This window comes from Methylobacterium sp. P5_C11 (genome assembly GCF_054049775.1).
In genome coordinates, this window is record NZ_JBFULS010000009.1 from 1 (window position 1) to 56738 (window position 56738).

Consider the following 56738-nt stretch of genomic DNA (forward strand, 5'->3'; position numbering starts at 1 on the left):
GGCGGGTACGGAGGCCCTGCAGGCGGCGCGCGCCGCGCGCGCCGCCGGGCTGCCGGCCCTGGTCGTCGATACCGGCACCCGGGGCGAGGAGGCCCGGGCGGTCGCCGACGCGATGGGCGCCCGCTACCTGAGGCTGCCGCGGGCCGAGGCCGGTCAGCTCAGCGCGGCGGTCCGGGCGGCGCTCTGAGCGCCGCGATGCCGCCGCTTGAGACGAGGCCTCAGAGGTCGCCGCCGATGCCGCTGTCGGCGAGGCGCTGGTGGTGGGCCAGCCAGGAGTTCAGCATATCGCGGACGAGGGCCTTGAAGCTCCAGCCGCCGGAGACCGGGGCGGCGATGTTCTGGGTCGAGGAGGTGAAGAGGATCATGGCCTTCTCCAAAGTCGGGGGTTGCGTCTTGGTCTTGTTCACCAGTGGTATGCCGCTGCTGTTGCGCCGCAGCAATCGACCTCTGCTCACCGGTGGCATGCGGTCGCCGCATAGGATTGTTCAGTGTTACGAAATACTTCCGGCCATGAACGATAGCACCGCCTTCGCCTCTCCGCGGTCCGGCCATACCGCAATGCGGGATACACGTGCATGCTGACCGGATTCGACGCGGACCGGCCCGACTGGGCCGTGGAGGGTCTGGACTGGCCCCACCGGGAGGCCAGCCGCTTCGTGGAGGCGGCGGGGCTGCGCTGGCACCTCCAGGAATTCGGGCGCCCGGAGGCCCCGACGCTGCTGCTCCTGCATGGGACTGGGGCGGCCACGCATTCGTGGCGCGGGCTGGCGCCGCTGCTCGGCCAAGCCTACTTCGTGATCGCCCCGGATCTGCCGGGCCACGGCTTCACGGATCCGCTGCCCGACGCCGACCTGTCCCTGCCCGGCATGGCCCGGGCCGTCGCGGGCCTCGTGGCGGCGCTCGACCGGCCGCCGGTCCTGGCGGCGGGCCACTCGGCCGGCGCGGCCGTGCTCGCCCGGATGTGCCTCGACGGCACCCTCGCGCCCCAGCTGCTGGCGGCCTTCAACGGCGCCCTGGCGCCACTGCCGGGGGCGGCCAACCTGCTGTTTCCCAGCATGGCGCGCCTCCTGTTCCTCAACCCCTTCACGCCCCGGATCTTCGCCTGGACGACGGACCGGTCCGCGGCCAAGCGGCTGATCGAGGGGACCGGCTCGCGCCTCGACCCGGAGGGTGTCGACCTCTATCGGCGGCTCTTCGCCCGGGCCGGCCATGTCCGCGGGGCGCTGGGCATGATGGCGAACTGGGATCTCGCCGGGCTGCACCGGGCGCTGCCCGGCCTCGAGACCCGGACCCTGCTGATCGTCGGCGGCGACGACAAGGCCATCCTGCCCGACACCGCCTTCGCCCTGCGGGACCGCCTGCCCGACGCCCGCGTCCGCCTGATCCGCGGGCTCGGCCACCTCGCGCACGAGGAGGCACCGGAGCGCGTGGCCGAGGTCTTCCGCGCGGAGGCGGCGGCCATCGGCCTGCCGTGATGCGGCCATACGCCCCCTGAGGGACTGGCGCCGGCCTTGCGTGGGTCGTAGAGCCTGCCCCGGGCCGTGCGAGCCCGTCCGAAATCCAGCCTTGAGGAGCAGCCGGGACGATGGCGAGACCCGTGATCGGCGTCATCGGCAACGCGCGCCTGATCGACAATCGGTTCCCGGCACAGATCGTCGGCGAGAACAACATGCAGGCGGTCGCCACGGTGGCCGGCGCCCTGCCGTTGATGTTCGCCGCCGCCCCGGCGCTGACCGACCTCGGCGACCTCTTGGAGACCGTGGACGGTGTCCTGCTCACCGGCGGCCGCGCCAACGTCCATCCGACCCGCTTCAAGGCCGCGCCCTGCCCGGCGCACGAGCCCTACGACGAGGCCCGCGACGCGGTGGCGCTGCCGCTGATCGAGGCCTGCGTGGCGCGCGGCGTGCCGCTGTTCGGCATCTGCCGCGGCTTCCAGGAGATGAACGTCGCCTTCGGCGGCAGCCTGCACCCGGAGATCCGCGATCTGCCGGGCCGGCTCAATCACCGCATGCCGCGCCTCGCCAACGGAGAGATCCACCCGGACCTCAAGGTGATCTTCGCCGACCGGCACGAGGTCCGCCTCACGCCGGGCGGTGCCTTCGCGCGCCTTCTGGACCGCGAGACGATCCGGGTGAACTCCCTCCACGGCCAGGGAATCCTGGAGCCGGGCGGACGGATCGTGATCGAGGGCGTCGCCGAGGACGAGACGGTCGAGGCGATCCGCATTCGCGACGCGGCGGGCTTCGCCCTCGGCGTCCAATGGCATGCCGAGCACGATCCGGCGACCAACCCGATCAACCGGGCGCTGTTCGAGGCCTTCGGGGCGGCCGCGGCGGGGCGGCGCCGGGCGCGGTCGGCCGGGCCGCGTTGATCGCCGCCCGCGCCGCATAGGTCCCCAGTCGTGGCGGCGCGGGCAGCAGATGAGCCCTGTCCCGCGCCCGGCAGGTCGAGTCGTTCTCGTCTTAACCTATGTTGATCCAAGGCCTCTGATGCGCGGAATATTGCGCCGATGCCCGGAAAAAACTTGGTTTTGCACCGTCTAATTCACGACATCCCCGGACGACCTGTCGCAGGACGGAACAGCCGTCTTCCGATGGTGTTGCTGGAGTCCCGACAGGCGGCAGCCTCGCGACGCTGCAGACCGCACAGATAACGGGCAGGATCCCCATGCAGCTTCCCCGCGATGACCGAGAGCACCCGCGTGCCGAGGCCTTCCGCGCCTTCATCCGGAACCCGCCCTTCCCCTGCGTGGGCGCCAAGTCGGCGCTGTCCCGCGGACGGATGCGGATCGTGGTGGCCCGGGACATCGCTTCGGGCTGGGACGACATGCGGATCTACCCGGCATTGCTCGCCTTCGTGGCCCAGTATCGGGAAGACCCGGACCTGTTCCAGAGTTTCGCGGTCGTGTTCGAGGGTCCGGGTGACCTTTCGGAGGAGGATTTCGAGCGGTCCCTCTGGGCGCGGGCGCAATCCCTGACCGACAAGGATGCCTGGCTCGGCCAGCCCCACGATGCCCGCGTGGCGGACGATCCCGACAACCCGCATTTCTCCTTGAGCTTCGGAGGTGAGGCCTTCTTCGTGGTCGGACTCCATCCGCAGGCCAGCCGGCCGGCACGGCGCTTCTCGTCCCCGGTGCTGGTCTTCAACCTGCACGCCCAGTTCGAGCGTCTGCGCGCAGAGGGGCGCTACGAGAAGCTGCGCGCCTCGATCCTGGAGCGCGATGAAGCCCTGGCCGGAAGCCGGAACCCGATGCTGGCGCGCCACGGCGAGGCCTCGGAGGCGCGCCAGTACAGCGGCCGCGTGGTCGATGACGCGTGGCGCTGCCCGATGAAGGGCCGACCGGATCCGGCCCCCGAGGCCGATACCTGGCATCCACCGGGCTTTCTGCTGGACACGACCCTGCCGGGAACCGGCGCCTGAGCCGGATTCAGAGACGGACTCAACGGTTCAGCGTAGAGACGGGGCAGAGCGAGGACGGCGATGACGAACCCAACGGACGTTCAGCGGATCGAACCGCGCTCGGGCGTCGCCTTCACCCTCGGCCGGGGCCAGCGCCTCACGGTGATCGACCCGTGCGGCGAGCAGGTGGCCGACCTCGTCGCCTACAACCGCCACGACACGGGCGAGGTGATCTCGTCGGGCCGGACCCTCGACTATGCGAGCCGGATCTACCTGACCACCGGCGACCCGCTCTACTCGAACCGGTCGAACATCCTGCTGCGGATCGTCGAGGACACGGTGGGGCGGCACGATTTCCTGCTGACCCCGTGCTCGGCCGACACGTTCCGCATCCTCTACGGGGACGCGAACCCGCATCACGGCTGCTTCGGCAATCTCGCCGCGGCGCTCGCCCCCTACGGCATCGCGCCGGACGCCATCCCAGTGGCCTTCAACTGCTTCATGAACGTGCCGATCGACGGCACGACCGGAGTACTCACCGTGGCGCCCCCCCTCAGCCGGGCGGGGGACCGGATCGCGTTCGTGGCCGAGACCGACCTGATCATCGGACTGACGGCCTGTTCGGCCCTGCAATCGAACAACGGCAGCTTCAAGCCGATCCACTACGACGTCGCCGGATAAGACCGTGCCGCGACAAGTCCCGGCCCAACCGGCCCGGCGGCAAAACTGATCCATGTAAATCTATACAGTCGATGGAAGCACCAAACCATGGAAGCGCTATTCGCTTCCGTATGTACGGCTTCAGATCGACGTGTTCGCGATTTTCTAACGCACCGTCACGATTCTGGCTCGGTGCAGCGTCGGCGGCGATCCCGCCCGGCCGGCTGCAGATGCCAGCCTTCCGGTGGTCGGATGATCCCCACGCAGACACACCGCCCCGCCGTCGACCCGGTCGCGGCGGGGCGCCGCCTCACGAACCTCGGCCTGCGCCACAAGCTCATGGCCGTCATGGCCCTGGTGGTGGTGGCCGTCGGGGCACTCAGCGGCCTGAACTACCTCGATACCCGGACCTCGGCCCTTGAGGACCCCGCCCTCATGACGAAGCGCCTCACCGAGGTGGCGCAAAGCCTGCTGGTCCACTACGCGGCGCAGGCCGATGCCGGCCAGATGACCCGCGATGCGGCGCAGAAGGCCGCCCTCGCGGCGATCACCGCCCTGCGCTTCGGCAACGAGGACTACTTCTTCGTCCTCGATTCGGACGTCCGGCTGATCGCCAACGCCTACAACGCCAAGAACGTCGGCAAGCCGATGCAGGACCAGACCGATGTCCCCGGCGGCAAGCGCTACTTCGCCGAAATGGTCGAGACCGCCAAGCGCGACGGATCCGGCTTCGTCGATTACCTGAAGCCGCGCGCCGGCGGGACCGTGCCGGTGGAGAAGGTCGCGAGCGTGCAGATGTTCAAGCCCTGGGGCTGGATCGTCGCCACGGGCCTGTACCGGGACGACGTGCAGGCGGCCGTGCGCGACCGGGCGATGACCGCCGGGCTCTGGTCCGCCGGCTTCGCCCTGCCGATCCTGGCGCTGCTCCTGATGATCGGCAACAGCCTGTCCCGCCCGATCACCCGCCTGACCGCGGCGATGCGCGGCCTCGCGAATGGCGACCTCGCCGTGCCGGTGGCGGATCAGGGGCGCGGCGACGAGGTCGGCGCCATGGCCCGCGCCGTCCAGGTCTTCAAGGACGCCCTGATCGCCAAGCGCGCGGCCGATGCGGCGGCCCCGGCGGAGAGCGTGGCGAAGATGCGCCGGGCGCAGATGCTCGATGCGGTGACCGCGCGGTTCGACGCGCAGGTCGGTGCGCTGACGCAGGGCCTGTCCTCGGCCGCGGTGGAGATGGAGGCGACCGCCCAGGAGATGACCCGCACGGCGGCGCGGACCAGCGAGCAGTCCGTGCGGGTGAGCACGACCTCGGAGCAGACGTCGAGCAACGTCCAGACCGTGGCGGCCGCCAGCGAGGAGATGTCGGCCTCGATCCAGGAGATCGCGGCCCGCGTCGCCCAGTCCTCCGCGATGGCCGACCGGGCCAGCACCGACGTCGCCCGCACGAACGACCTCATTCAGGTCTTGTCCCGGGGCACGGACCAGATCAGCGAGGTGATGGGCCTGATCGCCGGCATCGCCGGACAGACCAACCTGCTGGCGCTCAACGCCACCATCGAGGCGGCGCGGGCCGGGGAGGCCGGGAAGGGCTTCGCCGTGGTCGCCGGCGAGGTGAAGGCCCTGGCGTCCCAGACCGCCCGGGCGACCGAGACCATCGCCACGCAAATCGCATCGATCCAGACCGAGACGCGGCAGGCCGCCGAGGCGATGCGGACGATCGGGGGGGCGATCGACGAGATGCGCACGGTGGCGCTCAGCGTGGCCGCCGCCATGGAGGAGCAGGGCGCGGCGACGGACGAGATCGTCCGGAACGTCACGCAGGCCGCGGAGGGGACGCAGGCGGTCAGCCACGACATCGCCGACGTGCGCAAGGCCGCCGGCGAGACGGGAGCGGCCTCCAGTCAGGTCCTGACCGCCGCCCAGGAGCTGGCCCGGTACTCCACGAGCCTCGGCCAGGAGGTGACGACGTTCCTCGCCGCGGTCAAAGCGGCCTGAGCCTCGCCCCGGGCCGCCGACCTCCGGCGACGGCCGGCCGCGGGTCAGGCGATCCCGTCGATCGCCACCCGCAGGTGCTCCGGCCCGCGCAGGGCCGCCCCCGGCCGGTAGGGCGGCGGGTCCTCGATCAGGCGCGGCGCCTTCAGCCGAGACGCCAGGGCGGTCAGCGCCGCCTCGGCCTCGAACCGGGCGAGCGGCGCGCCGACGCAGTAATGCAGGCTGCCGCCGAAGCCGAGATGGCGGATGCCGGCACGGTCCGGGTCGAACCGGTCGGGATCCGGGAAGACGGCCGCGTCGCGGTTTCCGGCGGCCAGCAGCAGGACGAGGTCGGCGCCCGCCGGGATCGTCACGCCCGCGATGTCGATGGCCGAGAGCGTCCGGCGGGTCCGGAACTGCACCGGCGGCTCGTAGCGCAGCAGCTCCTCGATCAGCCGTGGGGCTCGGAGTGGATCCCGGCGCAGGCGCTCCAGCTCGTCGGGATGCCGGAGCAGGGTCAGCAGACCGTTGGTGATCAGGTTCACGGTGGTCTCGTGCCCGGCCACGAGCATCAGGATCGACGTGGCGATGAGGTCGTAATCGCCCATCTTCACGCCCGCCGGGGTGGCGTGGTTGGCAAGCCCCGAGAGCATGTCGTCCTGCGGGTGCCTGCGCTTCTCCTTGATCAGGTCGCCCATGTAGCCCCCGATCGCGTCGAAGGTCCGGCTGTTCTCGGCACGGATCTCGGGGTCGGACAGGCTGTCGGGTTCGAGGGCGGTAGCGAGCTGCGTCGCCCAGCCGTGGAACTTCGCCTCGTCCTCCCGGGGCACGCCGAACAATTCGCAGATCACCGTCACGGGCAGCGGGTAGGCGAGGTCGTCGACCGCGTCGATCTCCCGGGCGCCGCACTTCTCATTCAGTAGATCGGCCACCAGCCGCTCGGAGCGCGCGCGCATCGTTTGGACGCGCGCGTGGCTGAACTGGTGCATCACCGCCGAGCGCAGGGCGTCGTGGTCCGGCGGGTCGCGGAAGATGAAGACCCGGTGCCGGTCCATCATCCAGTCCTTGAGGGGCTTCACGATCAGGTCGGTGAGGGGATTGCCGGTGCGCGGCCGGTCGGCCGGCGGCAGGGTCTCGGAGCTGACCCGCGGGTCCTGCAGGAGGCTCGCGATGGTGCCGTAGGTCGCCGCCACCCAGGTGCCGTCCGCGGTGCCGTCGTCCTGGCGGGAGACGGGGTGCTCCCGCAGCTTCGCGTAGACGGGATATGGATTCGCGCGGTTGGCGAAATCCTTGACCTGATCGAGGAGGCTGGCGTCGGGCATGGGTCTCCTCAGAAGAAGCCCGGCTCGAGGACCGCGATGTCCTTCGGCCGGTCGGTCGCGGCGTCCCGCGGGGGAAACGGTGCCCCTGCGGCGACCAGCTCGGCATGGGCCGGCAGCCAGCGGGCCGAATCCACCGACACCGCCGCGATGCAGCGGCCCGCACGGCCATAGACCGCGACGAAGCGGCCGGACGCCGGATCGCCCTGCGTGACGGCCACCGCGTCGGCGCCCTCGGTCAGGCCGGCGGACTTCACCACCAGGTCGCCCTGCGTCGACCAGAAGGTCGGCAGGGCGCCGTAGGGCACCCCGGTCGGCGCTCCGGCGAGCAGCCGGCCCGCATGGACGCCCTGCGCCACCGCGTGGCTCCAGTGCTCCAGGGCGACGCGCCGGCCGCCGTAGAGCGGGTGCGGAAACCGCGCGACGTCCCCGGCCGCGGCGATGCGCCGGTCGGGTCGTCCATCGGTATCGAGGACGTGGCCGTCCCCGTCGCAATCGACGCCGCCCGGATCCGCCGAGAGGCCGGCCCCGTCGAGCCACTCGGTGTTGCGCACGGCGCCGAGGGCGATCACGGCGACGTCGGCCTCGATGCGGCCGCCGTCGACGAGGTGCGCGCGCACCAGTCGGCCCCCCGCGTCCTCCAGCCACTCGACCTCGCTGCCGGAGCGCAGCTCGACGCCGCGCCCGGCGTGGATAGCGCCGATGAAGGCCCCGACGGCGGCGCCGAGGATGCGGGCCAACGGCGTCGGGCCGGGCTCCACGAGGGTGACGGGCAGGCCGAGCTGCCGGCACAGGCTCGCGACCTCGCAACCGATGAAGCCGGCGCCGATCACCAGCACGCGCTTCGGGCCGGCGGCGAGGGCGCGCCGCAGGGCGGCGGCGTCGTCCCGCCCGCGCAGGGTGAAGACGCCGGCAAGCCGGCCCTCGTGCGGGTTCGGCCAGGGACGGGCACGGGTGCCGGTGGCGATGAGTAGGCGGTCGTAGGGCAGGACGCGCCCGTCCGCGAGACGGACGGTGCAGGCCTCCCGGTCGAGGCCGACGGCCGGGTTGCCGAGATGCCAGTCCGCGGCGAGGCTGCGGCTGCCCGGCAGGGTCGTGGCGTCCGCCGGGATGGCCCCGGTCAGGACGTGCTTCGAGAGGGGCGGCCGGTCATAGGGGCGACAAGGCTCGTCGCCGACGATCGTGAGCGGGCCGGCGAACCCCGCCGCCCGCATAGCCTCGGCGCCGCGCAGGGCCGCGAGGCCGGCCCCCACCACGAGGACACGCCCGGAGGTCTGCGCCATCAGGCGCCCTGCTCCGGATCCTCGACCCGGATCGCCTGAACCGGGCAGGCGACGCGCGCCCGCTCGATGTCGTCCCGGTCCCGCGCGGCGGGCGCAGGATCGTAGAACAGGGCCTCATGGCCGTCGATGCGGAAGTGCCGTGGCGCCGCATAGCAGCATTGGGCGTAGGCCTGGCACAAGTTGAGGTCGACGCTCACCCGCAGGCCGGGCGGGGGGCCGGAAGACGCATCGGCAGGGGTGGACATGGTCAGCCAACCGCGCACGCGGCCGCGGGTTCCGCGGGTCGCCGCGAACCGCCCCGTGTCCGACGGGATCGGGGTGTCATCGGTATTAAACGTGTTTCGGCGATCTTCGTGGAAATGGATCGACGGAATTCCCCTGCGCGGCGGTTCGATCTATTGTCGCACCGCCCCGCGGATCCGTCCGAACCGCCGCGATTTCAGGAGTGCGCCATGCCGTACGGTGCGCGAACGAGCCTCGCCGCCTTCATCCTGGTCCTCGGCCTCGGGGGCGCCTCCGCCGAGCCCGYGGCCACGACCTGGACGGACCCGCCGGCCCACAAGCCGGCCGCCGAGACAGCGCCGGCCGCGGGTCGGAAGGCCGTCGCACCGGTGCCGGCCGTATCGACCCCCGCCGCCGCATCGTCGGACATCAAGACGACGCCGGCCAGGCGGAAGGCCGTCGCGGCGCGGCCCGCCCGCGAGCGGACGGTGGCCCGCAGCCGGTCACCGGTCGCGAAGCGGATGGCCGCTACGCCGCGCCGCGCCCGCGTCGCAGCGACGCGGGTCCGGACGATCCGCAGAGCCCCGCAGGTCGCCGCCGCCGCACCGCCCCCGCCGCCCACGGAGGGCTACGCCCGCTACCGGGCCTACGGCTATGGGCCGGGCTATGGCGAGGCGCCCGGCTATGCCGATGATCGCCTCGACCGCCTGAGCAGCGCACAGGCCGCCGGCTACCTCGTGGTCCACCGCCGGACGGTGCAGTTCCCGGACGGCCGGACCCTGCGGGTCTACCGGCCCGACGACGGGGGCGAGCCGTTCTGAGCTGAGGCCTCCGCGAACACCGTCCGCAGGGGCGCCCGCAGGATCTTCCCGGCCGGGTTGCGCGGCAGCAGCCCGTCCCAGATCACGATCCGCACCGGCACCTTGAACGCCGCGAGCCGCTCGGCCGCGAAGGCGCGGATCTCCGCGGCGCCGGTGCTCGCCCCCTCCGCCAGCGTCACGATGGCACCCGGCTCCTCCCCGAGGGTCGGATGGGGCACCGGCAGCACCACGGCGTCGATCACGTCCGGATGGGCGAAGAGGGCGTTCTCGACCTCGCAGCAATAAATGTTCTCGCCGCCGCGGATCAGCATGTCCTTGATCCGGTCGACGATGGTCAGGAAGCCCTCCGCGTCGACGCGGGCGAGGTCGCCGGTGCGCAGCCAGCCCTCCGAGAACGTCTCGGCGGTGGCCTTCGGGTCCTCCCAGTAGCCGCGGACGACGTTCGGCCCCTTCACGCAGAGTTCGCCGACGCAGCCCGGCGGCAGGTCGTCCCCGAGGGGATCGACGATCCGCACCTCGCAGACCGGCAGGGGCGGCCCGCAGGAATCGGGATGGGCGAGGTAATCCTCGCCCTGGTGATGGGTGAAGGTCGCCGAGGTCTCGGTCATGCCCCAGCCGGTCCCGGGGACGACCCGGGGCAGGGCCTCGCCCAGCGCCCGCACGAGGTCGCCGGCGGCCGGCGCACCGCCATAGGTGACGCCCTCAAGGGTCGGCAGCGGCCGGCCGGCCTCCCGGGCGGCCGTGGCGAGCTGCCACGCGATGGTCGGCACCCCGCCCGCGCTGGTGCAGCCCTCGGCCTCGATCAGGTCGAGGGCCGCGTGCGCGTCCCAGCGGTGCATCATCACCAGCCGGTGGCCGCCGTAGAGCGCCGCCCCGAGGCTCGCGTGGCAGCCGGTGACGTGGAACAGCGGGATCACCAGCAGCGCCGCCCGCTGCGGCGCGGACGGGTCGGGCTTGGGCGGGCTCTCGCCCCGGCGCAGGGCGCTGCGCGCCGCCGAGTATGGATAGGCCATCACCGTGGTGGCGGCCGCCCGGTGGGTGCCGACCGCACCCTTCGGATGGCCGGTGGTGCCCGAGGTGTAGAACAGGGTCGCGTCGTCCTCGGGATCGAGGGCGATGTCGGGCAGGGCTCCGTCGGGCAGGTTCGCCCAGTCCTGCACCGGGCCGACGATGTCGGAGAGCGGGACCGTCCGGGGATCGGGCTCCATCCGGGTGGTGAAGATCCGTTCCGGGGCCGGGCCTTCGGCGAGGTGCGGAGCGATCCGGGCGAAGCGCTCGCCGTCGGCGATCAGCACCCGCGCCCCGGAATGCCGGAGCCCGTAGGCGAGTTCCGGACCGGTCCACCACGCGTTGAGCGGCGTCGCGATCGCGCCGGCGAGCAGGGCGCCGAAGTAGCTCACCGGCCATTCGGGCAGGTTGCGCATCGCGATGGCGACGCGGTCGCCCTTCCGGATTCCGGCCGCCGCGAGCGCCCGCGCCAGGGCGATCGCCGCGCGGGAAAACCCCGTGAAGGTGACGCGCTCGTCGCGGTAGACCACGAAGGTCCGGTCTCCGTGCCCCTGGGCGATCCGGAACAGGTCGCGCAGGGTCGGCGGGGCCTTCACCCAGATCCGGGTCGGCACGCCCCGGATCGCGACCGTGGCGATCTCGAAGGGCGCGCCCCGGCCGGTGAGCCGCGCCTCGGCGTCGCGGAAGGGCAGGGCCGGCCAGCCGGCGGGAATGCGGGGATCGGGGCTCATCGGGCGATCGTCACCCCGCCGTCGACGACCAGCGCCTGGCCGGTGACGAACCGGCCCGCCGGGGAGGTGAGGAACACGGCGGCCCCCGCGATCTCGTCGGGCTCGCCGATCCGGCGCAGGGGGGCGGCGGCCGTGGTGGAGGCCAGCATCTCGGGATCCTCCCACAGGGCGCGGGCGAAATCGGTGCGGATCAGCCCCGGGCAGAGGCAGTTCACCCGGACATTGGCGGGTCCGTATTCCACCGCGTAGTTGCGGGCGAGCTGGAGGTCGGCGGCCTTGGAGACGTTGTAGGCGCCGATCACCGGCGAGCCCTTGAGCGCCCCGATCGAGGAGACGATGACGATCGCCCCGTCTCGCCGCGCGACCATGCCGGGGGCGACCATCTGGATCAGCCAGTGGTTCGACAGGACGTTGTTGTCCAGGATCTTCCGGAACTGGGCGTCCGAGATGTCGGCGAGGGGGCCGTAATAGGGGTTGCTGGCGGCGTTGCAGACCAGGACGTCCACGGGACCGAGCTGCCTTTCCGTCTCGGCAACGAGGGCCTCCAGCTCCGCCTTCACCGAGATGCTCGCCGGGATCGCCACGGCGCGGCCGGCCCCGTGGGCGGCCTCGACCTCGGCGACCACCGCCGCGCAGGCCTCGCGCTTGCGCGAGGAGATCACCACCCGGGCGCCGTGCTCGGCCATCCGCAGGGCGATCGCCCGGCCGATGCCCCGGGAGGAGCCGGTGACGAGGGCGACCTTGCCGGTCAGATCGAACAGGGACATGGCACAGCTCTGCTCTTGTTGGCGCGGCGCACAGGCACCGTCGCCATCTCCATGGCTCCGGTGCGCGCGCATCGGCCCCTGAAGTCCGCGACCGGCCCCCTCTCCCGTGCGGGAGAGGGGACCCGCGTTCCATCCGGCCGCCGAGGGTGTTGCCGGACGTCGCCCATCGTCAGTCCCCCGCCCGCATCGACCGGCGCAGGCGCGCCATACCGGCGAGCCAGCGGTCGGGATCCTCGGCCCGGCGGCGGGCGTATTCGGCCACCTGCGGGTGCGGCAGGATCAGGAAGCGCCCCGCCGCCAAGCCGTCGAGGGCGGCCTCGGCCACCGACTCCGGCGCCAGCACGCCGTCGCGGGCGGCGGCGCTGGCCGTCCCCAGCATGGCGGTGTCGACGCCCTGCGGGCAGAGGGCGGCGACCCGGATCCCGTCCTCGGCATGGGCGATGGCGAGGTGCTCCAGGAAGGCCAGCGCCGCGTGCTTGGTGGCCGCGTACGTGGCGCTGCCGATCTGGCTGAGCAGCCCCGCCGCCGAGACCGTGCCGAGGAACGCGCCCCCGCCCCGTCCGCGCCAGAGCGGGACCAGAACCCGCGCCGCGTGGACATGGCCCATGACGTTGGCCGCCCAGGACCGCGCCCAGCTCTCCGGATCCGCCGAGGTGGCGAGGTCCGGATCGGGATCGCGCTCCAGGATGCCGGCATTGGAGCAGTAGAGGGCGATGGGACCGATCTCGCGCTCGATCCGCGCGAGAACGGCGGCGACAGCCTCCGCATCGCCCACGTCGAGGGCATAGGCCTGTCCGCCGAGCCGGGCGGCTACGGCCTCCGCCCCGGTGCCGTCCCGGTCGAGGGCCACGATCGTCGCGCCGCGCGCCCGCGCGGCCCCGGCGAGGGCTTGGCCGATGCCCCGTGCGGCCCCCGTGACGGCGACGACGCGGCCGGCGAGGTCCACGGCGGGATCCATGCTCACGCCCCCGCCCGCTCGGCGAAGGACCAGGCCGCGGCGGCGAGCTTCGGCACCCGGGCCGCCATGGCGGCGGCGTGCTCGCTCGCGGCGTTGCCGGCCTTGGCGCGGGCCGCCACGCCCTGGAGGATGCCGACCAGCCGGAACAGGTTGTAGGCGAAGTACCAGTCGAGATCGGGCAGGGACGTCCGGTCCGCGGCCCGGCAGTAGAGCGCCACCGCCTCGTCCCGGGTGGGGATGCCGAGCGCCTGAAGGTCGAGGCCGCCGAGCCCGCTGCGCCCGTCGGCCGGCAGTTCCCACTGCATCAGCAGGTAGCTGAAATCGGCGAGCGGGTCGCCGAGCGTCGACAATTCCCAGTCGAGGACGGCGCCGACGCCGCCGTCGCGGGAGAAGATCAGGTTGTCGAGGCGGTAGTCGCCGTGGACGATGGCGGCGCCCTGCTGCTCGGGCACGGTCTTGGGCAGCCACGCGATCAGCCGCTCGACATCCTCCAGGCGCCCGTCCTCGGCGGCGCGGTACTGGCGGGTCCAGCGGTCGACCTGCCGGGCGAAATAGTTGCCGGGCCGTCCGTAATCGGCGAGCCCCGCCGCCTCCGGGTCGATGGCGTGGAGGCGCGCCAGCGTGGCGATCATGCCGGCATAGTGGCGGTGGCGGGCGTGGCGGTCGAGGCCCGGCAGGGCGCCGTCCCAGTGCACGGCGCCGTCCACCGCCTCCATCACGTAGAAGGCCGCGCCGATGACGTCCGGATCCTCGCACAGCGCGAAGGGGCGCGGCACCGGGAACCCCTCGCCGTAGAGGGCGCCGATCACCCGGAACTCGCGCTCCACCGCGTGCGCGGAGGGCAGCAGCGGCCCGAAGGGCTTTCGCCGCAGCACGTAGGCCTGGCCCGGCGTGTCGAGCCGGTAGGTCGGGTTCGACTGGCCGCCGCGGAACTGCTGCACCGTGAGCGGGCCGACGTAGCCGCGGATCTGCCCCTCCATCCAGGCGGCGAGTTTCGCCTCGTCGATCCGGTGGCGCGGCTCGACCGGCTTCAGGCCGGAGAAGACATCCGCGTCGCTCATGCGCCCTCGCGGGCATTGGTGTAGCGCCCGAATTCCAGCCGGGCGATCGAGCGGTTATGGACCTCGTCGGGTCCGTCGGCGAGCCGCAGGGTGCGAATATGCGCGTACATCCTGGCGAGCCCGAAATCCTCCGAGACCCCGGCCCCGCCATGGGCCTGGATCGCGTCGTCGATCACCTTCAGCGCCACCCGCGGCGCCGCGACCTTGATCATGGCGATCTCGAGCTTGGCGCCCTTGGCGCCGACCTTGTCCATCATGTCGGCGGCCTTCAGGCAGAGGAGGCGGGTCATCTCGATGTCGATCCGCGCCTCCGCGACCCGCTGCTCCCAGACCGATTGCTCGCTGATCCGCTTGCCGAAGGCGACCCGGGAGACAAGGCGGCGCGCCATGGCCTCCAGCGCCACCTCCGCGGCCCCGATGGTGCGCATGCAATGGTGGATGCGGCCCGGTCCGAGCCGGCCCTGCGCGATCTCGAAGCCGCGGCCCTCGCCGAGGATCAGGTTCCCGGCCGGCACTCGGACATTCTCCAGGACCACCTCGCCGTGGCCCTTGGGGGCGTCCTCGTAGCCGAAGACCGGCAGCAGGCGCGCGACGCGCACGCCCGGCGTGTCCATGGGCACCAGAATCTGCGATTGCTGCCGGTGGCGGGGCGCCTCCGGATCGGTCTTGCCCATCAGGATCGCGATCCGGCAGCGCGGGTCGCCGACGCCGGTCGACCACCACTTGCGGCCGTCGACGACGTAGTGGTCGCCGTCGCGGCGGATCGACGTGCTAATGTTGGTGGCGTCCGAGCAGGCGACCTCCGGCTCGGTCATCAGGAAGGCCGAGCGGATCGCGCCCGCCATGAGCGGCCGCAGCCACGTCTCCTTCTGGGCCGGGCTGCCGTAGCGGTGCAGCACCTCCATGTTGCCGGTGTCGGGCGCCGCGCAGTTGAAGCATTCCGAGGCGATCCCGACCCGGCCCATCTCCTCGGCGCAGAGCGCGTAGTCGAGGTTGGTCAGGCCGGCGCCGCGGTATTCCACGGTGTCGTGCTCGGGAGAGGGCGGCAGGAACAGGTTCCAGAGGCCCTCGGCCCGCGCCTTCTCCTTGAGCCGCTCCATCGTGGGGGAGGGGGCGGAACTCTCGGCGCGCTCCGCCGCGACCGCGCTGGCGGCAGGCAGGATCTCGGCGGCGATGAAGGCGCGGACGCGCCCGAGCCAGTGCGTCTGGGACTGGGAGAGATTGAAATCCAAGGCGTCCGCTCCCTAGGGTTTTTCCGATGGGTTAGCGCACCAAGCTTGCGCGAGCCGGGCTCCGCGTCTCTCCCTCCTCCTCTGCGGGCGAGGGTGGCCCCTGCGTCAGCAGGAGTCGGGAGAGGGGAGCGGCGCTTCCGAAGGGGGCGGAGCCTTCGTGACGGCCGCAGCAGCCCGGTCCTGCACCGTCGCGCTGCCCCTCTCCCGACCCCCTCCCGGGGGCCACCCTCCCTCCCAGAGGGGGGAGGGGGTTGCCGCGGCTCTGGATGCGCCCCTCACAGATAGGCCGATCCCATCTCGCTGGCGAAACGCTGCGGCGGTCCTTCCCACACGATCCGGGCCTGTTCCAGCACGTAGACCCGGTCGGCGTGGGGGAGCGCGAAGGTGACGTTCTGCTCGCCGAGCAGGACCGTGATCGGCGTGGTCTGCCGCAGCTTCTCCAGCGCCTTCGACAGCAGCTCCAGGATCACCGGGGCGAGGCCGAGCGTCGGCTCGTCGAGGATCAGGAGGCGCGGGCGCATCATCAGCGCCCGGGCGATGGTCAGCATCTGCTGCTCGCCCCCCGACAGGGTGCGGGCGGTCTGGCCCTCGCGGGCCTTGAGGATCGGGAACAGCTCGTAGAGCCAGTCGCGCTGCTTGGCGCTCTCGGCCTTCGGGAAATGCTGGCCGCCGAGGTCGAGGTTCTCGCGCACGCTGAGGTCGCCGAACAGCTCGCGGGTCTCGGGCACCTGGACGATGCCGGCCCGGGCGATGGCGGCGGGCTTCATCCGCGAGAGATCCTGGCCGTCAAACCGGATCGTGCCGGTATGCGGGACGAGGCCCGAGATCGCGTTGAACAGGGTGGTCTTGCCGGCCCCGTTCAGGCCGACCACCGAGACGAACTCGCCCTCGTGGACGTGGATCGCGGCGGAGCGCAGAGCCTGAGCCTTGCCGTAGAGCACGTCGACGTTCTCGACGGTCAACAGCGAGTCGGGCTTGAACGCAGCCTCGGGCCGGGCCGCCGTCTCGATGCTGCCGCCGAGATAGACCCGGCGCACGGTCGGGTCGGCCATCACCGACTCGGCCGAGCCCTCGGCGATGCGCTCGCCGAGATACATGGCGAAGACCCGGTCCACGAGGGCCGAGACGCTCTTCACATTGTGGTCGACGAGGAGCACGGCCTTGCCCTCGTCGCGGAAGCCGCGGATCAGCTCCGAGAAGGCCGCGACCTCGCCGCCGGTCAGGCCCGCGAAGGGCTCGTCGACCAGCACGACCCGCGGATCGCGGGCGATGGCCTTGGCGAGCTCCAGCCGGCGCAGGTCCGCGAAGGGCAGGGTTCCGGGGCGCCGGTCGGCCACGGCGCCGAGGCCGACGCGCTCGGCGATCTCGCGCGCGCGCTTGGCCACGTGCGGGTCGGCGGCCAGCCGGATCAGGCTGTCGGGCAGGAGCGCGAGGCTGATGTTCTCCAGCACCGTCTGCCGCTGAAGCGGGCGGGCGTGCTGGAACACGAGGCCGATCCCGGAGCGCGCCACCCGGTGGGCCGGCATCCCGCCGATCTCGGTGCCGTCGAGGCGGATCGAGCCGGCGCTCGGGCGCTCCAGGCCCATGATCAGCTTCATCACGGTGGACTTGCCCGACCCGTTCGGGCCGATCAGCCCGAGGATCTCCCCGGGCCGCAGGTCGAGGTCGATGTCCTTGACGGCGACGAGGCCGCCGAACCGCTTGGTCAGGCCGCGCACGGTGAGGCAGGGTTCGGCGGTCACGGCGGGGGCGACGGGCTGCAGCGGCGCGGGCCGCACGGCGACGGTCATCGCGCTCTCCGGAGGGATGCGAGGCCAAGCAGCCCCGACGGCACGAACAGGATCACGAGGAGCGCCACCGCGGAGACCACGAAGGTCGAAAGCGCCCCGAGCGGCCGCAGCAATTCGCCCGCCGCGATCAGGAACACGGCGCCCAGAGCCGCGCCCACGATGGTGCGCCGGCCGCCGAGCACCGCCGCGATGATCACCTGCACGCCCACCGCCGTGTCGATCAGCGTGCCGACCGAGGCGGTGCCCATGTAGAAGACCACCAGCCCGCCCGCGAGGCCCGAGAAGGCGGCGCTGACCGCGAAGGCCGCGAGCTTGTGCTTGGCGACGTTGAAGCCGAGCGCCCCGGTCACCACCGGGTCCTGGCCGGCGGCCTGGAGGATCAGCCCCGCGGGCGAGCGGGCGATGGCGGTGAGGATCAGGCCGGAGACCGCCATGAAGCCGAGCGCCAGCCAGTAGTTGGTGTCGGCGTCGATGGAGATGACGTCGGGCACGGTCAGGCCGATTTCGCCGCCGGTGAGGCCGGAGAAGACCACGATCATGTTCTGCAGGAGCAGAACCGCCACCAGGGTGATCAGGCCGAAATAGGGGCCACGGACCTTGAGCGCCGGCAGCGCCAGGGCGAGGCCGCCGACGACGGCGAGCAAGGTGCCGGCCGCGAGGCACCAGGGGATCGGCAGTTCGTAGCGGTTGTTGAGGATGCCGGCGCCGTAGGCCCCGAGGCCGATCAGGAAGGTCGGGCCGAAATTCACCTCGCCGGCGAAGCCGAAGAGCAGGTCCCAGGCCATCGCGAACACGCCGAAATAGTAGGCGATGGTCAGGAGGCCGAGGATGTAGCCGGAGACCCACCAGGGCAGGGTGGCGGCGGCCAGGACGGCGAGGATCGCGATCCATAAGCCGGGGGTGGTGAGGAGCTTCATGGATGAGCCAGACCAGGATCGACCATTACGAATCCGATTGCCCGGTGCGGTACGGACAAGGCGGGGGTCCCCTCTCCCGAGCGGGAGAGAGACAGGGTGAGGGTCGAGTACGATCCGGAGTGGGCGCATCCCTCACCCCAACCCTCTCCCGAGCGGGAGAGGGGGCAGGTCGCGCGACCAGGGGTCACTTGGATGCCGAGCCCGCGCATCACCGCCGCCCAAGCAGGCCCTGCGGGCGCAGGTACATGACCGCGACCAGCAGCAGCAGCGCCGGAATCACCCGGTAGGCGGGCGAGATCAGGTAGGCGGTGGCGGTCTCGAGGTAGCCGACCACGTAGGCGGCGATCAGCGAGCCAGTGACCGACCCCAGGCCCCCCAGCACCACGATCGAGAAGGCGCTCGCGGTGAGCGGCCCCACCGAGTACGAGGAGACGCCCAGGAACATCCCGAGCAGCACCCCGGCGATGCCGGCGAGCAGCCCGTAGATCGCCCAGACCGCCACGTAGATCTTCCCCATGTCGTGGCCGAGCAGCGTCACGCCCCGCGGGTTCATGGAGGCGGCGAGCAGGACCTTGCCGGCCCGCGCCCGGTTCACGAACAGCCACAGCAGGGCGATCACCACCCAGCAGATCACCGCCGTGAAAATCTCGTTCTTCGGCGTTCGCACCCCGGCGATCTCGATCACCCCCTCGACGATCGGCAAGACCGTCTTGGGATTGTCGGTGAAGAAGTAGGCCACCAGCTCCTGGATCATGATGCCCCAGAGCAGCGTGCCGGTGAGCACGAAGATCTCCTTCTCCTCCCTGGGGATCGCCTTGCTGCGCTCGATCGGCGCGACGATGGCGAAGTAGGTGACCAGGGCGCCGACGAGCCCGCACAGCACGCCGATCACCGCCCCCGCATAGGAGCCGAGTCCGAACAGCGCGGAGGCCGCCCAGGCCGCCACCGCGGCCATGACCATCAGCGCCCCGTGCGTGAGGTTGAGGACGCCCGAGACCCCAAAGATCAGGGTGAAGCCCATCGCGCCGAGCGCATAGAGGGCCGAGATGGCGAAGCCGTCGACGAGAATCTGGAGGCCGATCACCGCGCTGCCCGCCCCGGCCTACTGCACGGCCGGCTTGACCGCGGGCGGCAGGACCATGGTCCCGTTCGCCGTCGCCGCCGGCCAGATCGCCACCTGCTTGCCGTTCTGCCACTGCCCGAGCACGCTGGTCATCAGGCCGGGGCCGTACTGGATCGAGTGGGTGAACGGCTCGTCCTTGCCGTAGAACTTCAGGTGCCCGACGGTGCCGACCCAGTCGGTCTTCTCCAGGGCATCGACGAGCTTGTCGGCCTCCGTGGAGCCGGCCCGCTTGATCGCCTCCGCGGTGTAGTAGACGGCGTCGTACGCCATGTAGCCCGCGTAGGAAGGCGCGCCGCCGAAGCGCTTGGTGAAGGCGTCGGCGAACGGGATCGTCTTCTCGGTGAGCGCCACGCCCGGCAGCGCCACGCTGTCGAACAGCACGCCCTGCGTGCCGCCGTTGGTGTTGGCCCAGAAGGTCGAGGAGGTGGCTTGGCCGCTGATGCCGGTCATGGCGATCGGCACCTGCTGGTTCTGCCACTGCACCGTCGGCTGCACACCGACATGGGCGATGCCGGTGACGATCAGGTCGGGCTTGGCCGCTTCGATCTTGTTGTAGATCGGCGTGAAGTCGCCCGTGTCCGGCGAGAAGCGGACATGCTCCACCACCTTCAGCCCGGATCTCGGCAGGCACTCCTCGTAGGCGGCGTCTAGCGGCCGGGTCCAGGCCGCGTCCTCGCTCATGATCGCCGCGGTCTTGGCCTTGAGCGTCCCGACCAGCACCTCCTTGGCCGAGTCGCAGACCGCCTGCGCCAGGGCGTGCGAGGTCAGGTAGCCGTGGAAGGTGTACTTGTTGCGGGCGTAGTCCTTGTGGACGTTGACGCTGATCTCGTTGGAGGCGGCGCCGGGGGTGATCATCGGCGTCTTGAGCCGGGCCGCCCAGGGCATCAGCGCCAGCACCACCTCCGAGATGTAGCTGGCGATGACGAGGTTGACCTTGTCCTCCGAGACCGCCCGCTGGAAGGCGCGGACCGCGTCGGAGGCGGAACTCTTGTCGTCGTAGGTGACGACCTGGATCTGCCGGCCGTCGACGCCGCCCTTGGCGTTGATCTCGTCGGCGGCGAGCTGAACCGCCTGCGGGATCGAGGCTCCGGCCACCGACTGCGCCTCGGCGATCACGCCGATCTTGATCGGGTCGGCGGCGTGCGCGGGTCCCGCGAGCATCGAAGCGACCGCCAGCAACGCGGGCAGCCCGCGCCGGATCTGGGCGCGCCGGGCGACGGCATGCGCGGTCTCGGCCATCGGCATTTCCTCTTCCCTCGTGCCCGAATTTTTTATTCGCGGGCTTGGGGCCGACTGTAGCCGGCGCCCGAGGGATCACAAGGGGCCGGCGGCGTGGGGCGTGTGACGTTTCCGGCCAGTCGTTCGCGCCGGGCTCCGCCCCGGGACGCTGTTGCGGCCCGGCAACGGGAGGCGACGATCCCCGCCGCGGACGGGCGCCCTTCGCCCTCCCGCGCGACCTGCCGGGCGTCGCGCAGGCCAGCCCCAGAACAGGGTCGTGGTGTCGAGATCGTGTCCGGACCGGACTCCTCGGCAGATGCGCCCCGGAGCGTCGGGAAGGGGGACGCGATGCTCAAGGACACGGTGACGGCGGCTCTGGCGGTGATCGCCCTGAGCCAGGGGGGCCAGGCATACGCCGCCGCCGTGACGCAGCCTGGAGAGCAGGTCGGCCTCGCGCCGGGCTTGCCCCTGCCGGAGGGCTTCTACGCCTTCGACACGTTCAGCTGGGGACGGGCCGACCGCCGCGACGCCGCCGAGGTCGGCGTCAACATCCCGTTCCTGATCTACGCGTCGCCGCTCAAGATCCTCGGCGCGCGGATCGAGCCGGTGGTGGCGTTCCCGTCGGTGTTCATCAACACCCACTTCCCGGCCCCGATCCCCAACAAGGAGGTCAGCACCTTCTACACACCGTTCCTGGGCAGCATCTTCGCCTGGAACCTCGGCGGCGGGTTCGGCGTCTCGTACGTCGCGGGCGCCTACCTGCCCTACGGCGACCGCGGCTCGCTGGGCCTGGGACTCCGCGGCACGCCGCTGATCGCGCAGGCCGCGTCGGCGACGATGACCCAGCGCGTCGCCGCCACCTATGTGGGCGACGGCAGCCTCAACCTCTCGGCGATCCTCACCTACAACCGGCCCTTCGACGCGCATGGCCGGTTCGGCGGCCCGGTCGGGGCGGCGATCGGCCCGATCCCGCTGGCGGACCAAGTCAACCTCGACCTCACGGCGACGAAGAAGTTCGGGCCTTTCGAGATCGGCGCCGTGGCCTTCGGCTACACCGACCTGGCGGTGAACCGCCGCGACCGGCTGTTCGCAAGCTTCCAGCGGGACGGCTACATCGCGGCGGGAGGCCTCGTGGGCTACAATTTCGGGTCCGTGATCGTGCAGACTTTCGTGACGCGCGAGATCGTCGCCCGCGACACCCTCAGCCACGCCGGTGATCGCCAGCACAACGAGGAGACCCGGGGCTGGTTTCGCGTGATCGTCCCCTTCCCGGTGGCAGCCGCCGCGTCGGAGCCTGAGATCCGCAGGCATTGATCCCGGCGCCGGTTTCAGGACGCCCACACTGTCCGCCCGCGGGCTTCCGGGCACGGACCGCCGCCCCTACGCTCCGGGTCGATCCGCGTGTCGCGGGTCCGACGGCCTCACACAAGGGCACGGACAGGTGAGGAACGCATGCGCGGACGCGCCCGGGACCGCCCCGGGCCACGGCGCCCTGTCGAGCCGGGGCTCGAACCCATGACCCTGCGTTGGACCCGCCGGCCAGAGGGCTCGACCTGGGGGGATTTCGGCTCCGACGACGAGCGCGGGCGGCTGAATCTGCTGACCCCCGAGAAGGTGCGCCAGGGCGTCGCCGAGGTGCGGGAGGGCCTGACCTTCTGCCTCAGCCTGCCGCTGGACCTGCCGGGCGGCAACGTCCTGAACCCACGCCGCCACCCGCCGCAGATCACCCCGACCCGCCGCGCCAACGGCCGGCCGAACATGAACTTCCCGGTCTGCGAAGAGGTCGAGGGCGCCACCGACGTGATCTGCGACGACCGCGCGCTGATCCACCTGCAATATTCGACGCAGTGGGACTCGCTGGCCCATGTCGGGTCGCTGTTCGACGCGGACGGCACCGGCTCACGCCCGACCTTCTACAACGGCTTCCGCGGCGGCCGGGACATCGTCGGGCCTGAGAGCGTGGCGGCGGCCGACCAGCCGTCCCGCGCGAAGAAACTCGGGATCGAGCGCCTGGCCGAGACCGGCATGCAGGGCCGGGCCGTGATGATCGACCTGCGCGCCCATCTCGGCGACGCCAAGACCCGGGTGGGCTACGACCAGCTCGCCCGGATCCTGGAGGCCGACGGCGTCGTGGTGGAGCCCGGCGACATGGTTTGCCTGCACACCGGCTTCGCCGAGCGGCTGATCGCCATGGGCGGCGAGCCGGACCCGAAGCAGGTCCACAATCTCTGCGCCGGGCTCGACGGGCGGGATCCGCGCCTGCTCGACTGGATCACTCGCACCGGCCTGTGCGCGCTGATCGCCGACAACTACGCGGTGGAGGCCTACCCGGCGGGTCCCGGCCCCGCCTGCTGCGCGACGCTGCCGCTCCACGAGCACTGCCTGTTCAAGCTCGGGGTCAATCTCGGCGAGCTGTGGCACCTGACGCCGCTCGCCGATTGGCTGCGCGCCCACGGCCGCAACCGCTTCCTGCTCACCGCCCCGCCGCTGCGCCTGCCCGGCGCCGTCGGCTCGCCGACGACGCCGATCGCGACGGTCTGAGGGCCGGGTCGGCCCAAGGCACGATCTTGGGGCCGGCCGGATCAGCCGAGGACGGCGGACGTGGCGTCGGCGCGCGGCGCATCGCCGTTCGGCTCCGCGGCCGCCTGGGGCGCCCCGGCACGAAGGACGGCACGCTCGCGGAAGTGCGGGATCGCCGCCTCGAATACGGCCTCGGCGGCCGCCCGGTCGCCCGCCGCCACGGCGTCGCGCAGCCGCGCCACCCAGGCATCGAGCCGGTCCCGGTCGGCGAAGACCGGCCGCGCCGCCATCACCCCGTCGATGCCCGGCAGGGCGATCCGGGGCTCCTCGCGGGCGAACAGGATCTCGTTGAGCCGCTCGCCGGGCCGGGCGCCGGTATAGGCGATCTCGATCTCCGCGCCGGGCTCGAAGCCGGCCAGCCGGATCATCCGCTCGGCGAGGTCGGCGATCCGCACCGGCTGGCCCATCTTGAGCACGTAGACCGCGGCGCGCTCCGCGCCCGCCCGGGCCTCGCCGTCGGCGTGGGAAGCCGCCGTCAGCACGAGGTCGCAGGCCTCGCGCACGGTCATGAAGTAGCGGACCATGTCGGGGTGGGTGACGGTCACCGGGCCGCCGCGGGCGATCTGCGCCTTGAACACCGGCACCACCGAGCCCACGGAGCCCAGCACGTTGCCGAAGCGCACGGCGATCAGCCGGGTCGCGGGGCTGGCCTGGGCCAACTGCTCCGCGTCGAGGGCCTGGGCGACCATCTCGGCGAAGCGCTTGGTGACCCCGAGCTGGGACACCGGCTCGATCGCCTTGTCGGTGGAGATCATCACCAGAGCGCGGGCGCCGGCCGCCACCGCGGCCTCGGCGACGTTGATCGAGCCGAACACGTTGGTCTTGATACCCTCCTGCCAGTCCCGCTCCAAGTAGGGCACCTGCTTGAGCGCGGCGGCATGGAGCACGTAGTCCGGCCGGAACGCCGCGATCACCGCGCGCGTCCGCTCCCGGTCGCGGATATCGGCCAGCACGCCGGTCACCTCCGCCTCCGCGGCCAGGATCGCCGGGTGGCTGAGGATGCCGTGGAGCGCCGGCTCGGAGGATTCGAGCACCAGCACGGCGGCGGCCCCAAAGGCGACAGCCCGCAGGCAGATCTCCGAGCCGATCGACCCGCCGCCGCCGGTCACCACGACCCGGCGGCCGGCGAGGAACGCCTCCAGGCGCGGCCGGTCGATCGCCACGGTCGGCCGCAGCAGCAGGTCCTCGATCTCCAGGGGCGCCAGTTCCGGCCCCTGCAGGCCCTCGCCGAGGCCGACCACCCGGGCGAGGGGCAGGCCGAGGCGCCGGGCGCGGGCGATCAGGTCGTCCGGCGCCGCCTCCGGCACGAGGGCGCTCGGAGCCGCCACCAGCCGCCGCACCGGCTCGCCGCGGCCTGCGAGGTCGGCGACCACGCGCTCGAGATCCGGGAAGCCGCCCAGCACCGGCACGCCGCGCATGAACTGGCCGCGCTCGTCCGCCCGGGGCGACAGGATGCCCCGCGGCGCGAGTTTCCGCACAGAGCCCGCCTCGATCGCCCGGATCAGCACGTCGATGTCGGCGCCGCGCCCGAGGAGCAGCGTCGGGACCGTGGCGGCCCGGGCGCTCGACTGCCGGGAGCGGGTGTCCTTGAGGTAGCGGAACGCGAGCCGCGTGCCGCCCAGGAAGAAGATCTGCAGGACCCAGTAGAGCAGGATCGCGATCTTGCCGAAGAAATAGAACCCGTACAGGTCGGACGAGACCAGGACCCAGTCGGTCACCAGGAGCGCCAGCGCCAGCACGCTCGCCGCCCGGACGATCCCGGCGAGATCCTGCAGCGAGGCGAAGCGCCACTTCGTCCGGTACAGCCCGAAGCGCCCGTAGACGAGGCCGGCGAAGAGCAGGAACGGCGGCAGCAGCAGGGGCAGGGCGTGCAGGCGCTCGGCGAGCATGCCGCCGTGGAAGCGGAACAGGAAAGTGAGCACCACGGCGGCAGCGGTCGCCGCGAGGTCGTGGGCCACCATCACCGCGGTCTTGTAGAGGCGCTGCTGCATCGGGTGCCGGATGGGATGCCGCGGGGTATCCGCCGCGGCACCGGCCCTGTCAACGCGCGGTGCCGGCCCCGCGCCACACGGACGCGCGACCGGCGAGAGACCTACCTGACCAGGCTGCCGCCGAACCCGGACTTGAAGTTCTTCTGATACGTGCGGCCCTTCACCGGATCGGCCTTGTCGACCATCAGAATTTTCACGCGTTCGTTAAAGTCTTCCGTGGTCACAATCTGCGCCCGGCCGGTGATCAAAATTCTGGCCATCATTTCCTCCGCATGGTTGCCCAGGGCACAGGATTGCGCGGAGGGTCTCTTTGACTTGGGGCGCGTGCGGCCGATTACAATCGGAACGCCCTCCGAATTGCCGGGCTCAGGTCAGCGCCCGGGCCGCGGCGCCGGCCGCATCGTCCACACGGTCGATGTCCGGGGCCTCGATATGCCGGTACCGGGCCTGGATCAGCCCGAAGGCCCCGAATGCCACGTGGCCCGCCGCGGCGAGCCCGAGCAGCACCCAACCGTAGGGCTGTGCGCGCAGCAGCGCGAAGGCCTCGGCCAGCCCCTTGGCGTCCGACGAGCGCTGATGCCACGCCGCCGCCACGAGGAACCCGCCGATGATCAGGAAGGCCAGGCCCCGCGCCGCGTAGCCGAACCGGCCGATCGGGCCGGCCCAGCGCGCGCGGGCCTGCGCGTCGAGGGCGAGGCGGTCGGTGACGTCGCCGCGCCAGGCCTTGCCGAGGAAGCCGAATCCGCCCCCGACGATGGCGAGGCCGCCGAGAGCCACGAGCCAGCGGCCGAAGGGCTTGCCCAGGAGCCACGCGGTCCAATCGTGCATGCCGTCGCCGCCGCCCATGCCGAGTCCGAGGCTCAGCGAGGCCGCGCTGGCGGCGAGGCCGAGGTAGAGCGCGGCGCTGATCAGGTGGGCGCCCCGCACCGCGAGGCCCTTGGCCGACGTGCCCCGCCGGTCGGCATCGGTGATGCCCTCCACGAGGCGCCAGAGGGCGAAGCCGAGGAGGCCGAGGGCGATCAGTCCGACGATCGCGGCACCGAACGGCCCGGCGAGCACGGCGCGCAAGGCGTCCTTGCTATCGCCGGCCCGACCGCCGTGCCCGAGGGCCGCCAGCAGGGCCAGGCCGCCGACCACGATGTAGACCGCGCCGCGGGCGCCGTAGCCGAAGCGGGCGATGCGCTCGATCGTGTTGCGACCGCCGGGAAGGGCTCTCATCGGCGGCACCGGGCGGCAGGGGAACGGGGGTTCGACACGGGGGGCATCCGGTGACGCGGGACCCATCAACGCCCGGCGGCGCGCGCCCGATCCGTTGCCGGCGCAAAGATCCGGACCCCCTACATCGGCGTCCGGTCGGCCCGTCCGGCGAGCGACACGTAGAAGCCGAGCCCGTCCTGGGCCGGCAGGGTCTGGAGGCGCTCGATCAGGCCGCGGCGCTTCGCGTCGAGGAGCAGGCGGCCGGCCGGCTGGAACAGGGTCTCGCCCCCGCCCGCCGGGGGCGGATCGAGCCGGATCGCCACGGTCTTGCCCTTGGCGAAGCGGCTGCGCTCCAGCATATCCTTGAGGGAGGCCTCGGCGGTCGCCCGGTTGGCGCCGCGCAGGTCGAGCACCGAGTCGGCGTCGGTCACGCCGAGGGAGCCGCGCAGCTTGGCCGCGTAGAAGTCTTCGAAATGGGGCAAGTCTCGGTGCCTTGATGCGTCGCCGTTCGATGAGGTGGGGTGTGGGCGGTCAGAAGGCGAGGCCACGATAGATGTCGCGCACCGGTACCGCGCCGTCGAGTTCCGGCAGCGACAGGGTGCCGTCGAGCCCGAGGGCCGCGACGCTCCAGTCGTCCCCCGCGCGCCGCCAGACCTCGACCCGCGCCTCGTCGGAATAGACGATCAGCAGCACCGCGAGGCTCGGCACGGTCCGGTAGAAGTCGATCTTGCGGCCGCGGTCGAGGCTCATGGTCGAGGGCGAGAGCACCTCGGCGACGAGGAGCGGATCCGCGGCGTAGCCCTCCGGCAGCAGCGGCCCGCACCGCACCACCACGTCGGGGATCGGCGCGAAATCGTCCATGGCGGCGCTGAGGATCCCGAGACCCGGCAGGGCGCGGCAGCCCCTGCCGTCAGCGAGATCGCCGATTCGGCGGATCAAGTTGGCGGCGATCGCCTGATGCCGCTCCCGCGGCGGCGCCATCAGCATCGGCTCGCCGTCGAGCAGCTCCCAGCGCTCGTGCTCGGGCCGGCTCTCCATCCAGAGCCTGAACTCGGACACATCCATCCGCACGTCGTGCTTCGCGGCCAGAGCCATCGCCGATCCCCGATCTCGACCCGATGGTAGCACCGGGCCGGCCGCCCGCAACAGCACCGGCTCAGACGGCCACCCGGGCGCGGGCGTCGCCTCGCCGCAGGGCGCCCCCGCGCTCCGGACGGGCGATCGCGTCGTCCGGTCCGGCGACCCGCATCGTCCAGCCCACATCCGCGCGCCGGACCGCGATCCGAGATGCGATCGGGTCCACGATCAGGCGGGACCGGAGGCCATGGCGGCCCCGATCGCGACCGGGAGAGGCTCACGGCGCGGCCATCCCGGAGACGGGCTCAGTCGACGCCGAGCCGGGCCGCCACGACGGTCGCGCCGGCCTCCAGGAACCGCTGCGGATCCACCGGCTCGCCGTCGATGCGGGTTTCGTAATGCAGGTGCGCCCCGGTGGAGCGCCCCGTCGAGCCGACGGCGCCGATCACGTCGCCCGCGGCCACGCGCTGCCCGGGGCGCACCGCGATACGGGCGAGATGACCGAACCGGGTGGTCAGGCCGTGACCGTGGTCGATCTCGACCATGTTGCCGTACCCGCCCGCAGCCTCGGCGGTAACCACCCGGCCCGGCGCGGTGGCGCGGGCGGGCTCGCCGTACTCCGCCTTCAGGTCCAGCCCGGTATGCAGGGCGAATCCCCGGGTGAAGGGGTCGAGCCGCGTGCCGAACGGGCTCGACACGGTCGAGGCCCCGCGGATCGGCCGGCCCAGGGGCAGGGTGGCGGCGAGGCGGCGCAGGCGCTGGCCGTCGTCGAGCGTCCGCCGCGCCAGGGCGAGGCCCTCCGCGAAGCCGGCGCCGTCCAGGACGCGACCGTCCAGGGGGACCAGCGGCCCGCCGAGACCCGCGGCCGGGGCCGGGGTGTCGAAGCGGTCCGGATCGAGGCCGGTGCGGCCGATCAGCCCGCGCAGCCGCCGCACCGCGTCGCCGGCGCGGGCGCCGAGATGGGCAAGGCGCTCGCCCTGCGCCGCCTGCACGCCCTCGAGGCGCGCCGCGAGCCGGATCAGCCCAGTCTCCACCTCGCGGGCGCTGCGGCGGGGCAGGGGATGGGTGGTGGGCCGCTCCGCGGCTGCGTCCCCGGACGGACGCAGGAGCAGCCCGTCTTGGACCGAATCTGGCGGCGCGTCGAACGGATCGGGCAGCGCGCCGGTCGTGAGGGGGTCGGTGGTCAGGGGGTCGGTCTGGGCCTGCCGTTCGAGGCCGGCGAGGGCTGCCATGCGCCGTTCCAGCTCGGCCTGGTGCGCCAGGGCGGCCGCGACCCGATCGGCCAAGCCCGCCTCGCTCCCGGCCCGGTCGTCCCGGTCATGGTCGAGGCGGTCCTGCAGCTCGCCGATGCGCGTCTCGTAGGCGTCACGCAGGGCCGTCTGCCGCGCGACGAAGCCCGCGAGCACGTCGTCGTGGAACACGATCAGGTAGGTGGCACCGGACGCCCAGACCAGCGACAGAGCCAGGCCGGCGGCGAGCCAGGCGGCGGCCCTGTGCGGCCGGGAGCGCGAAAGCAAGGTCTGAGGATGCATCGGGACGGCCCCGGGGGGAGCCGCCATTCAGACCCCAGTAGGGTTAAGGATCCGTCGCGCCCGGGCAGCGGCCGGTCAGGGCAGGGCGCGGGCGGCGGCCAGCACGGCCTCGGCGTGGCCCGGGACCTTCACCTTCGGCCAGATCCTCGCGATGCGCCCCTCGCGGTCGACCAGCACGGTGGTGCGCTCCACGCCCATGTACTTGCGCCCGTACATGCTCTTCTCCACCCAGACGCCGTAGGCTTCGAGCACGCCCTTGTCCTCGTCGGCGGCGAGCGGGAAGGTCAGCCCGTACTTGGCGCAGAACTTGTCGTGGCTCTTCACCGGATCCGGCGACAGGCCGATCACCGTGGCGTCGGTCTCCGCGAAGGCCGGCAGCAGACCGTTGAAGTCCTGGGCCTCCAGGGTGCAGCCGCTCGTGTCGTCCTTCGGGTAGAAGTAGAGCACGACTTTGTGACCTTTGAGCGCGGACAGTCCGATACGCCCTCCGCCGGAGGCGGGCAGGTCGAAATCGGGCGCGCGTTCCCCCTCTGACAGCGGCATCGTGCCTTCCTTTCGGCCGATTGATGATGTGCAACTGATCTCGGGCGCGGCCCCGAGCGATTGCGCCGCGCACGTCCGAGCCAAGCCCGGAGTCGCGGCCGCTGTAAAGCGCGGACGCGCTTCAATCCACCGGCCGCGGTGCCCGAGGGCGCCGCGCGCAGAGACCCCGGAACAAAGGTCCCGATGGCGGACGAGACAACGTCGGCATGCAGGCCTCGGGGGAGGGCGCGGCGCGTGGGTGGCGTCTGCCTCGCGAGCGCCCTCGCGCTGGTGCTGCTCCTCGGCGGCGGGATCGGGCTCGTGGCCCTGCGCCTGTCGAACGGGCCGCTGCAGATCGATGGCCTGTCGCGGCGCGTCGCGGCCGCGGTCGCCGAGCGGATCGGCCCCGGCTGGAGCATCGGGATCCGCGGCAGCAGCCTGGAACTCGACCGCGAGAACGCACTGAGCCTGCGCTTCTCCGGCCTCGACATCCGCAACCCGCAGGGCGACCTCGTGGTGCGCGCGCCCCTGGCGCTCGTCAGCCTCGATCTCTGGGGCCTCCTGCGGCTCAACCTCCAGCCCCGCTCCATCGAGTTCCGCGAGACGCAGACCACCGCGCTGCTGCACCGGGACGGCTCCATCGCCTTCGCCGCCTCGGAGGCCAACCATCCGGTCGATGTCGCCCCGCACACGCCGCCGAGCGTGGACGGGGTGCGGGGCACCGTCTCGCCGCTCTCGGCCGCCATCGCGTCGATCTTCGGGGTCGTCCTCGATCCGGGCGGCGTGGTCGGCGCCCTCGACCGCGCCCGCGTCACCGACGCGCGGCTGCGGCTGATCGACGAGGACGGCCACGAGCGCGCGGTGTTCGCGCGGGTCAACGGGCTGTTCGGGCGCGATCCGGTCAACGGCACGCGCAATTTCGAGCTGCGGCTCGACGGGCCGCACGGGGAATGGCGTTTCGGCGGCGCGCTGCGCGACGGCGGCGAGGGACAGGTGCGTTCGGGGGTCATCACCCTGGACGATCTGCCGGTGACCGACCTCCTGCTGCTCTCGGGCCAGTCCGGCCTGCCGCTGACCACGGACCTCAAGGTCTCGGCCCGCGCCGATGTCAGCCTCGCGGCCGGTCGCATCACGACGATGAACGCCAAGCTCCACACCGGCGACGGCACGTTCCTGATCGAGGAGAAGGACTTCAACCCCGTCACGGTCGACAGCGTCGACGCCGCCCTGGACTGGGACGAGGCCGGCCGCGTGATGTCGCTCTCCGGCCTGGACTATCGCGGCGCCGGGAATGCCGTGCACCTGGCCGGGGCGTGGAAGGGGAGCCCCCCGGATGCGCCGACGACCTGGACCGCGACGCTGGCGAGCCGCGACGCCATCCTGCGCGGGGCGACGCCGCAGGACGCGCCGGTGAAGATCGATGCGATGGAGGCGCAGCTCTCAGGCCGCGACGGCGGCATCGCCATCGAGGCGCTCAACCTCGCCGCGCCGGGGGTGACGGGCACGATCACCGGGACGATCGGCACGACGGCCGACGATGGCGGCCTCAACCTCCACATCGTCGGCCATGACGGCGAGGTCCGGACCGGGCTGCGCCTGTGGCCGGAACACATCGCGCCGCCGGCCCGCACCTACCTGGTGGACCAGCTCCGGCGCGGCCGGGTCGATTCCGTCGACATCAAGGTGAAGATGTCGGGTGCGGTCCTGGCCGCTGCGACCCGGGGCGATCCGGCCCCGGACGATGCGGTCCATATCGACTTCCACGTCTCGGACGCGGCCATCGACGTCACCGCCGACGCGCCGCCGGTGACCAAGGGCAACGTCGTCGGCGTCATCACCGGGCGCTCGACCACCGTGCGCAACGTGACCGCCGAGGTCCACGGGCCGGACGGGCGGGGACTGGCCATCTCGGATGGCAGCTTCGTCATCCCGCAGATCACCCCGGACCGGGTCGTGGCGCAGATCGGCATGCGGCTCTCCGGCGGTGCCGACGGGATGGCCTCGGTGCTCCAGGCCAAGCTGTTCAAGAGCGTGATGAGCGTCGATCTCGACCCGGCCACGATCAAGGGCAGCGCCGACATGCGGGTCGACTTTCCCCTCGACCTCAAGCACATCCCCGACCTGCCCGACCTGCCGGTGACCCTGACCGGAACCCTGGCCGACCTCTCGGTCGACAAGGTGATGGGCAAGGACCGGCTGGAGGCCGGCAAGTTCTCCCTGTCGTACGACCGCGGCGCCTTCGGGCTCAAGGGCGACGGCCGGGTCGCGGGCGCCCCGATCTCCGTGGACCTGCGCCAGCCCAAGGTCGGCCAGCCGGGCGAGGCGGTGGTCAACGTCCTGCTCGACGATGCGGTCCGGGGCCGCAAGGGTCTGCCGACCGCGCCGCAGCTGAGCGGCACGATCCCGGTCCGCGCCGTGGTGCCGATCGGCCGACCTGGCAGCGGCAAGCCGCCGATCCGGGTCGAGGCGGATCTAGCCAAGGCCGGGATCGACGGGCTGGTCCCGGGGCTGACGAAGCCCCCGGGCAAGCCAGGCCGCCTGAGCTTCACCCTGGTCGACAGCGGCCAGGCCCTGGAGCTGCGCGACGTCACCTTCGATGCCGGGCCGGCGACGGCGCGCGGCAGCGTCTCGATCACCCCCGAGGGCGGCCTGGAGCGGGCGGATTTCACCGGCGTCAAGCTGTCCCCCGGCGACGACCTGCGGGTGAGCCTCGACCGGACCGGCAGCGGCTACAAGGTCGTGGTCCGGGGCGCGGTGGCCGATGCCCGGCCGTTCCTGAAATCGCTGGGCGCCCCCGAGGCGAAGGGCGGCCGCGAGCCGAAGGACGCGAACCCGAAGGATATCGACGCCGACATCCAGGTGCCGATCGTTACCGGCTTCAACGAGGAGGCCCTGACCGGCGCCAACCTGAAACTCTCCCTGCACGGGAAGACGCTGCGCGCCGCCACCATCTCAGGGCGCTTCCGGACCTCGCCCTTCGCCGCCACGGTCACCCGGGGCGAGCGCGGCGTGCCGACCCTCGCGGTGGAGACGGCCGATGCCGGCGCGACGCTGCGGTTCGTCGACGTGTACCGGCGGATGTATGGCGGGCGGCTCACGGCCGGGATCGGCCTCAACGACGGCCCGCAATCCGGCGTCGTACAGATCCGCGACTTCATCCTGCGCAACGAGCCGGCCCTGTCGAGCATCATGGCGCAGGGGCCGGAGCCGGCCGAAACGGACGCGGCCCGCGGTCGCCGGGTCGCCCCGGGCCGGGGCGCCGGCGACGTCACCTTCGACCGCATGCGCGCCAATTTCGTCCGCACCGGCACCCGCGTCGATTTCAGCGACGCGGCGATCTCGAACGCCGCCATGGGCTTCACCCTGTCGGGCTGGCTCGATACCGGCCGCGAGCGCACCGACATGACCGGCACCTTCGTGCCGCTCTACGGGCTGAACAACGTCGCCTCGCAGCTGCCGCTCCTCGGGCCGCTGCTCGGCGGCGGCCACAACGAGGGCCTGTTCGCGGTGAATTTCCGCGTCTCCGGCAAGCTCGCCGCGCCGGACGTGAGCGTGAACCCGCTCTCGGCGATCGCCCCGGGCTTCCTGCGCAAGCTGTTCAGCGCCGGCGGCGGACCCTTCGCGGACGGCTTGCCGGGCGTGCAACAATAGGCCGGTGCGGCCGCGGTCCGATCTCGCGCCGCCTGCGACGATTCTCGACGGCGCGCAACGGCGGTGGGGCCGGCCTCCGCCCGGCGGGATTGCCTCGCTTTGCGCGCGGGCCTCTCCCGCCGTCGACGGCACAGGGCACGAAAAAGCCCGGCGCGGCGGACCGCACCGGGCTGAAACCGAAGCCGGATGGCGGGAAGGCCTACTTCTCCACGAAGGCCTTCTCGATCACGTAGTGACCGGCCTCGCCGTGGTTGCCCTCCTCGTAACCGAGGCCCGAGAGCAGCTCGCGGGTGTCGCGGATCATGTCGGGGCTGCCGCACAGCATGAAGCGGTCGTTCTCGATCGACATCTCCGGCAGGCCGATATCCTCGAACAGCTTGCCCGAGACCATCAGGTCGGTGATCCGGCCGCGGTTACGGAACGGCTCGCGGGTCACGGTCGGGTAGTAGATCAGCTGCTTCGAGATCATCTCGCCGAGGAACTCGTGCTGGGGCAGCGTCTCGGTGATCGTCTCGCCGTAGGCGAGTTCCTGCACCTGCCGGCATCCGTGGACCAGCACGACCTTCTCGAAGCGCTCGTAGGCCTCCGGATCCTTGATGATCGACAGGAACGGCGCGAGCCCGGTGCCGGTGCCGAGCAGGTAGAGGTTCTTGCCCGGCAGGAGGTTGTCGAGGACCAGGGTGCCGGTCGGCTTCTTGCCGACGATGATCGGGTCGCCGACCTTCAGGTGCTGCAGCTTCGAGGTCAGCGGGCCGTCCTGGACCTTGATCGAGAAGAACTCCAGCTCCTCCTCGTAATTGGCCGAGACCACCGAGTAGGCGCGCAGCAGCGGCCGGCCCTCGACTTCCAGGCCAATCATGGTGAACTCGCCGTTGCGGAAGCGGAACGCCGGATCGCGGGTCGTGCGGAACGAGAACAGATTGTCGGTCCAGTGGTGCACCGACAGAACGCGCTCCTCGTAGAACTTGCTCATCGACGGATCAGTCCTCGAATCCTCTGATGCTCGGCTCACGGTCCCGACGATTCGGGGTCCGTGGTGCGGCGGATCCCCGCCGCCCCGCTCGGGCGGGGGTGGATCCTCGGCGACAGAGCCCGCCCGGATCCGGATGACAAACACACGTGCGCTGCTTCTTTCGCAGTTGCAGCACGCCCGTCAAGGCGTGCCGGGATCACACCCACGAAAGAAGTGAACGACCTGGAATCGTTCGAATATTTAGCGTCCTCGGAGAATGTCTGCAGCACCGCTCCGGACATGGGAGGGTTGCCGCCGGCCGCCCCCCCGGTGCGATCAGCCGGCCGGGCCGGGCCGGAGCGGCTTCAGCCCGGCCTCGATCTCGGCCCGGCGTGGCTCCAAGAATGGCGGCAGGGCGAGGCGCTCGCCCAGGGTCTCCAGGGGCTCGTCGGCGGTGAAGCCAGGGCCGTCCGTGGCGATCTCGAACAGGATGCCGTTGGGCTCGCGGAAGTACAGGCTGCGGAAGTAGTAGCGGTCCACCGGCCCGCTGGTCGGCACCCGCGCCGCCCGGAGCCGGTCGGCCCACGCCTCGTAATCCGCGTCCGGGATGCGGAAGGCGACGTGGTGGACGGCGCCGGCCCCCTGCCGGGCCGGCGGGGAGGGGTCGGCCTGGAGCTGGACCTCCGCGGCGGGGCCGCCATCACCCATGGCGTAAACGGCCACGGGTCCTTCCGGCGTCTCGAAGGCGCGCACCCGGCGCAGGCCGAGCACCGCGGTCAGCACCGCCGCGGTGCGGTCCGGGTCCGGCACGGCGAGGCGGATCGGCCCGAGACCGCGGATCTGGTAGGCCGCCGGCACGGGTGAGCCGTCCCAGGGGTGCTCCGGCCCGGTGCCCCCATCGTCCACGAGGGCGAGGCGCTGGCCTTCCGGATCCTCGAAATCGAGGGTCAGGCGTCCGTCGCGGGCGGTGGGCTCCGCCGCGACGATCCCGGCCTCGCGCAGCCGGGCATGCCACCAGGCCAGCGCGCCTTCGCCGGGCACGCGCAGATGCGTGCGCGTGATGCTGTTCGATCCGCGCCGCTCCCGGGGCGCCGGCCAGTCGAAGAAGGTGATGTCGGTCCCGGGGCTCGCGAGCCCGTCAGCATAGAACAGGTGATAGGCCGAGACGTCGTCCTGGTTCACCGTCTTCTTCACGAGGCGCAGGCCGAGCGTGCCCGTGTAGAACGCGACGTTCTCGGCCGCGCGGGCGGTCACCGCGGTGAGGTGGTGGATGCCGGTGAGCTGCATGTCGATCCCGGGTCTGACGCCGATGCGCCTCAGGTAAGGATCCGCAGCGCCGTTGCGAGGACGGCGCCGTCGCGGAACGGAGCCGGTGTCGCCCGGCCGGGGCGCGTGGGAGCCCGAACGACGCCTGCACCGACCGGTTCGACATCCCGGCGTCGGCCGTCTGGGTCGGCTGCGCCCCGCGCGGGGTCCGGAGGCGGCGACCTGCGGGCCAGATGGCGAAACCACGGCCCCCGGTCCCATCGCCGCCGAAGCCGTCGATGGCTTCAGGGCTCTACGGTCACCGGTCGAAGCCTTCGGTCGATGCGGCCCTCGACGTCATCGCGGGCGGCGGGGCGCCGAACGACGGGCGCCCCATACGCGGTCCGCTGCGCCTGAAAAGACGGCCGCGCGCCCTGGGACGCGCGGCCCGCCCCTCAGAGCCCGACCGGCCGGCCGGCGGCGACGACCAGCATCCGGCCGTCCGCGAAGGTACGGGCGGCGGCGCGGCGGATGTCCGCCTGGGTCACGGCCGCCACCATGGCGTTGCGGCGCGCGATGTAGTCCATGCCCAGTTCCTCGAAGGCGATCTGCACCAGCTGGTGGGCGATCTTGGTCGAGGTGTCGAAGCCGAGGGCGTAGGAGCCGGTCAGGTAGTCCTTGGCCTTCTGCAGCTCGTCGTCGTCCGGCCCGTCCGCGATGAGCCGGCCAATCTCGTCGCCGATCACCGAGAGGGCCTCGCCAACGCGCTCGTTCTTGGTGGCGGTGTAGCCCCAGGTCATCGCGGCCGAGCGGTGGCTGACCAGCGAGGTCCCCACCGAGTAGGCCAGCCCGCGCTTTTCACGCACCTCCTGGAACAGGCGGGACGTGAAGGCGCCGCCGCCCAGGATGTGGTTCAGCACGTAGGCCGGGATGAAGTCCGGGTCGCGCCAGGGCACGCCGGCCATGCCGAACCGGATCACCGACTGGGGCACGTCGAGGTCGACGACGATGCGGCGGCCGAGATCCTGGACCTCCGTCCGTGGCACCGCCGTCAGCGCCCCGGCCTCCGGCAGGGCGCCGAAGGCGCGGTTGAGGCCCTCGGCCAGCTGCTCGGCGCCGATGGCGCCGACCGCCGCGACCTTCACCCGGCCGCGGCCGATGATGCGGGCATGCATCGCCAGCAGGTCGTCCCGGGTGATCGCCGCGACGCTCTCCACGGTGCCGGAGGAGGGGCGGGCGTAGGGATGGCCGGCGAACGCCTCCGTGAAGAAGCGGCGGGAGGCGAGGACGCCCGGATCGTTCTGCTGGTAGCGCAGGCCGGCGACGATCTGGCCGCGCACCCGCTCGATCGCGTCGGGGTCGAGGCGAGGCTTGGCCAGCGCCAGGGCCAGGAGGGCGATGCCCTCGTCGGCGTGCTTGACGAGCATCTTCAGCGAGCCACCGACCGCGTCGGCTCCGGCATGAAACGATAATTCGATCGCCCGGGCGGCGAGCTGCTCCTGGAACAGGTCGGAGGTGAGGTCGCCCGCCCCCTCGTCGAGGAGCCGCGCCAGCATCTGGGCGCAGCCGGCCTTGCCCTCCGGGTCCTGGGCGGCACCGCCCTCGAAGGTGAAGGCCAGGGCGATCATCGGCACCACGGGGGATTCGACGTGCCACGCCTCGATGCCGGGGGCGGTCGTCACCGGCAGCGCCGTCGTGGGCGAGTTAGCGGCGGGGGCGGCGGTCTCGACCAGAGTCTCGGCCAAGCTCATGGGAACCTCGTGTCTCTTTCTCGGGCGACGGCGGAGCGGGCCAGGGCTCCCGTTCGGCACACGCCCCGTTCCGGCCCTCCGAGGGGCCGGGCGGGACGCGCCGGGGGCTACTCGGCGGCCATCGCGACCGGGGCGTCCGGATCCTGCGCCTTGGTCAGGTAGCCGGTCACCGAGCGGGCCGGCGTCAGCCAGCGCTCGGCGGCGGTCTTCAGGCGGTCCTGCGTCACCGCCTCGATGTCGGTCGGCCAGCGGCGGACCTCCTCGATGGTCTCGCCGATCGCCAGCGCCGAACCGTAGATGCGCGCCAGCGACGACTGGCTGTCGGAGGAGTAGACGGTCTCGGCCACGAGGCGGGTCTTGGCGCGCTCGATCGCCTCGGCGTCGAGGGCCTCCGACGGCGCGCGGCGCAGCACCCGGTCGACGGCCTCCTCCAGCTTCTCCAGGGGCACGCCCTCGGCGGGCACGGCGTAGACGGAGAAGCGGGTGTCGTCGATCGCCGAGCCCATGTACCAGGCGCCGGCATTCACCGCGAGACCGGTCTCCATGACCAGCTTGCGGTAGAGGTACGAGGTCGAGCCGCCGCCCAACACCTCGGCGAGGAGCTCGAGGTCGTGGCAGCCGCCGTCGCGGGCGGTGATGCAGGACGGGGTCAGGTAGAGCCGCTGCAGCGTCGGCTGCTCGACCTTCGGGTCGGCGACGGCGACGCGGCGCAGGGCCTTCGGCTCCGGCTCCCGCGCCCGCAGGCGCTCGGGCCGGGCACCCTGGGGCGTCACGCGGCCGTAGGTGTCCTCGGCGAGGCGACGCACCTCGTCCGGGGTCACGTCGCCGGCCACCACCAGGATGGCGTTCTCGGGGGTGTAGAAGCGCTTGTAATAGGCCAGCGCGTGCTCGCGGTTCAGGCCCTCGATCTCGTGCATCCAGCCGATGATCGGGATGCCGTAGGGATGGTGCACGAACAGGCCGGCGGCCATCGCCTCGGAGAGCTGGGCGGAGGGGTCGGTCTCGACCCGCATGCGCCGCTCCTCCAGCACGACGTCGCGCTCGGGGGCGACGACGGCGTCGTCGAGGACAAGGCCGCTCATGCGGTCGGCCTCGAACGCCATCATGGTGCCGAGGTGATCCCGGGCGACCCGCTGGAAATACGCCGTGTAGTCGTAGCTGGTGAACGCGTTCTCCTGGCCGCCCAGACCCGACACCGCCTTGGAGAAGGCCCCCACCGGGTGCTTCTCGGTGCCCTTGAACATCAGGTGCTCGAGGAAGTGGGCGATGCCCGACTGGCCCAGCGGATCATCGGCCGAGCCGTTGCGGTACCAGATCATGTGGGTGGCGACGGGCGCCCGGTGATCGGGGACGACCACCACGTCGAGGCCGTTGTCGAGGGTGAAGGCCGTCACTTCCGGCCCGCCCGCCTCGGAACGCCCGAACGGCGCGGCCTCGCCCCGGCCGGCGCTGCCGCCGAAGGACTGGCCCGGACGCAGCGGGAAAAGTTGGGGCGTCGCCTTCCTGAACAGGTGCATTCCGCTTTCCTTCTGCCGGCCCCGGGCCGCAGCGTCTCGCGTCGGGACGCGTGCGCGGATCGGGGCCGTCCTGGTCGCCGGCGCGCAAGAACCGCACCGGGACGATGATCTCATGTTGCCATGCCGCAGCGCCGTTGCAACGGCGACACGGCGCCCCCGTCACTGCTGCGCGCGCTGACGGAGATACGCGCCGGGATCCGCCTCTTCGCGTTCGCGGCTGGCGTTGTTGATCGGATCGCTCGAGGGCGGACGGACCAGCTGCTTCGGCGACTGCCGGTAGCCGGTGGGCGGATCCGTGAGGGTGTCGCGGCTCGGCTCGATGTCGGAAGGCTCAGCGTTGGCGCTCTTGCCCTTGAGCAGGTCGAAGGGGCTGAGCAGGCTGTCGTCGCGGTTGTTGTCGCCGGGCTTGCGCTCGGGGCTGGTCACCAGGCCCGCCCCGGCCCGGCGTCCGCTGCGCATCTCGTCCACGGAGAGCGTGGCGTTGTTGTCGTCGTAGCGGCCCTGGGCCTGCGCCCCTCTGGGATTGCGCCGTTCGACAGCGGCGCGCTCGCGCTCGACGATCTCGGGATTCTTAGGCCAGGCGGTGCTGGTGGAGCGCGCCCGCGGCTGGGGTAGGGCCTTCCCGTCGAGCTTGGGCGGCATCACCAGGGGCGGCCGTTCGTGGTAGTCGATCGGATCCTGGCGCTTCTCCAGGAGGCCGATGCCCGACAGGGCGTCGCGCATGAATTCTCCGCGCTCCTGGGCCAGCGCGGGGCCGGCGCAGAGCGGAGCCAGGGCGACCGCGGCGGAGAGGAGGGGACGAAGCCTGCGATGCCCGGTCATGCTGCCTCACGGATTCCGGACGGCGCGTCCGGTTCTGGGATGACCGCGGCGCGGCCTGATCCGACAGGTCCCGGCCTGGGACCGGTTTCCGGCGATCGTATGGCGCCTTGGCCACGTCGCGCCAGGGCGGGGATGCAGGCGGACCTGTGTGTTGCGCGGATCACAGACGCGGCGCCGTGTCGCCCGCAGCCGGATCCCTCCGTGCCGTGCGGCCGGCCGGGGACAGGCTGTCGAGGATCAGGCCGATCACGCCGGCCACGATCGCCGCATCGGCGACGTTGAACACATACCAGGACCAGCCACCGGCATGCAGGTGGACGAAGTCGAACACCGCCCCGTAAGCGGCCCGGTCGATGGCGTTGCCGAGCGCCCCGCCGACGATGAGGCCCAGCGCCACCGCGAGGAGCCGCGAGCCCGCCCGTCGCATCCAGAGCCCGAGGCCGAGGGCGGCGGCGAGCGACAGGGCGACGAGGAGCCAACGGCCGAACCCGCTCTCCTGCTGGAACAGGCCGTAGGACACGCCCCGGTTCCAGACCACCACGAAGTCGACGAACGGCGCCATTCGCCAGGGCTGCGTCAGGACGAGATCGGTGCCGAAATAGAGGCCGAGCTTGGAGGCTTGGTCGAGGAGGAGGGTGAGGAGGAGGGCCAAGAGGCCGGCGCGGGAGGGGGTCATGCAGCGGCCGCACGGCCAAGGGTAGAAATCCCCTCGCCCCGCTTGCGGGGAGAGGGCCGCGACGACCTCGTCGTCGGCGCGGCGAGGCGGCAGCCGAGGGTGAGGGCGCGTCGACGGGCGTGCCTCTTCCGGCTTCGCCTCCTCACCGCCCCTCCGGCTTCGCCTGCGCTTCCCGCAGGCACGACAAGGTGCCTGCGGGCCTCTCCCCGCACGCGGCGAGAGGGGGGTGCTGCGGCGTCGGTGAGCACCGCCCTCACGCCGCGCTCGCCTCCGGATGCGCCTTGTCCCACTCGCGCAGGGCCTGGGCGTCGCGGGGGGTCACGTCCGGATAGTCCGGATCGTCGCCCACGCTGGGACTGACCCGCCAGGAGCGCGCGCATTTGCGGCCCTCGGCCGGGCGCGGCACCACCGCGACGCCGCGCACCTCGTCGAGCCGGAAGGCCTCGGCCGGCCCCTCGCCCGCGCTCACCGTGATGGCAGAGGTGATGCAGGTATCGGCGAAGTCGCAGCCCTCGAGCGCCGCGAGCAGCTCGGCGTCCGCGACGTAGACCTCCGGCGCCGCCTCCAGGCTCGCGCCGATGCGCTTGGCCGCGCGCTCAATCTCCAGGGCGCCGGTAACGACGCGACGGACCCGCCGGATCTTGTGCCAGCGCTCCGCGAGGGGGGCGTCGAGCCAGTCCGCCGGGGTCTCCGGCAGGGTCTGGAGATGCACCGAGCCGTCCTCGGACGGGTAGCGGTCGAGCCACGCCTCCTCGGCCGTGAAGGCCAGCACCGGGGCGAGCCAGATCGCCACCCGGCGGAAGGCCTCGTCGATCACCTGGAGGGCCGCCCGGCGGCGGACCGAGGAGATGGGATCGCAGTATAGCGCGTCCTTGCGCACGTCGAAGTAGAAGGACGACAGGTCGCCGGTCATGAAGCCATTGAGCAGCGCCACCACCCGCTTGGTGTCGAAGGCCGCGTAGGCCTCGCGGATCTCGCCGTCGAGCTCGGCGAGCCGGTGCAGGATCAGCCGCTCCAGCTCCGGCATGTCCTTGTAGGCCACGTCGTCTCCCTTTACCCGGTGGGCGAGGGAGCCCAGCATCCAGCGCAGGGAGTTGCGCAGCTTCCGGTAGGTCTCCGCGAAGGTCTTGATGATCTCCGGTCCGATGCGCAGGTCGTCGGTGTAGTCGGAGGCCGCGACCCACAGGCGCAGGATGTCGGCGCCCGAATCCTTGATGACGCTCTGCGGCGCGACGACGTTGCCCTTCGACTTCGACATCTTCAGGCCCTTGCCGTCGAGCACGAAGCCGTGGGTCAGGACGATGTCGTAGGGCGCCCGGCCGCGGGTGCCGGCGGATTCGAGCAGCGAGGACTGGAACCAGCCGCGGTGCTGGTCGGAGCCCTCCAGGTACATGACCCGGTCCTGCCCGCCGTCGCGGACGCGCCTGACGCCGGCCAGCCCCGGGAAGGCCTCCGGATCGTCCAGCACGAAGGCGTGGGTCGAGCCCGAATCGAACCAGACGTCGAGGACGTCGGTGACCTTCTCGTAGGCCTCCGGGTCGTGGTCGGGCGCCAGGAAGCGCTGCGCGGCGTCGTCCCGGAACCACGCATCGGCGCCCTCCGCGGCGAAGGCGTCGCGGATCCGGGCGTTGACGCGCGCGTCCTTCAGGATCTCGGCCGTCTCGCGATGGACGAAGACGGTGATCGGCACGCCCCAGGCGCGCTGGCGCGAGACCACCCAGTCCGGCCGGTTGCCGACCATGCCGGTGATTCGGTTTTTTCCTTGTGTCGGCACCCACTGGGTATCGTCGATGCCCTTCAGCGCCACCTCGCGCAGGGTCTGATTGCCCAGGCTCGCCGTGGGCCTGTCCATGGCGATGAACCATTGCGGGGTGTTGCGGAAGATCACCGGCTTCTTGGACCGCCAGGAATGCGGGTACTGGTGGCGCAGCACGCCGCGGGCGACCAGTGCCCCGGCCTCCGTCAGCGCGGCGATGACCGCCTTGTTGGCGTCGCCCTTCTCGCCCTTGGCGGTGAGCACGCGGGTGCCGGTGAAGCCCGGGGCGGCCTCCGTGAGCACGCTGTCGGCATCGACCGTGTAGGGGATGGTCGGGTCGATGCCGCGCTCGCGCAGCAGCCGGCCGCTCGCCATCCAGAGCTCGAAATCCTCGCGGCCGTGGCTCGGCGCCGTGTGGACGAAGCCCGTACCGGATTCGTCGGTGACATGGTCGCCGTCGAGCATCGGCACGGCGAAGCCGTAGCCGAGCCTGGCCAGGGGATGGTCGAGGGTGAGGGCGGCGAGCATCGCCGGGCTCACGTCGCCGACACGCTCGAACGCCTCGACCCGGGCGGCCTTGAACACGGAGGCGGCCAGGCTGTCGGCCAGCACGTAGGTCTGGCCGGGGGTCGCCCAGTTGTCGGCCGGCGCGTCGGTGATCCGGTACAGGCCGTAGGCGATCTTTTTCGAGAAGGCGACGGCGCGGTTGCCGGGGATCGTCCAGGGGGTTGTCGTCCAGATCACCACCCGGGCCGCCGCGAGGTCGCCCGCGGCGCCGGAGCGGATCGGAAACGCACAGAAGATCGTGTCGCTGACGTGCTCCTCGTACTCGACCTCCGCCTCGGCGAGCGCGGTCTTCTCGACCACCGACCACATCACCGGCTTGGAGCCGCGATAGAGCTGGCCGCTCATGGAGAACTTCATCAGCTCGTCGGCGATCACGGCCTCGGCCGGGAACGCCATCGTGGCGTAGGGATGATCCCAGTCGCCGGTGACGCCGAGCCGCTTGAACTCCGCGCGCTGCACGTCGAGCCACTGGGCCGCGAAGGTCCGGCATTCCTGCCGGAACTCGATCACCGGTACGTCGTCCTTGTTGCGGCCCTTGGCGCGGTACTGCTCCTCGATCTTCCACTCGATCGGCAGGCCGTGGCAGTCCCAGCCCGGGACGTAGTTGGCGTCGAACCCGAGGGCGGTCTGCGAACGGACCACCACGTCCTTGAGGATCTTGTTGAGTGCCGTGCCGATGTGGATGTTGCCGTTGGCATAGGGCGGGCCGTCGTGGAGCACGAATTTCGGCCGGCCCTGGCCGCGGGCGCGCAGCTTCCCGTAGAGGTCCATCTGGTTCCAACGCTCGATGAACAGCGGCTCGCGCACCGGCAGGCCGGCGCGCATCGGGAACTCGGTCTGCGGCAGGAACAGGGTCTTGGAATAGTCGCGGGCGGGCGCGGTCTCGGGGGCGGTCATCGGGTCTCGCATCGGCGGTCGGGCCGGCGGCAGGCCGGCGGCAGCGGGTCAGGCGGCAGGAGGATCCCGGACCTCCGCACGGCCGCGCCGAAGCGGGCTCTCAGGCGGAGGCCGGGCCGGTAATTCGAATCGGGCGGCCAAGGCCGCGCAGGGCGCGCGAAGCGGGCATGACGGTTCTCTATCAGCCGCCCCGGCCCGAGACCAGCGGCAGCGCGGATCACGCACCCGTGACCGCCGATGGGACCAATCGGCGCCTGAACCGTTGAACAGGCACATCCTTCGCGCCCCGAACCGGCGCGGAGACGTCCCAGAACGCACGACCGGAGCAGACCCATGAAGAAGCTTCTGATCACGACCCTCGCCCTCGCGCCGATCGCCTTCGCGGGGGCCGCGCAGGCCCAGGGCACGGTCCGCGGCGCGCAGCGCGGTGCCGAAGACGGTGCGGCCGCGGCCGGCCCGGTCGGCGGGGTCGTCGGTGGCGCGGTGGGCGCAGCCACCGGCACGGTCGGCGGCGTCCTCGGGACGGATCCCGATCCGGCCCGTCGCGCCCGCGAGAACCGCCGCGAGGAGCGGATGGAGCGCCAGGAGCGTCTCGGCCGCTAAGTCAGCCGGTCCGTGGCGGGCCGTCTCAGGCGGCCGGCCGCGCCTCCCGGCGGATCGTCTCCTGCGCCAGGAGGTACAGGCCCGAGCCGACGACGATCATGGCCCCCGCCACGGTCCAGCGGCTCGGGACGTCGCCGAACAGGAGGAAGCCCAGCGTCACCGACCACAGCAGCTGCGTGTAGATGAACGGCGCCAGCACGTTGGCCGGCGCCCGGGCATGGGCCATCACCAGCAGCCAGTGGCCGAGGGTCCCGAACAGCGCGACCCCGAACAGCAGCGCCCAGTGGGTCAGGCTCGCCGGGTTCGTCCAGATCCAGGGCAGGAGCGGGGCCATCAGCGCGAGCCCCGCGAGCCCGGTGTAGAACATGGTCGTGGCGGTCGAGTCGTAGGCTGCAAGCTTGCGCGTGATGATCGCGTAGAAGGCGTAGACCACCACGTTGGCGACGCAGAGCAGAGCGGCCGGATGCATCCCGCCGATTCCCGGCCGCACGATCACCAGCACGCCCAAGAAGCCGACCCCGATCACCGCGAGCCGCGCCCGCGACGACCATTCGCCGAGCAGCGGACCGGCGAGCAGTGCCACCGTCAGCGGAGCGGCGAACTGGATCGAGATCGTCTCGGCGAGTTGCAGGTACCGCAGCGCCAGGAAGTTCAGGGCCGTGGAGGCGAAGAGCAGCAGCGAGCGGACGATCTGCAGGGGCAGGCGCCGGCTCTTGACGACACCCGGCGTGCGCACCGGGTTGATGAACAGCGAGATCATCGCCACGCTCGCCGCGTAGCGCATGAAGGTGGTGACCAGCGGGTCGACGCCGGCTCGCGCCAGGGTCTTGCCGCAGGCATCCAGGCTCGCGAAGAACGCGACCGCCCCGCACATCAGGGCGATGCCGACGATCCGTCGACGGCCGGCGAGGTCGGCCTCCGGAGCGGCGCGTGCCGGGGCGCCGTCATCGGGAACGGAGGTCGCGACCTGCGTGCTCATGCCTGACCAATCTCGGTAGTGGCCACTTTCGTGCCACGCCCGGAATAGCCGCGGTATCCGCCGTCGCGCAGGGGAACCATGCAGCCGGCACGGCCGGCCCGCGCGGGCGGGGCTCAGCGCCGGGCCGAGGCCTTCTCGGCGGAGGCGGTCTTGTCGGCGGAAGCGGTCTTGGCCGCCGCCTTGGCGAGCTTCGGCTTCGGCGGCGCCGCCCCGGCGATCAGGGCGGCCAGATGCGACTGATCGAGCCCCGATGCGGCGCGCGCGGCCGCCACCGGAACCGGCGGCGTCACGGGCGCGGGCGCGAGCGAGGCGGTACGCTCGACCCGCCGCGGCTCGATGGAGCCGGTCGCGACCGGATCGGGTATGCTGGCGGCAACCGGGATCGGCGCCGGCGAGTCGCGCTGCACGCGCAGGGTCCAATGGGCGGCGGTGGAGAGGGCGGCGATGCCGAGGATCGCCTTGATGCCGCCGGTGAGCAGGGCTCGCATGGTCGTCAGGCCCGAGAGAACGCGGTTACGCGGAACCGGATCCCCGGCCCCCACGCATCATCGCGCCGGAGCGTGAACGAAGCCGCAATCGCCGCGACCGGCCCCGTCCCGGAACGGGGCATTCCTCTCCGCAGGAGCGGCCTGGCGCAGGGTGGTGGCAATCAATGTGGGCCTTGCGCCGAACCCGCGGTTCCTGTTCCCCGCGCTCCCGACACTCCTGCAGCGACTCGGCCCACTGAGCCTCACAGGAACGGCCCAGAGAACTGGTCCGGACCGCCCCGTCACTGCCGACCCCGCCACCATGCAGGCCCGAGCGGGCTCGCGAAACCTTCAGGCGCATCGGCCGCTGGGGACAGCCCGTGTAGAGGGTGGCAGCCGAGCCGGCAACAGAGGCGGGACCGTTTCCGCGGCCTCCGCGGCGATCAGCGCTCCGCCGCGGCCGCGGCGAAGCGTATCAGCGCGGCGATCTCCGCCGCACCGCCCTCCGCGGCGAGGTGCCGGTAGAGCGCCGCATAGCCGGCGAAGACCTGCCGTCCGGCCGGGTCGGCCCCGAGGAAATCGGCGATCTCCTCCATCTCGGGCGCCCAGCGATAGGCCTTCGGCGCCATGTCGGGCAGGCCCTTGGCGAACCGGGCCAGCAGCGCCGGCTCGTTCTCGGCCAGTTCGGCCAGCAGCGCCTCGCCGGCGCCGGCGCGCTCGGCGGCGCCGATCATGAGCGCGGCGAGCGCCGTCAGGCCCTTGTTGAGGCCGGCATAGCTCATCTTGAGGCTGGAGGCCGCGCCGACCGCGCCGGGACAGACGCGCAGGTCGAGTCCGAGGTCACGCAGCACCAGCGCCGGGGCGGTCTCGGGACCCGAGACGTAGACGCGCGGTCCCCGGGCGCCGGGCTTCGGCGGCAGGCCCAGGATCGCCCCGTCGAGGAACGGCGTGCCGGTGGCCGCGACGATCCCGGCGATGCGCCCGACCGTCGCCGGGCTCACGGCGTTGGCGTCGATGTAGACCGGCTTCCGCGCGGCTGCCGCGAGGGCGGGTGCGAGGCGGCGGGCGAGCGCCTCCGCGTCGGCGGGGGGCACGATCGCGAGCAGGAGGTCGGCGGCGGCGAGGTCGCCGTCGCCGGCATGCGCCATGCCGGCAGCCTCGGCCCGGGCGCGGCTTTGAGGCCCGCGTCCGTCCAGGGAGGTCAGCACGCGCGCGCCATGCTCGGCGAGCCGGGCTCCGATGGCGCTGCCCATGGCGCCCGGGGCGATCACCGCGATGGTGGGCACCGCGATGGTGGACACGGAACGCCTCCGGGGCTTCGGATGCTACCGCAGCGAGCCGCAGAACCGCTGGATGCGCCGGCAGGCCTCCTCCAGCACCGCGTTCGACGTCGCGTAGGAGATGCGCAGGTTCGGGCCGAGCCCGAAGGCCGAGCCGTGGACCGCGGCCACGCCCTCGGCCTGGAGCAGCTCCATGACGAAATCCTCGTCGGTCTCGATGGTCTTGCCGGCTTCCGTCTTCTTGCCGATCAGCGCCGCACAGGACGGGTAGACGTAGAACGCGCCCTCGGGCGTCGGGCAGGTCAGGCCGTTGGTCTGGTTGAGCATCGACACGACGAGGTCGCGCCGGCCCTGGAAGGCCGTGCGGAACGTCTCCAGATGGTCCTGCGGGCCGTCGAGGGCGGCGACCGCGGCCCATTGCGCAATCGTGCTCGCCCCCGAGGTCTGCTGGCCCTGGACGAAATCCATCGCCTTGATGAGCGTCTCCGGACCGGCCGCGTAGCCGATGCGCCAGCCGGTCATGGCGTAGCCCTTCGAGACGCCGTTCATGGTCAGCGTGCGGTCCACGAGTTGCGGCTCGACCTGGGCCGGGGTGACGAATTCGAAGTCGCCGTAGGTCAGGTGCTCGTAGATGTCGTCGGTGAGGATGTGCACGTCCGGGTAGCGGAGCAGCACGTCGGTGAGCGCCTTCATCTCGGCGCGGGAATAGGCGGCCCCGGAGGGGTTCGAGGGCGAGTTGAGGACGATCCACTTGGTCTTCGGGGTGAGCACCCGGTCGAGTTCCTCGGCCTGGAGCTTGAAGCCGTTGGCCATGTCGGCATCGGCGAAGACCGGCGTGCCGCCGCACAGGCCGACCATCTCCGGGTAGGAGACCCAGTAGGGGCGGGGGATCACCACCTCGTCGCCCGGGTTCAGGGTGGCGAGGAACGCGTTGTACAGGACCTGCTTGCCGCCGGTGCCCACGATGGTCTGAGAAACCTTGTAGTCGAGCCCGTTCTCGCGCTTGAACTTGCGCACGATCGCCTCGCGCAGGGGCACGATGCCGGAGACCGGCGGGTAGCGGGTCTCGTTCCGGTGGATCGCGTCGATCGCCGCCTGCTTGATATGCTCGGGCGTGTCGAAATCCGGCTCGCCCACCGACAGGCTGATGACGTCGACGCCCGACGCCTTCAGGTCCCGGGCCTTCTGGGTCATCACGATGGTCGCGGACGGCTTCACCCGCGAGAGGACGTCGGCGAGGAGAGCCATGGCGTGCGGTGCTCCGGATTTTCGTGGGCGACGGAGGCCCGTGCGCCGCACCTGCTGCGGCGCGGCGGACCCTAGGCCCGGGACGCTGAGCCGGCAAGGCGGTGCGCGGCACCAAGCTGGATCTCGCGCCCGGCGCGCCGTGCAGGTCTCTCCTGCGCGGCCGCTCTCGCTTTGCGGGATCGTCGATACCAGATCCTGTCCATGACCCCGCTCTCCGTCCTCGACCTCTCCTTCGTCAGCGCCGATTCGACCCCCGCGCAGGCGCTGCACGACACCCTGGCGCTCGCCCGCCACGTCGACGGCCTCGGCTACCGGCGCTACTGGCTCGCCGAGCACCATGCCCTGCCCAACGTGGCGAGCCCGGCCCCCGAGATCATGATCGGCCAGATCGCCGCCGCGACCCGGACCCTGCGGGTCGGCTCGGGCGGGATCATGCTGCCGAACCACGCGCCGCTGATGGTGGCTGAGCGCTTTCGGGTGCTGGAGGCCCTGTTCCCGGGCCGGATCGATCTCGGTCTCGGCCGGGCACCGGGCACGGACGGCCTCACCGCGCGGGCGCTGCGCCGCCGCGAGGCCCCGGGAGAGGCCGGGGGCGACGACTTCCTCGACCGCCTGCAGGAACTGCTGTTCTGGGACGGCGGCTTTCCGGAGGGGCACCCGTTCGGGCGGATCGAGGCAAGCCCCGCGGGGGTGCCGCTGCCACCGATCTTCCTGCTCGGCTCTTCCGACTACAGCGCCCGGCTCGCGAGCGAGATCGGCTGCGGCTTCGGCTTCGCCCAGCACTTCTCGGGGATGCCGGCCGAGGCGCCGATGCTGGATTACCGCCATCGGTTCCAGCCGACGCGGCTCGGCGCGAAGCCCCACGCGATCCTGGCGGTGGCGGCGATCTGCGCGCCCACGGATGCGGAGGCCGAGCGCCTGGCGTCCAGCGCCCGGCTGGCGACCCTGCGGCGGGAGCGGGGCGAGTACCGGCCGCTGCCGAGCCTCGCCGAGGCGCTGGCCTACCCGTATTCCGACGCCGAGCGGATGCAGATCGCGCGCGGCGGCGACCGGCTTCACGTGGGCGGTCCCGAGACCCTGCGGGCTCGGCTCGCCGACATGGTGGCGCGGACGCAGGCCGACGAGCTGATGGTCGTGACGGCCATTCCCGATCAGGCCGCGCGGCACGAATCCTACGCGCTGCTGGCCCAGGCCTGGGGGCTCGGCGTCGCCTCACAGGCGGCCTGACGGTCCCAGGTTCCCAAAGGGCGCAGCCCTTTGGCGGGTCGGCAGGGCGGAGCCCTGACAGATCGGGCGAAGCCCGACCATCGGGCCAAGCCCGCTAGCAGGGCGCCGCCCTGCACCCGCAAAAGGTCTCGGACCTTTTGAAACCGGAACTTCAACGTCCGAACAGGCGACCGAGGCGGGCCAGGAAGCCGGGGGCCGCCCCGGGCTTCGGGCTCGATGCGACCCTGGCGGGCTCCGCCTGCGGCGCCAGGACAAGCCCGAGGGCCGCCGTGTCGGTGGTCTCGCGGTCGATCAGGATCAGGCTGCCGGTCTCGCGGTTCTCCGCGTAGGCGTCGACCGCCACCGCCCGGTCGAGGCGCAGGGCCACGTCGGCGATGTCGTTGGCCGACAGGCGCTCGGCTGGGCCGGGCCGGCCGGTCTCGGGATCGATGCGCGAGACGATCCGCTCCACGGTCGCGGTGACCGTGGCGGTGCCGATCTTGGCGAACAGGCTGGCGCCCGGGCTCAGATCGGTCTCGGCCGCCCAGAACAGGCGGGCGTCGAGGGTCTCGGTGACCCGCATCGGCGCGTCGGTGGCGACGATCACCTGCCCGCGGGAGGCGTCGATCTGGTCGGCCAGCACCAGGGTCACCGACTCATCCTCGCCGGCCTCGGGCAGATCGCCGTCGGCAGTGTAGATCCGCGCCACCGTGGAGGTCCGGCCGGAGGGCTGGACCGTCACCGAGTCGCCCGGCCGCACCCGGCCGCTGGCGATCCGGCCGCTGTAGCCGCGGAACTCGGAATTGGGCCGGTTGACCCACTGCACCGCCATGCGGAACGGCGCGTTCAGCGCCTCCGCGCGGACCGGCACCGTCTCCAGGTAGGCGAGCAGCGGGCCGCCCGTGTACCAGGGCGCCGCGATGCCCGGCTCCACGACGTTGTCGCCGTTCTTGGCCGAGAGCGGGATCGCCTTGACCTCGGAGAAATTGAGATCCCGGGCGAAGTCCGAGAAACCCGCCACGATGCCGTCGAAGGTGCCCTGCGCCCAGCCGGCGAGGTCCATCTTGTTCACCGCCAGCACCACACGGCGGATGCCGAGATTGGAGACCAGCAGCGCGTGGCGCCGGGTCTGGCGGGTCAGGCCCTGGCGGGCATCGACCAGGATCACCGCCACGTCCGCCGTCGAGGCGCCGGTGGCCATGTTGCGGGTGTACTGCTCGTGGCCGGGCGTGTCGGCGACGATGAAGGAGCGCCTGTCGGTGGAGAAGAACCGGTAGGCGACGTCGATGGTGATGCCCTGCTCGCGCTCGGCCTGGAGGCCGTCCACCAGCAGCGCGAGATCCACCTCCTGCCCCTGCGTCCCGTGCTTGCGCGAGTCGCGCTGGAGCGCCGAGATCTGGTCGTCGAAGATCTGCTTGGTGTCGTGCAGGAGCCGCCCGATCAGGGTCGACTTGCCGTCATCCACCGAGCCGCAGGCGATGAAGCGCAGCACCGCCTTGCTGCGGTGGGCGGTCAGGAAGGCCGCATAGCCGGAGGCGCGGTCGGCGAAAGCCGTGGGAGCCTGGTGGACGGTCATCAGAAATAGCCCTCCTGCTTCTTGCGCTCCATGGCGCCGGCGCCGTCCTTGTCGATCACCCGGCCTTGCCGCTCCGAGGTGCGGGCGGCCAACGTCTCGCCGATGATCTCCGGCAAGGTCGCGGCGTCGCTCTCCACCGCGCCGGTGAGCGGGTAGCAGCCGAGGGTGCGGAAGCGGACGAGGCGCTGCTGCGGGGCCTCGCCGGGGGCGAGCGGCAGGCGCCCGTCGTCGACCATGATGAGCTGGCCGTCGCGCTCCACGACGGGCCGCTCCTTGGCGAAGTAGAGCGGCACGATCGGAATGTTTTCCTGCTCGATGTAGAGCCAGATATCGAGCTCGGTCCAGTTGGACAGCGGGAAGACCCGCAGGGACTCGCCGCGCTTCTTCTTGAGATTGTAGAGGTGCCAGGGCTCCGCGCGCTGGCGCTTGGGATCCCAGCGGTGCTGCGCGGTACGCAGGGAGATGATCCGCTCCTTGGCGCGGCTCGCCTCCTCGTCGCGGCGGGCGCCCCCGAAAGCGGCGTCGAACTTGTGCTTGTCCAGCGCCTGCCGCAGGGCCTGCGTCTTCATCACGTCGGTGTGGACCTCGGAACCGTGGCTCACCGGTCCGACCCCGCGGGCGAGCCCGTCCGGGTTGGTGTGGATCAGGAGGTCGAGGCCGAGCTCCTTCGCGCGGGCGTCGCGGAAGGCGATCATCTCGCGGAACTTCCACGTGGTGTCGACGTGGAGCAGCGGGAACGGCAGACGGCCCGGCGCGAAGGCCTTGAGGGCGAGGTGCAGCAGGACGGAAGAGTCCTTGCCGATCGAGTAGAGCATCACCGGGTTCTCGGTCTCGGCGACCGTCTCCCGGAAGATGTGGATGGCCTCGGCCTCCAGCCGCTTGAGGTGGCTGAGGCGGTCGGCGGTGGTCGGTACGGGCATCGTGGCGCTCGGCGGCACGGCGGCGGCGAGGGCGGCGCTCATCGGGCGAACTCCGGCTGGCGGGTCTGATTCGGGGTGGTCTCGAAGGCGGCGGCCTCACGGGCTGCAGGCTCAAGGATTGCAGGCTCCTGGCCCGGCTGCACCGACGCGCCGGGTCGTCCGACGTGCAGGCCGCATTCCTTCTTGTCTTCCTGCTCCCACCACCAGCGGCCGGCCCGTTCCGGCTCGCCGAGCTTCACCGCGCGGGTGCAGGGGGCGCAGCCGATCGACGGGAAGCCGCGGTCGTGCAGGACGTTGTAGGGGACGAAGTTGTCGCGCACGAAGCCGTCGACCCGCGCCCGCGACCAGTCGGCCAGCGGGTTCAGCTTGATCAGCCCGCGGTCCGCGTCGAACGCGGCGAGCGGCGTCTCGGCCCGATTGGCGGACTGGCCGGCCCGCAGCCCGGTGAGCCAGCCGACCGCGCCGGCGAGGGCGCGGCCCAGCGGCTCGACCTTGCGGAAGCCGCAGCAGGCCTGCCGGGCGGCCACCGAGCGCCGGAAGCCGTTGATGCCCTCGGTCCGCACGAAGTCCTCCGCGGCAGCCCGCTCGGGCGCGTAGGCGGCGATCCGGATTCCGTACGCCGATTCGGTCTCGGCCCAGGTGTCATAGGTCTCGGCGAACAGGCGGCCGGTATCGAGGGTGACGATCTCGACGCGCCCTTTCGCGAGGCCCGCCATGGCCAGCGCGTGGGTCAACGCCTGATCCTCGACCCCGAGACTCGTGGTGAAGACGAGCCGGCCGGGGATCTCGGCGGCGATCAAATGGAGTCGACCTGGAAGGTCAAGCGCGGACAGCCGCTCCGCAAGGGCTTCGCCCGTTTGTCGGTCCGGACGGGTCATCGCGCCATGTCCCGGGGTTTGCGGGGAGGAAAGGCCGCGGCCTGCGCCGTGCCTGTTGTCGAGGGGTCGAAATGTTCGCTATACCGAACGAAGTCAAGGCGCTCAGGTGCCCTTGCCGGGGTCGGATCGGCGGTTCGGCGTGCGGTTGCGCACAACATCCCGCACCGTCGGCCCGGGCTCGAGGTAAAAGATTCTTCTCACTGGCACCGGTAGCCTCGTATATGCACCCGCGCCTCTCGCGCGGCGGAAGCCCACGGAGACAGCTTTGGACGCGATCGATCTGAAGATTCTCGCCCTGCTGCAGACCGACGCGACGCTCTCCATCGCGGCGATCGGCGAGCGCGTGGGCCTGTCGCAGACCCCGTGCTGGAAGCGGATCCAGAAGCTGGAGGCCGACGGGGTCATCGACCGGCGCGTGGCGGTGCTCGATCCGGTCAAGCTCGGCCTCGGGCTGACGGTGTTCGTCTCCATCGAGACCGCCGACCATTCCCAGGAGTGGCTGCAGCGCTTCGCCGCAACCGTCTCGGCCATGCCTGAGGTGCTCGAGTTCTACCGGATGGCGGGCGACGTGGATTACATGCTGCGGGTCGTGGTCGCCGACATGCAGGCTTATGACAGCTTCTACAAGCACCTCATCGCGGTGCTGCCCCTCAAGAACGTCACCTCCCGATTCGCCATGGAGAAGGTGAAGTCCACCACCGCCCTCCCGCTGCCGGCGCCCCCGAAGAACGGGCGGCACCTGCCCGGGACGGCCCCCGTCCTCTCCGTGGTCGGAGAATAATGTTCTCTTTTTTCGCAGCGCAGCGAATGTGATGTCCTAAACTCCGCCCGTTCTGCAAAACGAACGTTTCTCGATTGACTCCGGCCGCGTTGGCCCCGACATGGTCCCGTAATGTCCCGCCAGAATCTCCTCCCGCGCACCGCCCCGTTCGGCGACGGCGAGCGCGCCAGCCTCGATGCGGTGCTCGGCGCCGCGAGCCCCACGCAACGCGCATGGCTGGCCGGCTTCCTGGCGGGCCTCGACGCCGCCGGCGGTCAGCCCGCCGCGGTGCCGGCCGCCCCACCCAAGGCCGCCGCGCCGCTGACGGTGATCTACGCGAGCGAATCGGGGAATTCCGAAGCGCTCGCCGGCAACGTCGCCAAGCTGGCGCGCAAGCAGGGCTTCAAGCCGAAGGTCGTGGACTTTGCCGACCTCGACATCGCGACCCTGCCCAAGGCCGGCAAGCTCATCGCCATCGCGGCCACCTGGGGCGAGGGCGAGCCGCCGGCCCGAGCCGTGCGGGCCTACGGCGAACTGATGGGGGAGGGCGCTCCGCGCCTCGACGGCGTCGAGTTCGCGGTCCTGTCGCTTGGGGACACCTCCTACGCGGAGTTCTGTGCCATCGGGAAGGCGCTCGACGCGCGCTTCGAGGCCCTGGGGGGTCGGCGCGCCGCCGGGCGCGCCGACCTCGACCTCGACTTCGAGAAGCCCGCCGCCGACTGGATCAAGGGTGCGCTGAAGGCGCTCGCCCCGGTGGACACGTCCGACAACGTCGTGGCGGTGGACTTCGCCCGCGCCGCCGCCGGCGAGGACGACGAGGCCGAGCCGAGCCGCGAGCCCGTGGTGGTCGAGGTCGTCGAGCACGTGAACCTCAACTCCTCGCGCTCCGACAAGGAGACGATCCACCTCGCGCTCGCCTTCGAGGACGGCGCGCCGGCCTACGAGCCAGGCGACTCGCTGGAGATCTTCCCCGAGAACGATCCGCAGCTCGTGGACGAGATCCTGAACGCCGCGGGTCTCTCGGGCGACGAGGCCCTGCGCAAGGCGCTGCTCGCCGAGCGGGACATCACCACGCTCTCGGCCGCCACGATCGAGCGGTTCGTGAAGGCCACCGGCCACACGGAGGCGCAGACGCTGATCGACAGCGGCGAGGCCAAGGCCTGGATCGAGGGCCGGCACCTGATCGACCTGCTGGAGACCTACCCGGCCAAGCTCACGCCCGAGCACGTGACCACGATCACCCGGCCGCTGCCGCCGCGGGCCTACTCGATCGCCTCCTCGCGCAAGGAGGTGGGCGACGAGGTCCATCTCGCCATCGCGGCGGTGCGCTACGAGACCCACGGACGCGCTCGCTCGGGCGTCGCCTCGGTCCACGTCGCCGACCGGATCCGCGACGGCGCCAAGCTGCGGGTGCGGCTGAAGCCGAACCGGCATTTCCGCCTGCCGCAGGATCCGGCTACCGACATCATCATGGTCGGCCCTGGCACCGGCGTCGCGCCGTTCCGCGCCTTCGTGCAGGAGCGCCGGGCGATCGAGGCCCCGGGGCGGTCGTGGCTGTTCTTCGGCGACCGGCACTTCACCCACGACTTCCTGTACCAGCTCGAGTGGCAGGACGCCCTGGAGGACGGGTCGCTGACCAAGATCGACGTGGCCTTCTCGCGGGACCAGCCGGAAAAGGTCTACGTGCAGGACCGGATCACCCAGCACGCCGCGGAGCTGGTCTCCTGGCTCGATGGGGGCGCGCATCTCTACGTCTGCGGCGATGCCAAGGCCATGGCCAAGGACGTGCGGGCCGCTCTGGTAAAGGCCTACGAGACCACCAAGGGCCTGAGCGCTGCCGACGCGGAGGCGCAGGTCGCGTCGCTGGAGCGCAGCCACCGGTACCAGCAGGACGTTTACTAACGGAGCGGCCTTCCGAGGCCGCAGGATCGAGATTGCAGCGGAGCAGGACGGGGCGCGGGTCCCCTCTCCCGTGCGGGAGAGGGACAGGGTGAGGGATCCAGGTCTTTCCGGAGAGGGCGCATCCCTCACCCCGACCCTCTCCCGCACGGGAGAGGGGGACCGTCGCGGATCCCGCCCCCTTCCGTGAACCGGCACGCGTTCCGCTCGGCACCCATCCCTGACGCGCGGGGTGGGAGACGCGTTCAGACAGACGGATTCACCCCATGGACGACCACAGCCCCCGCGACGCCGCCGAGCCCCCGAACCCCGCCCCGGCCAAGCGCGTCTACGAGACCCCGCCGACCGCGCGTCCGATCACGGACGCCGAGGCCGCGCGCGCGGAGAAACTCGCGGCGAACGAGCACATCAAGATCGCCAGCGGCTACCTGCGCGGCACCCTGGCGGACGGCCTTCTTGCGCACGCCACCGGGGCGATCTCGGAGGATGACGGGCAGCTCGTGAAGTTCCACGGGATGTACCTGCAGGACGACCGCGACCTGCGCCCCGAACGCACCAAGAAGAAGCTCGACAAGGCCTACAGCTTCATGATCCGCCTGCGCATCGCTGGCGGCGTCATCAGCCCGAAGCAGTGGCTGGTCCTCGACGACATCGCCCGGACCTACGCGGGCGGGGCGCTGCGCGCGACCACGCGCCAGACCTTCCAGTACCACGGCGTGATCAAGTCGAACCTCAAGCGCACGATGGCGGCCATCGACGCGGCGCTCCTCGACACGATCGCGGCCTGCGGCGACGTCAACCGCAACGTCATGGCGGCGACGAACCCGGCTCAGGTCGGCGCCCACAAGGCCGCCTACCAGCTCGCCAAGGAGATCTCCGACTCGCTGCTGCCGAAGACCAGCGCGTGGCGCGAGATCTGGCTCGACGGCGAGCGCGTGGTCGGCGGCGAGGACGAGGCCGAGGTCGAGCCGGTCTACGGCCGGACCTACCTGCCGCGGAAGTTCAAGACCGTCGTGGCGGTGCCGCCCTCCAACGAGGTCGACATCTTCGCCCACGACCTCGGCTTCATCGCGATCCTCGACAAGAAGAATCGGGTCACCGGCTGGAACGTGACGGTGGGCGGCGGCATGGGCATGACCCACGGCGAGCCCGACACCTTCCCGCGCACCGCCGACGTGATGGGCTTCGTGGCTCCTGAGGACGCCATCAAGGTCGCCGAGGCGGTGATGACCGTCCAGCGCGACTGGGGCAACCGCAAGAACCGCAAGAACGCCCGGCTCAAGTACACGATCGAGCGCTACGGGCTCGACGCCTTCCGGGCCGAGGTCGAGAAGCGCGTCGGCAAGACGCTCGGCGCGCCCAAGCCCTTCACCTTCACGGGCAACGGCGACCGCTACGGCTGGGTCGCGGGCGACGACGGCCGCCACCACCTGACGCTCTACGTGCCGGCGGGCCGGATCAAGGACATCGAGGGCGGCCCGCAGTTCCTCTCGGGGCTGCGCCGCATCGCCGAGGTGCACCAGGGCGATTTCCGCCTCACCGGCAACCAGAACGTCATCATCGCCAACGTCCCGGCCGAGAAGCGCGCCGAGATCGACGCGCTCGTCGACGAATACGGCCTGACCCGGGGCGCGAGCGCGCTCCGGCGCAGCTCGCTCGCCTGCGTGGCCCTGCCGACCTGCGGCCTCGCGCTGGCCGAGAGCGAGCGTTAC

The 56738-nt window shown here is 71.8% G+C and carries 49 protein-coding genes and 1 pseudogene (1 of these 50 running past the window's edge); 15 read left to right on the top strand and 35 right to left on the bottom strand.

Features of this window, described 5'->3' with window-relative positions; all coding sequences use genetic code 11:
• A pseudogene (gene bchD, locus ACXJKQ_RS07260) lies at window positions 1–187 on the top strand (magnesium chelatase subunit D); the annotation flags it as partial.
• A gap of 31 nt (window positions 188–218) precedes the next feature.
• Here bchD and ACXJKQ_RS07265 read toward each other — a convergent pair.
• Window positions 219–365, bottom strand: a complete 147-nt coding sequence (locus ACXJKQ_RS07265; protein WP_457105094.1) for a hypothetical protein — start codon at window positions 363–365, stop codon at window positions 219–221.
• Between the two features lie 210 nt (window positions 366–575).
• On the opposite strand from ACXJKQ_RS07265, the gene bchO reads away from it, so the two are divergent.
• From bchO to ACXJKQ_RS07290, 5 genes are all read left to right on the top strand, one after another.
• On the top strand, window positions 576–1475 hold the full coding sequence (bchO, locus tag ACXJKQ_RS07270) for an alpha/beta fold hydrolase BchO (RefSeq protein WP_457105095.1): 900 nt from the start codon (window positions 576–578) through the stop codon (window positions 1473–1475).
• A 110-nt stretch (window positions 1476–1585) separates the two neighbouring features.
• Entirely contained in the window at window positions 1586–2371 is a 786-nt protein-coding gene (locus ACXJKQ_RS07275; RefSeq protein WP_457105096.1) for a gamma-glutamyl-gamma-aminobutyrate hydrolase family protein, read from the top strand.
• Between the two features lie 296 nt (window positions 2372–2667).
• Window positions 2668–3420 carry a guanitoxin biosynthesis heme-dependent pre-guanitoxin N-hydroxylase GntA gene (gene gntA / locus ACXJKQ_RS07280; protein ID WP_457105097.1) on the top strand — a complete coding sequence of 251 codons (753 nt, stop codon included), beginning with the start codon at window positions 2668–2670 and terminating at the stop codon, window positions 3418–3420.
• A gap of 60 nt (window positions 3421–3480) precedes the next feature.
• The gene (locus tag ACXJKQ_RS07285; RefSeq protein ID WP_457105098.1) at window positions 3481–4080 is read left to right on the top strand and encodes a DUF1989 domain-containing protein; all 600 of its coding nucleotides are present in this window, start codon (window positions 3481–3483) and stop codon (window positions 4078–4080) included.
• A 231-nt stretch (window positions 4081–4311) separates the two neighbouring features.
• Window positions 4312–6051, top strand: coding sequence for a methyl-accepting chemotaxis protein (locus ACXJKQ_RS07290; RefSeq protein ID WP_457105099.1), 1740 nt, complete (start codon window positions 4312–4314; stop codon window positions 6049–6051).
• Window positions 6052–6095: 44 nt separating this feature from the next.
• Here the strand turns inward: ACXJKQ_RS07290 and ACXJKQ_RS07295 are convergent, their stop codons facing one another.
• Genes ACXJKQ_RS07295 through ACXJKQ_RS07305 form a run of 3 tightly spaced genes read right to left on the bottom strand, consistent with a single transcriptional unit; the run spans window position 6096 to window position 8874 of the window.
• On the bottom strand, window positions 6096–7349 hold the full coding sequence (locus ACXJKQ_RS07295) for a cytochrome P450 (RefSeq protein WP_457105100.1): 1254 nt from the start codon (window positions 7347–7349) through the stop codon (window positions 6096–6098).
• An 8-nt stretch (window positions 7350–7357) separates the two neighbouring features.
• A complete protein-coding gene (locus tag ACXJKQ_RS07300) occupies window positions 7358–8629 on the bottom strand; it encodes an NAD(P)/FAD-dependent oxidoreductase (RefSeq protein WP_457105101.1) in 1272 nt (423 codons plus the stop codon).
• Complete coding sequence (locus tag ACXJKQ_RS07305; protein WP_457105102.1) at window positions 8629–8874, bottom strand: ferredoxin; 246 nt, start codon at window positions 8872–8874, stop codon at window positions 8629–8631. The genes ACXJKQ_RS07300 and ACXJKQ_RS07305 overlap by 1 nt, the downstream gene beginning before the upstream one ends.
• A gap of 207 nt (window positions 8875–9081) precedes the next feature.
• Between ACXJKQ_RS07305 and ACXJKQ_RS07310 the strand changes: the two genes are divergently transcribed.
• On the top strand, window positions 9082–9672 hold the full coding sequence (locus tag ACXJKQ_RS07310; protein WP_457105103.1) for a hypothetical protein: 591 nt from the start codon (window positions 9082–9084) through the stop codon (window positions 9670–9672).
• Here the strand turns inward: ACXJKQ_RS07310 and ACXJKQ_RS07315 are convergent.
• From ACXJKQ_RS07315 to ACXJKQ_RS07355, 9 genes are all read right to left on the bottom strand, one after another.
• A complete protein-coding gene (locus ACXJKQ_RS07315; RefSeq protein ID WP_457105104.1) occupies window positions 9639–11411 on the bottom strand; it encodes a class I adenylate-forming enzyme family protein in 1773 nt (590 codons plus the stop codon). The two genes, ACXJKQ_RS07310 and ACXJKQ_RS07315, sit on opposite strands and share 34 nt — an antisense overlap.
• Entirely contained in the window at window positions 11408–12178 is a 771-nt protein-coding gene (locus ACXJKQ_RS07320) for an SDR family NAD(P)-dependent oxidoreductase (protein WP_457105105.1), read from the bottom strand. The genes ACXJKQ_RS07315 and ACXJKQ_RS07320 overlap by 4 nt, the downstream gene beginning before the upstream one ends.
• 169 nt (window positions 12179–12347) lie before the next feature.
• Complete coding sequence (locus ACXJKQ_RS07325; RefSeq protein ID WP_457105197.1) at window positions 12348–13124, bottom strand: SDR family NAD(P)-dependent oxidoreductase; 777 nt, start codon at window positions 13122–13124, stop codon at window positions 12348–12350.
• A gap of 14 nt (window positions 13125–13138) precedes the next feature.
• Complete coding sequence (locus ACXJKQ_RS07330; RefSeq protein WP_457105106.1) at window positions 13139–14197, bottom strand: phosphotransferase family protein; 1059 nt, start codon at window positions 14195–14197, stop codon at window positions 13139–13141.
• Window positions 14194–15429 (bottom strand): acyl-CoA dehydrogenase family protein, encoded by a 1236-nt coding sequence (locus ACXJKQ_RS07335; RefSeq protein WP_457105107.1) that lies wholly within the window; start codon window positions 15427–15429, stop codon window positions 14194–14196. The genes ACXJKQ_RS07330 and ACXJKQ_RS07335 overlap by 4 nt, the downstream gene beginning before the upstream one ends.
• Before the next feature lie 275 nt (window positions 15430–15704).
• Window positions 15705–17219 carry an ATP-binding cassette domain-containing protein gene (locus tag ACXJKQ_RS07340; RefSeq protein WP_457105108.1) on the bottom strand — a complete coding sequence of 505 codons (1515 nt, stop codon included), beginning with the start codon at window positions 17217–17219 and terminating at the stop codon, window positions 15705–15707.
• On the bottom strand, window positions 17216–18136 hold the full coding sequence (locus tag ACXJKQ_RS07345; RefSeq protein ID WP_457105109.1) for a branched-chain amino acid ABC transporter permease: 921 nt from the start codon (window positions 18134–18136) through the stop codon (window positions 17216–17218). Before ACXJKQ_RS07345 ends, ACXJKQ_RS07340 begins: the two co-directional genes overlap by 4 nt.
• A gap of 208 nt (window positions 18137–18344) precedes the next feature.
• Window positions 18345–19220 (bottom strand): branched-chain amino acid ABC transporter permease, encoded by an 876-nt coding sequence (locus ACXJKQ_RS07350; protein WP_457105110.1) that lies wholly within the window; start codon window positions 19218–19220, stop codon window positions 18345–18347.
• A gap of 18 nt (window positions 19221–19238) precedes the next feature.
• Complete coding sequence (locus ACXJKQ_RS07355; protein WP_457105111.1) at window positions 19239–20498, bottom strand: ABC transporter substrate-binding protein; 1260 nt, start codon at window positions 20496–20498, stop codon at window positions 19239–19241.
• A 327-nt stretch (window positions 20499–20825) separates the two neighbouring features.
• Between ACXJKQ_RS07355 and ACXJKQ_RS07360 the strand changes: the two genes are divergently transcribed.
• Complete coding sequence (locus ACXJKQ_RS07360) at window positions 20826–21791, top strand: transporter (RefSeq protein WP_457105112.1); 966 nt, start codon at window positions 20826–20828, stop codon at window positions 21789–21791.
• A 201-nt stretch (window positions 21792–21992) separates the two neighbouring features.
• The gene (locus ACXJKQ_RS07365) at window positions 21993–23018 is read left to right on the top strand and encodes a cyclase family protein (RefSeq protein WP_457105113.1); all 1026 of its coding nucleotides are present in this window, start codon (window positions 21993–21995) and stop codon (window positions 23016–23018) included.
• A gap of 41 nt (window positions 23019–23059) precedes the next feature.
• Here the strand turns inward: ACXJKQ_RS07365 and ACXJKQ_RS07370 are convergent, their stop codons facing one another.
• The 8 genes from ACXJKQ_RS07370 to ACXJKQ_RS07405 form a co-directional block, all read right to left on the bottom strand.
• On the bottom strand, window positions 23060–25048 hold the full coding sequence (locus ACXJKQ_RS07370) for an SDR family NAD(P)-dependent oxidoreductase (protein WP_457105114.1): 1989 nt from the start codon (window positions 25046–25048) through the stop codon (window positions 23060–23062).
• Between the two features lie 101 nt (window positions 25049–25149).
• Entirely contained in the window at window positions 25150–25308 is a 159-nt protein-coding gene (locus tag ACXJKQ_RS07375) for a hypothetical protein (protein WP_457105115.1), read from the bottom strand.
• A 106-nt stretch (window positions 25309–25414) separates the two neighbouring features.
• A complete protein-coding gene (locus ACXJKQ_RS07380; RefSeq protein WP_457105116.1) occupies window positions 25415–26266 on the bottom strand; it encodes a DUF1206 domain-containing protein in 852 nt (283 codons plus the stop codon).
• A 119-nt stretch (window positions 26267–26385) separates the two neighbouring features.
• The gene (locus ACXJKQ_RS07385; RefSeq protein ID WP_457105117.1) at window positions 26386–26727 is read right to left on the bottom strand and encodes a hypothetical protein; all 342 of its coding nucleotides are present in this window, start codon (window positions 26725–26727) and stop codon (window positions 26386–26388) included.
• A 49-nt stretch (window positions 26728–26776) separates the two neighbouring features.
• Window positions 26777–27340 (bottom strand): Uma2 family endonuclease, encoded by a 564-nt coding sequence (locus tag ACXJKQ_RS07390; protein WP_457105118.1) that lies wholly within the window; start codon window positions 27338–27340, stop codon window positions 26777–26779.
• Window positions 27341–27401: 61 nt separating this feature from the next.
• Complete coding sequence (locus tag ACXJKQ_RS07395) at window positions 27402–27548, bottom strand: hypothetical protein (RefSeq protein ID WP_457105119.1); 147 nt, start codon at window positions 27546–27548, stop codon at window positions 27402–27404.
• 79 nt (window positions 27549–27627) lie between these two features.
• Entirely contained in the window at window positions 27628–28854 is a 1227-nt protein-coding gene (locus ACXJKQ_RS07400; protein WP_457105120.1) for a M23 family metallopeptidase, read from the bottom strand.
• 75 nt (window positions 28855–28929) lie between these two features.
• Window positions 28930–29397 (bottom strand): peroxiredoxin, encoded by a 468-nt coding sequence (locus tag ACXJKQ_RS07405; RefSeq protein WP_457105121.1) that lies wholly within the window; start codon window positions 29395–29397, stop codon window positions 28930–28932.
• 183 nt (window positions 29398–29580) lie between these two features.
• Between ACXJKQ_RS07405 and ACXJKQ_RS07410 the strand changes: the two genes are divergently transcribed.
• A complete protein-coding gene (locus ACXJKQ_RS07410; RefSeq protein WP_457105122.1) occupies window positions 29581–33027 on the top strand; it encodes a hypothetical protein in 3447 nt (1148 codons plus the stop codon).
• Window positions 33028–33226: 199 nt separating this feature from the next.
• On the opposite strand, the gene ACXJKQ_RS07415 is transcribed toward ACXJKQ_RS07410, so the two are convergent.
• The 7 genes from ACXJKQ_RS07415 to ileS form a co-directional block, all read right to left on the bottom strand.
• Window positions 33227–34000 carry a ferredoxin--NADP reductase gene (locus ACXJKQ_RS07415; RefSeq protein ID WP_457105123.1) on the bottom strand — a complete coding sequence of 258 codons (774 nt, stop codon included), beginning with the start codon at window positions 33998–34000 and terminating at the stop codon, window positions 33227–33229.
• 315 nt (window positions 34001–34315) lie between these two features.
• The gene (locus ACXJKQ_RS07420; RefSeq protein WP_457105124.1) at window positions 34316–35266 is read right to left on the bottom strand and encodes a ring-cleaving dioxygenase; all 951 of its coding nucleotides are present in this window, start codon (window positions 35264–35266) and stop codon (window positions 34316–34318) included.
• Between the two features lie 413 nt (window positions 35267–35679).
• Entirely contained in the window at window positions 35680–36975 is a 1296-nt protein-coding gene (locus tag ACXJKQ_RS07425; protein ID WP_457105125.1) for a M16 family metallopeptidase, read from the bottom strand.
• A gap of 107 nt (window positions 36976–37082) precedes the next feature.
• Window positions 37083–38492: a M16 family metallopeptidase gene (locus tag ACXJKQ_RS07430; RefSeq protein ID WP_457105126.1), complete on the bottom strand. Its 1410-nt coding sequence runs from the start codon at window positions 38490–38492 to the stop codon at window positions 37083–37085.
• 159 nt (window positions 38493–38651) lie between these two features.
• Window positions 38652–39314: a hypothetical protein gene (locus ACXJKQ_RS07435; RefSeq protein ID WP_457105127.1), complete on the bottom strand. Its 663-nt coding sequence runs from the start codon at window positions 39312–39314 to the stop codon at window positions 38652–38654.
• Window positions 39315–39474: 160 nt separating this feature from the next.
• Window positions 39475–39990, bottom strand: coding sequence for a signal peptidase II (gene lspA / locus ACXJKQ_RS07440; RefSeq protein ID WP_457105128.1), 516 nt, complete (start codon window positions 39988–39990; stop codon window positions 39475–39477).
• 253 nt (window positions 39991–40243) lie between these two features.
• Window positions 40244–43210 (bottom strand): isoleucine--tRNA ligase, encoded by a 2967-nt coding sequence (ileS, locus tag ACXJKQ_RS07445; RefSeq protein ID WP_457105129.1) that lies wholly within the window; start codon window positions 43208–43210, stop codon window positions 40244–40246.
• A 333-nt stretch (window positions 43211–43543) separates the two neighbouring features.
• Here ileS and ACXJKQ_RS07450 point away from each other — a divergent pair, with 333 nt between their 5' ends.
• On the top strand, window positions 43544–43813 hold the full coding sequence (locus tag ACXJKQ_RS07450; protein ID WP_457105130.1) for a hypothetical protein: 270 nt from the start codon (window positions 43544–43546) through the stop codon (window positions 43811–43813).
• A gap of 25 nt (window positions 43814–43838) precedes the next feature.
• Here ACXJKQ_RS07450 and ACXJKQ_RS07455 read toward each other — a convergent pair whose 3' ends face one another.
• The 4 genes from ACXJKQ_RS07455 to ACXJKQ_RS07470 form a co-directional block, all read right to left on the bottom strand.
• Window positions 43839–44792, bottom strand: coding sequence for a DMT family transporter (locus tag ACXJKQ_RS07455; protein ID WP_457105131.1), 954 nt, complete (start codon window positions 44790–44792; stop codon window positions 43839–43841).
• 113 nt (window positions 44793–44905) lie between these two features.
• On the bottom strand, window positions 44906–45280 hold the full coding sequence (locus tag ACXJKQ_RS07460; RefSeq protein WP_457105132.1) for a hypothetical protein: 375 nt from the start codon (window positions 45278–45280) through the stop codon (window positions 44906–44908).
• A gap of 422 nt (window positions 45281–45702) precedes the next feature.
• Entirely contained in the window at window positions 45703–46545 is an 843-nt protein-coding gene (locus tag ACXJKQ_RS07465) for a DUF1932 domain-containing protein (RefSeq protein WP_457105198.1), read from the bottom strand.
• Between the two features lie 39 nt (window positions 46546–46584).
• Window positions 46585–47787, bottom strand: coding sequence for a pyridoxal phosphate-dependent aminotransferase (locus ACXJKQ_RS07470; RefSeq protein WP_457105133.1), 1203 nt, complete (start codon window positions 47785–47787; stop codon window positions 46585–46587).
• 201 nt (window positions 47788–47988) lie between these two features.
• Between ACXJKQ_RS07470 and ACXJKQ_RS07475 the strand changes: the two genes are divergently transcribed.
• On the top strand, window positions 47989–49014 hold the full coding sequence (locus ACXJKQ_RS07475) for an LLM class flavin-dependent oxidoreductase (protein WP_457105134.1): 1026 nt from the start codon (window positions 47989–47991) through the stop codon (window positions 49012–49014).
• A 151-nt stretch (window positions 49015–49165) separates the two neighbouring features.
• On the opposite strand, the gene cysN is transcribed toward ACXJKQ_RS07475, so the two are convergent.
• The 3 genes from cysN to ACXJKQ_RS07490 are packed head-to-tail and all read right to left on the bottom strand — an operon-like array spanning window position 49166 to window position 52367.
• Window positions 49166–50569, bottom strand: a complete 1404-nt coding sequence (gene cysN / locus ACXJKQ_RS07480; RefSeq protein ID WP_457105135.1) for a sulfate adenylyltransferase subunit CysN — start codon at window positions 50567–50569, stop codon at window positions 49166–49168.
• Window positions 50569–51531 (bottom strand): sulfate adenylyltransferase subunit CysD, encoded by a 963-nt coding sequence (cysD, locus tag ACXJKQ_RS07485; protein ID WP_457105136.1) that lies wholly within the window; start codon window positions 51529–51531, stop codon window positions 50569–50571. The genes cysN and cysD overlap by 1 nt, the downstream gene beginning before the upstream one ends.
• Window positions 51528–52367 (bottom strand): phosphoadenylyl-sulfate reductase, encoded by an 840-nt coding sequence (locus tag ACXJKQ_RS07490; protein ID WP_457105137.1) that lies wholly within the window; start codon window positions 52365–52367, stop codon window positions 51528–51530. The genes cysD and ACXJKQ_RS07490 overlap by 4 nt, the downstream gene beginning before the upstream one ends.
• 265 nt (window positions 52368–52632) lie before the next feature.
• On the opposite strand from ACXJKQ_RS07490, the gene ACXJKQ_RS07495 reads away from it, so the two are divergent.
• The 3 genes from ACXJKQ_RS07495 to ACXJKQ_RS07505 form a co-directional block, all read left to right on the top strand.
• Window positions 52633–53148: an Lrp/AsnC family transcriptional regulator gene (locus tag ACXJKQ_RS07495; RefSeq protein ID WP_457105138.1), complete on the top strand. Its 516-nt coding sequence runs from the start codon at window positions 52633–52635 to the stop codon at window positions 53146–53148.
• A 111-nt stretch (window positions 53149–53259) separates the two neighbouring features.
• On the top strand, window positions 53260–55029 hold the full coding sequence (locus ACXJKQ_RS07500) for a diflavin oxidoreductase (RefSeq protein WP_457105139.1): 1770 nt from the start codon (window positions 53260–53262) through the stop codon (window positions 55027–55029).
• A 263-nt stretch (window positions 55030–55292) separates the two neighbouring features.
• A protein-coding gene (locus ACXJKQ_RS07505) for an NADPH-dependent assimilatory sulfite reductase hemoprotein subunit (protein WP_457105140.1) crosses the window boundary here: on the top strand, window positions 55293–56738 show its 5' portion. 393 nt of this gene lie beyond the right edge of the window; the window shows 1446 of its 1839 coding nt (coding positions 1–1446); its start codon is at window positions 55293–55295; its stop codon lies off the right edge, out of view.

Coding starts and splice junctions, on each gene's coding strand:
- ACXJKQ_RS07265 (WP_457105094.1), bottom strand. CDS start 365: ATGATCCTCTTCACCTCCTCGACCCAGAACATCGCCGCCCCGGTCTCC.
- bchO (WP_457105095.1), top strand. CDS start 576: ATGCTGACCGGATTCGACGCGGACCGGCCCGACTGGGCCGTGGAGGGT.
- ACXJKQ_RS07275 (WP_457105096.1), top strand. CDS start 1,586: ATGGCGAGACCCGTGATCGGCGTCATCGGCAACGCGCGCCTGATCGAC.
- gntA (WP_457105097.1), top strand. CDS start 2,668: ATGCAGCTTCCCCGCGATGACCGAGAGCACCCGCGTGCCGAGGCCTTC.
- ACXJKQ_RS07285 (WP_457105098.1), top strand. CDS start 3,481: ATGACGAACCCAACGGACGTTCAGCGGATCGAACCGCGCTCGGGCGTC.
- ACXJKQ_RS07290 (WP_457105099.1), top strand. CDS start 4,312: ATGATCCCCACGCAGACACACCGCCCCGCCGTCGACCCGGTCGCGGCG.
- ACXJKQ_RS07295 (WP_457105100.1), bottom strand. CDS start 7,349: ATGCCCGACGCCAGCCTCCTCGATCAGGTCAAGGATTTCGCCAACCGC.
- ACXJKQ_RS07300 (WP_457105101.1), bottom strand. CDS start 8,629: ATGGCGCAGACCTCCGGGCGTGTCCTCGTGGTGGGGGCCGGCCTCGCG.
- ACXJKQ_RS07305 (WP_457105102.1), bottom strand. CDS start 8,874: ATGTCCACCCCTGCCGATGCGTCTTCCGGCCCCCCGCCCGGCCTGCGG.
- ACXJKQ_RS07315 (WP_457105104.1), bottom strand. CDS start 11,411: ATGAGCCCCGATCCCCGCATTCCCGCCGGCTGGCCGGCCCTGCCCTTC.
- ACXJKQ_RS07320 (WP_457105105.1), bottom strand. CDS start 12,178: ATGTCCCTGTTCGATCTGACCGGCAAGGTCGCCCTCGTCACCGGCTCC.
- ACXJKQ_RS07330 (WP_457105106.1), bottom strand. CDS start 14,197: ATGAGCGACGCGGATGTCTTCTCCGGCCTGAAGCCGGTCGAGCCGCGC.
- ACXJKQ_RS07340 (WP_457105108.1), bottom strand. CDS start 17,219: ATGACCGTCGCCGTGCGGCCCGCGCCGCTGCAGCCCGTCGCCCCCGCC.
- ACXJKQ_RS07345 (WP_457105109.1), bottom strand. CDS start 18,136: ATGAAGCTCCTCACCACCCCCGGCTTATGGATCGCGATCCTCGCCGTC.
- ACXJKQ_RS07355 (WP_457105111.1), bottom strand. CDS start 20,498: ATGGCCGAGACCGCGCATGCCGTCGCCCGGCGCGCCCAGATCCGGCGC.
- ACXJKQ_RS07360 (WP_457105112.1), top strand. CDS start 20,826: ATGCTCAAGGACACGGTGACGGCGGCTCTGGCGGTGATCGCCCTGAGC.
- ACXJKQ_RS07365 (WP_457105113.1), top strand. CDS start 21,993: ATGACCCTGCGTTGGACCCGCCGGCCAGAGGGCTCGACCTGGGGGGAT.
- ACXJKQ_RS07370 (WP_457105114.1), bottom strand. CDS start 25,048: ATGCAGCAGCGCCTCTACAAGACCGCGGTGATGGTGGCCCACGACCTC.
- ACXJKQ_RS07375 (WP_457105115.1), bottom strand. CDS start 25,308: ATGGCCAGAATTTTGATCACCGGCCGGGCGCAGATTGTGACCACGGAA.
- ACXJKQ_RS07380 (WP_457105116.1), bottom strand. CDS start 26,266: ATGAGAGCCCTTCCCGGCGGTCGCAACACGATCGAGCGCATCGCCCGC.
- ACXJKQ_RS07390 (WP_457105118.1), bottom strand. CDS start 27,340: ATGGCTCTGGCCGCGAAGCACGACGTGCGGATGGATGTGTCCGAGTTC.
- ACXJKQ_RS07400 (WP_457105120.1), bottom strand. CDS start 28,854: ATGCATCCTCAGACCTTGCTTTCGCGCTCCCGGCCGCACAGGGCCGCC.
- ACXJKQ_RS07405 (WP_457105121.1), bottom strand. CDS start 29,397: ATGCCGCTGTCAGAGGGGGAACGCGCGCCCGATTTCGACCTGCCCGCC.
- ACXJKQ_RS07410 (WP_457105122.1), top strand. CDS start 29,581: ATGGCGGACGAGACAACGTCGGCATGCAGGCCTCGGGGGAGGGCGCGG.
- ACXJKQ_RS07415 (WP_457105123.1), bottom strand. CDS start 34,000: ATGAGCAAGTTCTACGAGGAGCGCGTTCTGTCGGTGCACCACTGGACC.
- ACXJKQ_RS07420 (WP_457105124.1), bottom strand. CDS start 35,266: ATGCAGCTCACCGGCATCCACCACCTCACCGCGGTGACCGCCCGCGCG.
- ACXJKQ_RS07425 (WP_457105125.1), bottom strand. CDS start 36,975: ATGAGCTTGGCCGAGACTCTGGTCGAGACCGCCGCCCCCGCCGCTAAC.
- ACXJKQ_RS07430 (WP_457105126.1), bottom strand. CDS start 38,492: ATGCACCTGTTCAGGAAGGCGACGCCCCAACTTTTCCCGCTGCGTCCG.
- ACXJKQ_RS07435 (WP_457105127.1), bottom strand. CDS start 39,314: ATGACCGGGCATCGCAGGCTTCGTCCCCTCCTCTCCGCCGCGGTCGCC.
- lspA (WP_457105128.1), bottom strand. CDS start 39,990: ATGACCCCCTCCCGCGCCGGCCTCTTGGCCCTCCTCCTCACCCTCCTC.
- ileS (WP_457105129.1), bottom strand. CDS start 43,210: ATGACCGCCCCCGAGACCGCGCCCGCCCGCGACTATTCCAAGACCCTG.
- ACXJKQ_RS07450 (WP_457105130.1), top strand. CDS start 43,544: ATGAAGAAGCTTCTGATCACGACCCTCGCCCTCGCGCCGATCGCCTTC.
- ACXJKQ_RS07455 (WP_457105131.1), bottom strand. CDS start 44,792: ATGAGCACGCAGGTCGCGACCTCCGTTCCCGATGACGGCGCCCCGGCA.
- ACXJKQ_RS07460 (WP_457105132.1), bottom strand. CDS start 45,280: ATGCGAGCCCTGCTCACCGGCGGCATCAAGGCGATCCTCGGCATCGCC.
- ACXJKQ_RS07470 (WP_457105133.1), bottom strand. CDS start 47,787: ATGGCTCTCCTCGCCGACGTCCTCTCGCGGGTGAAGCCGTCCGCGACC.
- ACXJKQ_RS07475 (WP_457105134.1), top strand. CDS start 47,989: ATGACCCCGCTCTCCGTCCTCGACCTCTCCTTCGTCAGCGCCGATTCG.
- cysN (WP_457105135.1), bottom strand. CDS start 50,569: ATGACCGTCCACCAGGCTCCCACGGCTTTCGCCGACCGCGCCTCCGGC.
- cysD (WP_457105136.1), bottom strand. CDS start 51,531: ATGAGCGCCGCCCTCGCCGCCGCCGTGCCGCCGAGCGCCACGATGCCC.
- ACXJKQ_RS07490 (WP_457105137.1), bottom strand. CDS start 52,367: ATGACCCGTCCGGACCGACAAACGGGCGAAGCCCTTGCGGAGCGGCTG.
- ACXJKQ_RS07500 (WP_457105139.1), top strand. CDS start 53,260: ATGTCCCGCCAGAATCTCCTCCCGCGCACCGCCCCGTTCGGCGACGGC.